Raw genomic sequence first — 56,106 nt, 5'->3', positions numbered from 1 at the left:
CGTGAAGCCGGTGGAAAAGCCGGCCCCGAAGCCGCTCAGTGACCGGATCTTGGAATACCATATGAACGTCGTGCTCGATGCGACCGGCAAGCTCATTCAAGGCACCTCGTCCGTCAGCTGGCGCAACCCTGGAAGCGTGCCGGTAAAGGAGCTGTACTTCCATCTGTATCCCAACGCCTTCGAGTCCAAGAAAACGACGTTCATGAAAGAATCCGGGGGCAAGCTGCGGAACGACGCCAGCAAAGACGGCAATCACGGCAGCATGACCATCAGCTCCATCCGTACGATGGATGGCGAAGAGATGGAGCTCCTGGATCGCATGGAATATGTGCAGCCGGATGACGGAAACAAGGACGATAAAACGCTAGTCAGGGTGCCGCTGCCCAGGGCGGTTCTCCCCGGAGAGCAAGTGACGGTCAATACGACCTTCTCGGTGCAATTGCCTCAAATATTCGCGCGAATGGGCTATGCCGGAGATTTCGTGATGGCCGGCCAATGGTTCCCGAAGCTGGCCGCCTATGAGACCAAAGGCACCCGCGGACGAACCGACGACGGCTGGAATCTGCACCAATACCATGGGAATTCCGAGTTTTATGCGGACTTCGGGATTTTTGACGTCAAGCTGAAGGTTCCTTCCGCCTACACCGTGGCCGCCACCGGCTTTCCAACCAAACCGGTTGCCGACGATGGAAAAACTCGCACCTACACGTTTTACGCCGATGATGTGCACGATTTTGCCTGGGCCGCCTCCCCTCACTTCATCTACTACGAGGAGCCCTATGCCACCAAAAATTTGCCCGGCGTCCGCATCAAGCTGTATCTCGATCCGAAGCATGAGGCGCTTAAGGCCCGCTACATGACCGCCGCCAAAAAAGCGCTCGCCCGCTATTCCGAATGGTATGGCAGCTACCCGTACTCTACCCTGTCGATCGTCGTGCCGCCGGAAGATGGCAACGGGGCGGGCGGCATGGAATACCCGACGCTGGTTACGGCCTGGGGAGCCGGAGAGAAAAATCCGGATCTGGAGCTGGAACGGGTCGTCGTGCACGAGATCGGCCATCAGTTCTTTTACGGCATGGTCGCGAGCAACGAATTCGAGGAGGCTTGGCTGGACGAAGGCTTCACCTCGTATGCGGAAGATAAGCTGATGGAGAATGAATACGGCGTGAAGCCGAATCTGCTGGTCGAGTCCAGCTACATCACTTCCCCTGCCGCGCTGAAGCAAAATGCGTGGAGCTACACGGGACACGATCAATACGCCGAGAACGTGTACACCCGTGCCAAGCTGGTGCTCAAGGCGATGGAACGGCAGGTCGGTCCGGACACGATGGGCAAAATCATGCGCACCTACTTCCAGCGCTGGAAGTTCAGGCATCCGACGACAGCCGATTTTCAAAAAACAGTGGAGGATGTTACGAAGACGAGCTGGAAGGACTTTTTCGATCAATACGTCTACAACGGTCAAATGGTCGATTACGAGGTATCCGGTATCCAGGTGCGCAAAATTACCGACGACAACGGGCAAACCGTGTACGAAAACAAGGTACAAATCCGCAAGCTCGGCGGGACGTATGCGAGCGTGCCGATCCGGTTCCATTTTGCCGACGGGACGCAGATCGATAAAACGTGGGACGGCACGGACAGCGAGGTCATCATGAACGTCAACTACACAGCGCCGCTGGATTGGGTGGCTATCGATCCGCAGCACTCCATTGTACTCGAGAACAAGCGAATTAACGGCTTTATGAAAACCAATGTCGACCCGCAGCTGTCGGCGCGCTGGAATATGAGTGTGGTTAAAATTCTGGAGACCTTGTTCGGCTGGGTCGCATGGTGAGGTGTGAACATGTGGAATTGGATGAAAAAAGGCTGGAGCATCGCTTGGCAGCAGCCGTTCGCCGTCTTCGTACTCTTTTTTTACAACTTCGCCTGGGGGGTCGTGCTCTATAAGCTGATCCAGTCGATCGTCGTCCCCCTGCTGCACCGCTATCCGGGCAAGGAGCTGACGCGGGAAGCCGTGCAGCTGTTCTGGGTGGAAGGTCAATTTCAACTAATCAAAACCGATCTCATCATGCCCTATCTCTGGTGGGGGCTGGGGCTGCTCGGGCTGCGGATGCTGCTGAACCCGATGCTGAACGCCGGAGTGTACTATTCGCTGCACCACCAGGAGCTGAATGCCGGCTACCGGTTCGTCGAAGGCATCCGCAAGCTGACGCTCCCCTTCTTAGGCCTTTATATACTGCAGATGCTTTGCTCCTTGGCACCGCTATACTGGCTCATTCCGCATACGCTGCGCGAGTACGCCACGCAATCTTCCTATATGTCGCTGGGCAAAGCGCTTCTCCCCTTCCTAGGCGGGTACATGATCTATCTATTTGTGGTGCAGCTCTTCTTCCTCTTCCTGCAAATCGGGAAAGTCGATCGCCGCTCCTCCCTCTTCACGGTGCTGTTCGTCCTGCGGCATCTGCTCATCATCATGCTAACCGCCCTCGGAGTGCTGCTGATTACATTCGCGGCCTCCGCCGTGGTCATGATCTCCGCATACATCTGGGCCGGCTTCGCCGCTCTGATCGGCTTCCAATTGTATCGCTTTATGGATATGTTCCTAAAACTGTGGGCGATCGGCACCCAATATGCGCTCTGGTCGGAAAAGGCGTAGCATGAAGCCAGGCCGGTAGCTCCCCAAAAATGAACCCTCCAATTCGCAGGCACGCTGCGGGTTGAAGGGTTTTTTTCGCTTTGTTCCGACAAGGGGATATGACAAATTCTGGATGATGCTTTCCGCCACAAATCGGCCTGACTTTTATGCAAACGCTAACAACCCTTTCCCCGCGCGATCCACTGTATTCCGTGCTCTCTACTTTGGTTTATTACAATTGTGTTACAAAAGAAGGAAAACGTCGCTATTACTCGAATATATGTAACCAGCAACAAAATAAGAAAATTTTGCCGAATTTCCGTTCGCGGAAAACGGGGGACCACAATTTGGGTGAATTGATCTCGCTTCACAGTGATCATAGGGAACCTTCAACCGAACCCTCCAGCTAACCTCGTAGGCACCGGAAGGGGAACGTTTGTTTTGAAAAAGCTTGTTGTTGGTTTTGCACTCTCTTTGACCATGTTTTGCAGCATTTCGGTCGGCAGCGCTTTTGCCGAAACCCCACTAAGCGCAGCGGTTAACGATGGTTTGGGCTCGCCGTACAAGTACGCCGGCACCACGACCAGAGGCTTCGATTGCTCCGGCTTCACTTCCTGGGTATTTGCCAAATTCGGCATCGATCTGCCGCACACGTCCAAAGGCCAATCAAAGCTTGGCGATTGGGTGGACAAAGATCAACTTCGTCCCGGCGACCTGGTGTTCTTCAATACCGATGGTTCAGGGGTATCACACGTTGGCGTATTCGTAGGCGATGGTAAGTTTTATCACTCGGCTACAAACCAGGGCGTCACAGTATCCAACCTGAGCGACTCCTACTACGTCAAGCGTTACGTTACAGCCCGCCGTGTCCTCTCGGAAGATCAATATACGCAGCTGATGACCGACGCCAAGTAATACCGGCCAACTGACGGAGTATGTTCCTGAAAGATTGAAAGCCCTCAGCGTTTGCTCAGCGCAGCGTTCGTTCTAACGAACGCTTCCGCGCCGGACAAGCCTGAGGGCTTTCTGTTATACAATTAGCCCGTCTGCTGCCGAGAATTATCCGGTTCCACGGACTTTGGGTGATAGGGTATGATTTGCAGTTGCTTGAAGCAATGACTCATCTGCTTGAGGACCGCCTCCGCTTTGAGTAAATCCATCGGTTGCCCTAAGGTCTTTCCTTTATAGCTAAGAATGTACAGCACATTCCATCCCTCCGCTTCAATCAGCAGTTTATCGATGATCCGCATCATATGACGGATTTAACCTATAATACACTATTCGTGAATGGAACATTTTTTCGGTGTACTCTGCTTGCAAGAAAAGGTAAAATAGAGAATGCAGGGAAACGACTGGGAAATTTCTTACCTATCGTGTAAGCGTTTGCCACAATCCCGCTCCGGTTATTCGCTGTCAAGGAGGAGATCCGATTGATTTTACGCAAAATGGTTATCAACCGACGTAGCATCGTATTGACATGGCTCTTTTCCTACATGGCCATCCTTCTTCTTCCTGTGTGCATCAGCATTATCGTATACATGGTCTCCAGCAAGACGCTCGAAAGCGAAATCCATCAAGCGAACAATTCGCTCTTGAAGCAGGTTCGAGAAATTATGGATAACTACTTCCAGTCTATGGAGCGCCTTAATATCGAGATGACGTGGAATGTGCGGATGCAAGAGCTGCTCACGTCCAATAAATACGTTTCCTTTCCCAACGACTACAAGTATGACCTTTACCGCGTCACGCAGGATATGAAGCTGTATAAATCTGCTTATTCCATGGTAGATCTGTTCTATACGTATAAGGCAGACAGTGACATAGTCATTCTTCCCGGCACGACCCGCGACGCCAAGTTCGCTTATGACACGCTGCATGCCAGCCCGGCGTTCTCTTATGCCACTTGGAGCGAGATTTTGAACCGTAAGCGGTTTAGAGGCTTTCTGCCGATGGTTCGGATCGACGAGACTGGCGCGCTTGTGAAAACAGCCGCTTACATCAGCACCTTTGAGACTGATAAAGAAACGCCCATGGCTACCAACGTCATTATGATCGATCAAGCCCGCATCTTGGGGGCGATTCAGAATGTGGAGCTGTTTAATCAGGGGCATGTGATGATCTTAAACCGGGACAATCAAGTGCTGATCTCCAATTCGAACGACCCTTTCCCCTCGGACATTCCTTATGATCAGATAGGGAGCGGCTCGAACTCCTTCTACTACACCAAGGACGGGGAAAAGTACGAGGTGCAGTTGATTCGTTCGGAACGCTCAGAATTTAAATATGTTTCCATAATCCCCAGCAGCCTATACTGGCAAAAAGCGGAGCACGTGCGCAATCTGACATTCCTGAGTATCCTGACCAGCCTGCTTGGGGGCAGCCTTCTGACCTACTTCTTTCTGCGTAAAAATTACAATCCGGTCCGCCGTCTGGTGGAAGCCTTCGCCAGCAAGGCCAACATGAGCTATGGAGAGGGACATAACGAATTTTCGTTTATCGAGCAGGCGATCGGCAGCACCTTGAATGAGATGGATAAAATGATGGGCCAAATGAAAAGCCAACAGCATGTGCTCCGATCCAACTTTATCGCCCGTCTGATGAAGGGCCGCATTGATACCAAAATCCCGATCGACGAGTCGCTGGCGGCCTTCAATATGAAGCTGGCTTCGGACGCGTTTGCCGTCATCCTGCTGCATGTGGAAAATAGCGCCCCGTTCTATGAACGGTTAGGTGATATGGAGACCGACGACAAGCTGAAGCTGCTGCAGTTTATCGTGAGCAATGTAGCGGAGGAGCTGGCTGCCCAGCTTCACCGCGGCTACGTGACGGAAGTGGATCAATCGTTGGCGTGCCTGATTAATTTTAGCCCAACGGATGACTCAGAGGCCCATATGCAGGATTTATTGCGCATCGCCAAGGAAGCTCAGATGTTCCTCAATACACACTATCATATTCATCTGACGGTATCGATCAGCTCGATTCAAACCGGTATTCATGGCATCTCCAAGGCGTATGCGGAAGCAGTTGATGCGATGGAATACAAGCTCGTAATGGGCACGAAGGAAATTCTCGCCTACGAGGAGCTGTACCAAGCCGGCACGGATGAAACGGAAACCGCCTACTACTACCCGCTTCAGGTCGAGCAGCAGCTGATCAACTATGTGAAGGTCGGGGATTTTGAGCGTTCGAAGGAGACGCTGGACGATATTATTCAACGGAACTTGAACCGTCCGGCCGTTTCTGTAGCGATCGCCCGCTGTCTAATGCTGGATTTGGTCAGTACGATGATGAAGACGGTCAGCGAAATCGGCGATGGGCAAGACAGCTTCTTGTTCCAGAACCCGAAGCGCATCGAGCGGCTGACCTCCTGCGAAACGATACAAGATATGCAGGCCCAAATGACCGACCTGCTTCAGAAGGTATGCGAGTATACCACGACCAAACGACAGCAATCGATGCAGCAGTCCCGCATGACGGCTCTGAGCGACTTGGCGGAACGAGTGACCGGGTTCATCCATGAACAGTATAATGATCCGAATCTGAATATTTCGATGATCGGAAATTATTTTGACATGAAGCCGACGTATTTATCCAAGCTGTTTAAGGATCAAACCGGAGAAGGGCTGCTCGATTCCATTAACAAAATTCGGATCGAACGAGCCAAGCATTTGATCGCCGACAGCAAGAAGAACATTACGGATGTGGCCGGCTGCGTGGGCTTCAATGATGTGAATGCGTTTATCCGCACGTTTAAAAAATACGAGGGCATTACCCCCGGCAAGTTCAAGGAACTGAAGGACGCCATGGTTCAGGTGTAATCCCCGCTTGCAAAGGAAAAAGCTGCAGAAATGCGGCTTTTTCTTTGGTTTCATCCCCCTTTTTTGGACGTTTTGCCGATGGCATTGGATGTTTTGAATACGTTTATTATCTTTTTAAATAGGCGTTTGTATAAATTACCTATAGCTCTTTTTGTAAGCGCTTTATAAAATAAGAATATGAGATTCGCATCTCACAGAGATCCGGATGATCCGGAAACAGAGGAGGTCTTCTTAAATGAAGAAACAAAGAAAGCAGTTGGTCACCGCTTTGGTGGTAACAACAATGATGAGCACTTTCGCAGTTGCTTGTTCTTCCGGCACGCCGTCATCCGCTCCATCCTCCGACAACAAGAGCTCGCAGCCTTCAACATCGCCAGCAGCCGGCGCAGCTACAACTTATCCGATGAAGTCGGACAAAACCGTGACGTATTGGGCAGAGCTGACGGGCAACGTCGTCGGAGTCAAATCCGATTATAAGGATGTTCCGTTCTATCAAGAATGGTCCAAGAAAACCGGCGTTCCGATCAAGTACATCACCGTGCCGAACGGCCAGCTCAAGGAGCAGCTCAACGTAATGCTTGCTTCCGGAGACTTGCCGGACATGATGGAATACAACTGGACTAATGCATTCCCGGGCGGGCCGGAGAAAGCGATTAAGGACGGCTACATTCTGAAGCTAAATGACGTGATCGACAAATACGCGCCGAACCTGAAAAAATATTTGAAGGACCACCCGGATGTGGACAAGATGGTCAAGACCGACAACGGCAGCTATTATGTATTCCCATTCGTGCGCGGCGACGACAGCTTGAAGGTCTTCCACGGTCCGATTATCCGCAAGGACTGGCTGGATGAGCTCGGTCTTCCAGTTCCGACGACCATCGATGAATGGCATACCACGCTGAAGGCCTTCAAGGAGAAGAAGGGCGCAGCGGCTCCGATCTCCTTTGTTTCCACACCGCGTCCGCTTAATGATATGTCCACCGGCGATTTTGTCGGCGCATTCGGCGTAACCAAGGACTTCTATCTCGATAACGGCCAAGTGAAGTTCGGACCGATGGAGAAAGGCTACAAAGACTTCCTTGCGACCATGCGCCAGTGGTACACAGAAGGGCTTCTCGACAAAAATATCGCGACCACAGATGGCAAAGCGCTGGATGCCAACTTGAGCAGCGGCGCTACGGGAGCTACTGTGGGCAACGCAGGCGGCGGTATCGGAAAATGGCAGCCGCTCCTTTCGGCGAAAGACCCGAAAGCGCAGCTGATCGGTGCTCCGTATCCGGTGCTGAAAAAAGGAGATACGCCGCAATTTGGCCAAAAGGACTTCGCATACGGAATTAACGGCAACACGAACGGTGCCGTCGCGATCTCGGCGAAATCGAAAAATATAGAGCTTGCCGTGAAGCTGCTTGATTACGGCTATAGCGAAGAAGGCGGCATGTTCTTCAACTTCGGTACGGAAGGCGTTAGCTACAAAATGGATAACGGCTATCCGAGATATACCGATCTCATGATGAAAAACCCGGATAAGCTGGCTCCTGCACAAGCGTTGTCTCAATACGTTCGCGCAACATACAGCGGACCGTTCGTCCAAGACAAGCGCTATATCGAGCAGTATCTCGCCCTCCCGTCCCAGCGTGATGCCGTATCGACCTGGCAGAAGACGGACATTGCCAAGCACCAGATGCCGCCGGTTACGCCGACTCCGGATGAAAGCTCCGAAATGGCAAAAATCATGACCGATGTGAACACACTTGTCGATGAAATGACGCTCAAAATTATTCTTGGCAGCGAGCCGATTGATAACTTCGACCAAAACGTTGCCAAAATGAAGTCGCTCAAAATCGACCGTGCGCTTGAAATCGAAAAAGCGGCGCTTGACCGTTACAATAAACGCTAATAGCTTATGGGGAAGCCGGTCTTCCGGTTTCCCCTTCTATTAATCTATCTCAGCGAAGGGAGGCGTCCATGATGGCTAAAACGATGACCATGGAACCGATCGCAAAGACTCGAGTTAACAATAACACGTTCTCGCGCAGATTCATCCGGGACTTCGCCTTAAACAAATATTTGTACCTAATGATGGTTCCTGTACTTGCTTATTACGCGATCTTCCATTATGCACCCATGTACGGAGCGATCATTGCGTTCAAAGACTACTCGCCTATGAAAGGAGTCTTCGGCAGCGAGTGGGTCGGCTTCACCAATTTCGTTGACTTTTTCAGCAGCTACTACTTCTGGCGCATCCTGAAGAATACAATAGTGATCAGCCTGTATTCCCTGTGCTTTGAATTCCCGGCCCCGATTATTCTGGCCATCTTGATTAACGAAGTTCGCAGCAAGGTATTCAAGCGCTGGGTGCAATCCATCACCTACATGCCTTACTTTATCTCGCTCGTTGTCATCTGCGGTATGATTAAGGATTTTACAAACAACGGCGGGATCATCAACACGCTCCTCACCTATTTAGGCGGAGACGGCACCGCGCTGCTCCAAAGGCCTGAGCTCTTCCGTCCAATCTACATCCTCTCCGAAATATGGCAGAAGGTCGGCTGGGAATCGATCATTTACATTGCGGCTCTGATGAGCATTGATCAAGAGCAGTACGAAGCGGCGCGTATGGACGGCGCAGGCCGGTTTAAGCAAATTCTTTATATTACGCTGCCTGGGATCCTACCGACGATCACGATTATGTTCATCCTGCGAATGGGGAACCTGCTCAATGTCGGCTGGGAGAAAATCATTCTGCTCTACAATTCGTCCATCTATGACACGGCGGACGTCATCTCTTCCTTCGTCTATCGTAAAGGTTTGCTCGAATTCGGCTGGAGCTACAGCTCGGCAGTTGGCTTGTTTAACTCCGTGTTTAACTTGATTCTGCTTATTACAGCGAACTATATCAGCCGCAAGGTGAACGAGAACAGCTTATGGTAAAGGAGGAATGGCGAAGATGAAGAGAGATTTCGGCGCCGCGGATGTCACGTTCGATACCGTTGTCCATGTCATATTATTTTCACTAATGATCATCACCTTATATCCGCTCCTGTATGTTGCCTTTGCCTCCTTCAGTGATGCAGGCCAGCTGATCAGCTATAAGGGCTTGCTTTACAAGCCGCTTGGCTTTAGCATCGAAGCGTACAAGAGCGTATTCGACAACCCCGGCATTCTCGTCGGATACAAGAACACGCTGTTCATCGTCGTATGCGGCGTTTGCGTCAACCTGCTGATGACCTCGCTCGGAGCCTATGTGCTTTCACGAAAAAACGTCATGTGGAATAAAGTGTTCATATTCATCGTTGTCGTGACCATGTTCTTCAGCGGCGGTCTCATTCCGATCTACCTGGTGGTCAAAGGCGTCGGGCTGCTCGACTCGCTCTGGGCGACGATCCTTCCGTTCTCCGTCAATACGTTCAACCTGATCATTATGCGCACCGCTTTCATGTCAGTGCCCGACAGCCTCGAGGAATCGGCCAAGATGGACGGAGCCAATCACTTCGTGATTTTGTTCCGCATCATCATTCCTCTGTCCATGCCGGTCATCGCGGTAATGGTTCTGTATTATGCAGTTGAGAAGTGGAACGGCTGGTTCTACGCCTCGATTTTCATCAAGGACCGGAGTCTGTATCCACTCCAGCTGACACTGCGTGAAATATTGATCGCGAACCAAACGGACAACATGTCCGCAGGCGCGAATAGTGGAGACCGCTTCCAGATCGGCGAAACGATCAAATACGCGACCATCATGGTGGCTACGGTACCGATTCTCGTTGTGTATCCCTTCGTACAAAAGTACTTCGTTAAAGGTGTCATGGTCGGCGCATTGAAGGGCTAAGAGCATGGCCGCTAATATCAAGAGTAAGAGCTCCCCCGTAAGGACTACGGAGGAGCTCTTTTCATTCGGTTTAACGCATAAGCCCGACTCGAAACGGATGGAACTCGGTATGCACGATACCTGACTTCACCAGCGGGTCGTTGGAGTAGAGCTCGTAGGCCTCTGCTTCCGTCGCTGCCTCGTATACAATGATTCCCATGGCACCATCCAAGCAAGCGCCGGCAAATACAATTTTTCCTTCGGCAAAGGTTTGGTTGGCATACGCAAAGTGCTGGCCCATGACGGCTTTTTCCTCATCGGTCATGTTCTGCAGCCAATGGTCGGTTTTCGGTCTTGCGGTGGCTAAAAAACGCAGCTGTTCCAACTGATTCGCTCCTTTACCAGCCGAGGTCCAAGGTCTTCCCAGTCTCCACGTAGGACTTCACATTGCTTAGAATCATCGGCCAGCTTTCCTTAGTATTGGCATAGGAGGGGTGGTTATCCGGCCACTGATCGTTCACCAGCGTGAGCTTGGTACTACCACCGACGGTCTCCAGCGTCATCGTCACTCTCGTTTCCAGCTCCGCGTGGTTCTCACGGTAGGACGGTCCGGGATGCTCCGTGTAGCTCATGAGACGGTTAGGCTCGAAAGCCAGCACCTTCCCATACACATGGACGGTCTCCTCCCCTTCACTGCCAGGTCCGATATAGGCGTACGGTGCGCCAACTTCGAAGGTCGATTGCAGAATACAACCGAAAAAGATCGCTTTGGTTCCTTCCGGTGTCACGAAGACGTTCCAAACATCCTCCGGCTGCGCCCCGATATAAATGACGTATTTTAGCTCTTCCATTGCCATTGATTCTTCCTCCATTCGCTCTCTGAATTGATTGCGTGTGCAGCCTTGGACTGCTATGCTCAAGTATAGAATAACCGAACCGGGAATTATTGTAAAAACGCGACAACAGAGAACACGATGGGAGGCACCGTTATGAAATCAATAGAGCGTGGGACGGACAAAGGCATCCTGCATGCGAAGGCTGGCAAGCAAAAATTTTCATTGCACAAGTATGAGCCCGCGGCTGAGCTGGCTCCTTTGATCGAGCACTACTGGGTAGTACAGTGGGACTTGAAGGGACAGGCGCCCTACCGACAAACCATTCTCTCCTACCCCAATGTGAACATGGCCTTTGAGAAGGATTATAACGGCTGCTTCGCAGGCATTTATGGCGTTCCGAAAACGACCTATACCCGTCATCTGCAGGACGATGGCATGGCTTTAGGCATTAAATTCCGGCCGGGCGGATTCTACCCGTTCTGGAGACAGCCTGTATCCTTGCTGACCGGACGAACAATCCCCGTTAGCGACGTGTTCGGTATGAGCTCCAAGCCGGTGGAGGAGCGCATTCTTACCCAATCGGATGGGGAATCCATGGTGCAGCTCGCCGAACACTTCCTGCTGCAGCAGCTTCCGGAGCCGGACGAGCAGGTCGCACTGATCGGCGGAATGATGCATGAGGCGGCCCAAAACCGGGACATCCTCCAGGTCGAAGACATGGTGCACCTCTTCGGCATTAGCAAGCGTACGCTGCAGCGTCTTTTCAGCCGCTACGTTGGCGTCAGCCCCAAGTGGGTTATTCAGCGGTACCGGCTTCAAGAAGCGGCCGAGTTGATTGAAAGAAGCGACAACGTTGATTGGACGGTGCTATCGCAAGAGCTGGGGTATTATGATCAGGCTCATTTTATAAAGGATTTCAAGGCTGTGATCGGTCGGTCGCCCGAGGCGTATGCTCGGGGGTTGGGGGGGTAACCAATAAAAAAGGACTGCAACAGCTACTAAAGCCGTCACAGCCCTCACAATTCTACTCCCGCCCCGTAGCGATCGGGCTATCCGGATAGGAGCACCAGTCGCTCCAGCTGCCGGAATACAGCTTCACGTTCTTCAGCCCCGCTTCGCTCAGCGCGATCACGTTCGGGCAGGCGCTGACGCCGGAGCCGCAGTAGACGATGATCTCCTCGGCGTCTTTCAGCTCCGCAAACCGCTGCTGCTGCGCCTCAGGCGACTTCCAGCTGCCGTCGTCCGTGATGCTGTCCTTCCAGAAGCGCTGCTTTGCCCCCGGGATATGGCCCGCCACCGGATCGATCGGCTCTTCGAGCCCCAAGTAGCGGCGCTCCTCGCGCGAATCGATCAGCACGGTACCAGGACGCCCGATGCGCTCCTTTACCTCTTCGACGTTCACGACCATCTCGCTCCGTACATGCGGAGTGAAGGTAGCCGGATGCGCCATCGGAGGCTCTTCCGTGACCGGGTACCCCGCTTGCTTCCACTTAGAGTAGCCGCCGTCGAGCACGTACACCTTCTCATGGCCAAGGAACGTCAGCAGCCACCAGAACCGCGACGCGTACATGCCTCCTTGATCATCATAAGCTACGATGACCGACTGATTATGGATACCCGCTTGCCCCAGCTTGGCGGCGAGTTCGTCTATATTCGGCAGCGGATGGCGGCCCCCATGCCGCTGCTTTGCTCCAGAAAGATCCTGATCCAGATCGAAAAAGTGTGCGCCCGGGATATGGTCAGCTTCATAGCTCTCCCGTCCTGCCGCCGGGTTCGTCAGCAAAAAGCGGCAGTCCACTATGACGACATCATCATCGGTACCGTGTTCAAATAGCCATTCTTGACTTAGAATATGCAACAACACCAATCACTTCCTTCGATGGGATGAATTGCGGTATAGTTTTAAGTATACAATGATCCCTGACGAAGCGAAAGGCGAAGGACCGGACTTGTCCAAAATTTGATCACATTAGGAGGTCATCCGCTGCCATGCGTTCTTCCCCTGCTTCAACCTACCGCTTGATCCCCATGACTGAGGCGCACGGCTGTGAAATTTGTACCTGGGAGTACCCTGAACCGTACAGCATTTACAGCTGGCGTCCTTGGGAACACATGCTGGCGCAGCAGGAGGAATTTGCCGATCCGGACATCCGCAGCGCACAGTACCGTGCGGTGGTCGATGACGAAGGCAGGCTGTGCGGGTTTGCACAGCTGTTCCCCATCGTCGGCGTGACCCGACTGGGCTTTGGCCTGCGGCCGGAGCTGTGCGGCGCCGGTGGAGGCGCACAGTTCGTTAGAGCCATTGTCGACGAAGCGCTGAGGGTGAACCCGGACAACGAGATCGACCTCGAGGTGCTGACCTGGAACGAGCGGGCGATTCGTGCCTACCTTCGGGCCGGCTTCGAGATCACCGACACGTACGAGCGCATGACGCCCACCGGAAAGGGCGAATTTCACTGCATGGTTTGGAAGGGGGCTTAAAATAATGAGTCACAGTCACAGCCGCGTATTAAGCCTAATCGCCGAGCGGTTCCATCGGCACGGCATTCATCGGGGGGTGGGCAGCTCATCACAGAAGCCCACGCCGAACAAGCTCGGGATTTGCTGATAGACATCGGAATCGATATCGAGTACGCGCCGAAGGAGCCCTTTTGCACGAAGCATTTTTACCACATGGAAATTGAAGGCGTCGAGGTCGATCTGCTTGGACTGTTCGGTATCCGTCATGCGGACGGGATTTACCGGCTCGATTTCCGGCAGGAGGATATAGCCGGCACCACGTGGGCAGATGGCCAAGCCGTTCCACTCAGCACGCTCGAGGACTGGTTCGTCCTGTACCTGCTCATTCCCGGCAAACAAGAAAAAGCCGACCTCATCGAACGCTATTGGCTCACCCAAGGCGGGCCCGTTCGGAGAGATCGGCTGGCAGCAGCTCTTCAGGAGCAGCTCCCCTATGAGGTTCAGCAGCGTATTGACACCGCTTTCGTTCGGTTATTTAATTAAGCAGCTCGTCGTACCGGCCGGCGCTTTCCATATCCAGCCCGGTGATCCCGCCGGCACTCCACGAGGTTAACCGCAGCGTGACCAGTCGAAAATCGATGGCGATCATCGGATGATGGTTCAGCTCCTCAGCGATCGACGCCACCTTGTTCACAAACGCCATGCTGTCTGGGAAGGACGGAAACCGGTATTTTTTCACGATCCACTTGCCGTCCTCCCGTGACCAGCCCGTAAGCTGTCCCAGCTGACTTGTCAGCTCTTCCTCGGTTAGCAGCCGTATTTTCTCGCGATCCATCGCCCACGCTCCCCTTCCAGCCCAGGATCAAACCAGATGAATCACCTGCGTCAAGCCGTCACCATGATTGATCCGAATCAAATGCCGCTTCGCATCGTGCGTAATCGTACACTCCCCAATGGTCATGGGCGACTCGGTGCCGAGCCCGTAGAACAAATCATCCGCGAGCGTCTTGATGCACTCCTTCTGCTCCGCGTCGTCCAGACCGGACCAGTCTTCCTCCGACATCTCCAAAAAATCATGACATCCTTCCACACTCAGCAAAGCATCGGTAAAATCCGTAATAATATCGCTGTACTCCCTGCCGAACTTGATTCCCATCGCTTCCGTCCCCTCCCGCTGCAACACGGCCAAGCCGCCAATTGTTGGAATCTGGTAGACCCTTTTGCCTCATTGTACTCGGAATATGAACCACTCGCAACCATGGACAACCAACAAAAAAACATCCTTGTCCATCCTGCGAAATTACGCATTTACATGTAAAATCTGGTACACTATAAGGATAGACAAAAATTGCGGAGGGCAAAACATACCCATGCTGAAGCTGCAGATTCCGAAAAACCGAATGAACGAATTGATCGGCCATCTGCGCGACGATTTTAATTTGGCGCGGCTCGAGCGCGGCTGGGAGTACTATCACAAGGGCCGCGTGACCGATATGGAGCTGAAGCATGGCGTTGAGGTGCATGCGCTCGTTCGCGGCGGGACCAAGGCCTTCGAGGTCATTATCGATCTGGACGATTTCAGCAAAAGCGAATGCAGCTGCTCGGACGGGAAACGCTGCCAGCATATGGTGGCGGTAGTGTTTAAGCTGTATACGTCATTCGCGCGGCCGGAGCTGCTGCTGCAGCAACTGCGGCAGGCTATTATGGTGAAAAATCGCCAGCAGCAAGCCAAGCAATCGGGCACACGAACCGCCGCCGAGAAGCGGACGGAGCGGCTCGAGCCTCCTTCCCAGGGGGATACGCCGGGGGTGTGGCAGAAATTTTTTGACCAGCAGTTTTACGGCTTTTCGCTGTCGCAGCAGTCTTCCATTGAAATGTTCCACAGCGCGGTTAAGGAAAAGCTAACTCCCTACGGGGAGGGCTGGGCATCGCCACTGCGCGAGCTGTACTCGCTCCATCTGCTGCTGTTCATCATGCGAAAGATCGAGCAGTTTTATCAGGACACGAAATCGTCGTATTTGTCCTACTATATCGAGAGCGGCTGCAAAACCGTTGGGCGGCAGTGCTATGACGAGCTGATGAAGCTGGTCCCCCTGCTCGATGCCGATAAGCTTACACAGGAATATCCCGAGTATTGGAAAGAGACGCTGGCGATGATCGCGGACACCGCCCTGTCGGGCAAAGAGTCTCCGCTGTCTTGGCCGACGGTGTATCGCAGTGTCTGGTGGCAGATGAACGATCAGCCCGCGTGGCTGACGGAGGAGCGCAGCCGGGTGCTGCGCCTGCTCGAGACGCCGGACCTCATGCCAAGGCGCAAGGATGCGCTTGTGATGGCGGCAGCGCATTTCTCCGTCATCGCCGGCGACGACGAGGGCGCACGGCAGCAGATGGAGCGTCTGACAAAGCGGGAGGCCAAGGATTTCTTCCTGTACCTGCACCGCTGCTACGAGGAAAATGCTTGGGACCGCATGCTCGCTTGGCTTCGCTGGCTGCTGCCGGCGGTGCAGCGGGCTCAGCAGGAGGAGCTTCGGCAATTTTGCCAGTATTGGATGGAAGCAGTTCAGCGTCAGGAAGAGGACGCGGAATGGGCGAATGTGATGGTGGCGCTGCTGCCGCGGACGTACCCTTTTTACACGGCTTACTTGATGAAGGCGGGCCGCTACAAGGCGTGGATTGATCTGCAGCTGTCCAACCGCGTCTCGCCGCTGAATTTATATTCGCAGGATTTGCAAGCGGTGGAAAAGCATGACCCGACCCTGGTGCTGCCGTTATACCATCAGGCCGTTGAGCGGACCATCGCCGAGAAAAACCGCAACGCCTACAAATCAGCTACCCGATTCTTGAAAAAGCTGGAGTCACTCTACAAGCGGCTGAACCGGCAGCATGCCTGGGAGGATTACATTTACCGGCTGGCCATGAAATATGCGCGCCTGCGCGCGCTGCAGGAAGAGCTGAAGAAAGGGAAATGGATTCCATGACGACGACCGACACGAGTCTGACCACCGTGCACGTGCGCTGGGCCCCGCAAGGCGGCCTCTTCCTTTGGGGTACGCGCTATAACGGCGGCATCAGCGATGCGTACGATCTGCGGGACTGGCTCTTTGCGTGGCATGAGCCATCGTTCTACGGCACGTTCATCGAGACAGTGGAAGCGATGAACGTGGAGGGCCTGCTGCTCCCGGCTCTGGAGGCGCTGGATTACTTCGCCGCCCCGGCCGCCGTGCAGCATGCGCGGCTCGATTTCAGCCGCGAGCTAAAGGAGCTGACGTCGCTCGCGCCGCAGGTGAAGGAAGCGCTCACGCAGGGCCGCTTCATGCCGGACTTCGTCAAGTGGAAGGCCGGGGAGCTCGGCTGGAAGCTGCAGCTGCAAGGGCCGGCCGCCAGTTGGGCGGCCTCACCCGTGGCCGCGCAGTGGCTGGACGCGCTCATTCCGGCCTGGACCCACGCCGACGGCGTCATGCGGCAGAGCCTCGCGCAGCTCGAGCGCTCGTTTCCGCTGCTGCAGCGGGGCGGCGCCGCGGCTGCGGAGCTTTGGATGGACGAGGAGGACTGGCTCGTCTCCATCGGCTGGCAGTCGGACGGGACCCCGTTCCGCACGTGCCTGAAGCTGGAGGAGCCGCTGATCGCGGGCGGCTCCTGGCCTTTGCGCGTCGTCCTGCAGGACCGCGGCGACAAGGATTTGCTGCGCGAGCTGCAGCCATCGGCGGTGAGCGCCTGGAGCGAGGGCGGCGACGACGCCGGCGCGGACGAGCATGGCGCCGTGCAGGCAGGCGCCGAGGCGCTGCCCGAGCCGTGGCAGGCGCACCTCGGCCGCGCCGCCCGCGATGCCGCGAAGTGGCGGCGCATGCTGCCGTGGCTCGCCGAGGGCGAGCGTGAGCTGAAGGATGAGCTCACCGAGAGCGAGGCGTGGGAGCTGCTCACCAAGGGCAGCCTGCGCCTGATGGAGGCGGGCTACTCCGTCTTCCTGCCCGCCTGGTGGGAGCGCATCCGCAAGTGGCGGCCGCGCCTCAAGGCGAAGGTCAAATCATCCGTGGGCACAGGACCGCAGTCGATGTTCGGGCTCAGCGAGCTGATGCAGTTCGACTGGAAGATCGCCCTGGGCGATATCGAGCTGACCGAAGATGAATTCAAACAGCTGCTGGAGCAAAACCGGAAGCTCGTGCAGATCCGTGGCCAGTGGGTGCAGCTCGATCCGGTACACCTGGCGCAGCTGCAAACCGTGATGAGCCAGGTGCAAAAGAAACAAGGGCTGTCGTTCCGCGACGTCCTGGAGCTGCACCTGCTCGGCTCCTCCGAGGGTGAAGAGGAGAAAGATTTTTACCGGACGCTGCCGATGGAGGTAGAGCTGGACGATCAGCTGACCGAGCTCGTCGCGCAGCTGAATCACGCCCAGCGGCCGCCGCTCATCGAGCCGCCGGACAGCTTCCGGGGGACGCTGCGGCCGTATCAGGTGGAGGGCATCTCGTGGCTCATTTTCCTGCGGGAATGCGGCTTCGGCGGCTGTCTGGCGGATGACATGGGTCTCGGGAAAACGATCCAGTTCATCACCTACCTGCTCCTGATGCGCGAGAAGCGGCTACAGGAGCCATCCGGTGAGCACGAACAGGCAGCCCCTTCCCTGCTCATCTGCCCGACCTCGGTGCTCGGCAACTGGCAGAAGGAGCTGCAGCGCTTCGCGCCCGATCTGCGCATCTACCTGCACTATGGACCGGCGCGGGCCAAGGGCGAGCGCTTCGCCGCCAGCTGCAGCGGCCATGATCTCGTGCTGACCACGTACACACTGGCCCATCTGGACGAGACAGAGCTCGCCTCCGTGAATTGGGAATCGATCTGCCTCGATGAAGCGCAGAACATCAAGAACGCCTACACGAAGCAGGCGTCCTCCATTCGCAAGCTGGATGGGCGCCACCGGATTGCTTTGACGGGCACACCGATCGAGAATCGGCTGACCGAGCTGTGGTCGATCTTCGATTTTCTCAATCCGAGCTACCTCGGATCCCTGCGCGACTTCACGCAGCGGTTCGTGAACGCCATCGAGCGGACACATGACCAAGAGCTCGTCGCCAAGGTGCAGCGGCTCATTCGGCCGTTTTTGCTGCGCCGGGTGAAGAAGGATCCGTCGATCCAGCTGGATTTGCCGGAAAAATACGAATACAAAACGTACGTCTCCCTGAGCGCCGAGCAGGCGACGCTGTACGAAACCTATATCCGCGACATGTTCGAACGGCTCGATAAGCTATCGACGATGGAACGCCGTGGACTCATTCTGGCGGCGCTGACCAAGCTGAAGCAGCTGTGCAACCATCCGTCCCTTTTGAACAAGGAATCGATCCGTTCGCCTTGGCAGCAGCGCTCCAACAAAGTGGAACGGCTGCTCGAGATGGTGCAGGAGCTGCGGCAGGAAGGCGACCGGTGCTTGATTTTTACCCAGTTCGTCGAGACGGGTCATCTGCTTCAGCGGATTCTGGAGGAAGAGATGGGGGTCAAGGTGCCGTTCCTGCATGGGGGCGTGTCGAAGATGGAGCGCGACCGGATGATCGAGGAATTTCAAGACGAAGCCGCATCCGAGGCGGGACAGAGTCATCCGGGCATTTTTCTCCTCTCGCTCAAAGCGGGCGGCACCGGTCTGAACCTCACGGCGGCGAATCACGTGTTCCATTTCGACCGGTGGTGGAATCCCGCGGTGGAGAACCAGGCGACGGACCGCGCCTTCCGGATCGGCCAAACGCGCCATGTGCAGGTGCACAAGTTCGTAACACTTGGCACGCTGGAGGAGCGCATCGACGAGATGATCGACAAAAAGCTGGGCCTCAGCCAGCAAATTGTCGGCAGCGGGGAGCAGTGGATCACCGAGCTGTCGACGGACGATCTCAGGGACTTGTTTGCTCTGCGATCGGAATGGGTGGAGCGGTAACACACGCACTCGCGTCAAAAACGGCAAACAAAAAAATCGGCTTCTGCTCGCTAGTAGGCGACAGGGCCGATTTTTTTAGGGGATCGAGGGCTTCAGCCCTCGGCGCAAGAAATGCAGGTGCCATCGGAGAATGATCATACCAAGCAGGTAGAATGGGGCTGAGTACTCCATTTTCCACCCCTTGTACACCAGATAACCGGTTAACGTACAAATCCATTCGATGAACAGGGAGATCAAGACGACGACCAGCAGATAGCCGATGAAGTGGGATGTTTTTCGCGGCATATAATTGAGGAAAACCACAGCGATCGACGGAGCAAATAAAGCTTGCAGCGGAACGTCCTGAAAGTTCACTTCCGGTCCACCAAAATCGTACAGATCTAGCACAAGGCCGAAGCTCATATCCGTGTACACGGTGATCGCCGCCATTAGCCCCCAGGTGGTATAAATTTCTTGTCGGGTCAGTCGCTTGGGCATGAACCAGATATACACCGCTACGACTGCAAAAAAGCTGTAAGCAAACACGAAGCCCATGCTGCTCCACCTCCAACTTTGGCTATTATGGCACGAGGTGGTTAAATTTATGTGCCTAGGGAGTGACCCATGGAGAACAAGATTAAGAGCACGACGACCAAGAGGATCATGCACGGCACCTTGTGGGTTGTGCTTCTCGGCTATAGCGCGTGTTTACTGTTCTGGATGTTTTGGGGCTTCGGGCGGTCCACGCTCACCCATACGCAATTCCGGTATAGCCTCGTACCCTTGCGAACGATTCTCAGCTATATCCATCAGCTGAAGCCATCCTACTTCTTAATTCCGATCATCAATCTAGCTGGAAATGTCGGCGTCTTTGTGCCCTTCGGTGTGCTCCTGCCCCTATTGATTCGGAGCTGCAGAAGCTTTCGGCGGTTCTCCCTTGTCTTTCTATGCGCTATTGTCTCGCTGGAGCTGCTGCAGACTGTGCTGCGAGTAGGCACCAGTGATATCGACGATGTTCTGTTGAACTACCTGGGGGCCGCCGTCGGCTTCGGGCTAGTTCAGATCATCAAGTCCAGGAACAAATAATGCAGCTCCCCGACCGGGCAGGAGTAGGTTTGCATCGGACGCGAGCTGTCCAAATCCGTATAGACCCGGGATAAAATGCCCTGCCCGTGCGATTTCATCTGAAGCATATTGGGGATAAAATAAGGCCGCCAAATCCAGTTCGCCCCTTGGAATTGGTCATCCTTCCTCCATTCGCCGGTCTCGGCACGCAAAAAATTGGAAGAAACCTGACAGCCATCTTCCCGGCAAATGTACATGCGCACGACGTTGTCCGTTACGCCCAGCCGCAGCCCCTCCAGCAAGGCATCCGCATCCGCCGCCGACCGAATATCCGCCGTCCCGCTGACCAGCTCGCTTAAGTGACCTTTCACGGCGAACAAGCTGCGGTGCCGCGCCAGCTCCTGCTCCGTGTAATCGGCGATCACTTCTTGAAGCAGCCGCTCGAAAGCGTGCGATGATTGAAATTCCGCCCGCGCCTCGGAAAATAAAAAACCCTGCACGTACCGCGCCCCGACCTTCAGTGCCTGATACAGCTCCGCCTTCGTCTCCACCCCTTCCACGAGCAGCGAAGCGCCCATCTGAGACGCGAGAATGGAGAACGAGTTCAGCACGGCATTATACCCGTCATGGGTGGCACTTCGCTTCAGCAGCTTCAAATCCACCTTCAAAATATGCGGCTGAATGGAGGCGACGCGGTCAAAGTTGCTGTAGCCGCTGCCGATATCGTCGATAGCGATCATACAGCCCTCCCGGCGGTACACATCGAGAATACCCGACAGCTCGTCCAGCCGTCCGGCAAACGCCTCCTCCGTAACCTCGATGACGATTCGGGACGGGTCAATCCCGTAGTGCTCGATCAGCTGCAGGGTACGCAATTCTCCCGTCTCGCGGTAATTGTGATAAATCCACGACGGCTTCAGATTCAAGAACAGCTTCGCCTGCCCGTCGTCGGCCGCCAGCTTGGCCAGCGCCTTACTGCGCAGCGCTCGGTCAATGATGAGGTGATGCTCATCGCCGATCGACGTATCTTGAAAAAACGGGCCCAGACTGTACGCCTTCCCGCCGCTGACCCGCCTTCCCAGCGCTTCGTACGCGATGATTTGCTGTGTTTGCAGCGATAAGATCGGTTGAAAATACGGCGCCGTTTCTTCCCCGCAGGGTATTAAAGTAAGCTCGGTACTACACATGCCGTCTCCGCCCTTCCCCGATGCATCAGAACCCCATATGTATGTTATGTATTCTGACATGAACTATATTATTGCTATTGTAAGCTAGGGATCGAGGGAGTGCAATTTATATTTTTATCCCACTTCACGGGAGGTTACTGATATTTCAACACATACGAGCCCAGCCACTTGCCTTCGCGAAAATCCCGCCCCTTGATCACCACCTGACCGGCGCTCACTTCCACGACCAGCCCTTCGCTGCGGTCCGCTTCCTGCGGATAAGGCCCTCCTAGTCCTTGGTAAGGCTCGTAGACCGAAGAGCTGTTCACCATGACAAACTGCTCATGGACGACCGTATCCGGCAGCGATAGCTCCCAGTGGGTATGCCCGGTAAATAAGATCACCTTCGGATAGTTCGCCAGGATTGCCTGAAGCTGTGCCGCCTGTACGACGCCGCGGCCGCTGCTGCCCGGAATGCTGCCTGATACCGTATTCGGCAGCGGCTGGTGCAGAAAGATGAAGATCGGCTTCCCCTGCCCGGACTCCTCCTTCAGCCTGGACGACAGCCAATCCAGCTGCTGCTGGGAGAGGTACGCATCCTCGGAATAGGTCGGATTGGACTGCCGGTAGCGCTCTGAACCGAGGAATAGAAAGGTGTAGCCGCCGATGTGCTTCTCATAATAAACATTCGGCTCCCCGCTCTGCTGCAAAAATCGTGCGACGGAGGCTTGATCCGATTCGCCGTTCGGGAACGTTTCCATCGACCATCGGCGGGACGGGTCGTGCCATGCTTTATAAAACTCATGATTCCCTATCGTATAGTACACTCGGGTTGGGTGGGGATGCCTCGCCAAAACCTTGTTCACCGCCTGATAATCCTCCGGAAACCCGTTTCCCAAGTCGCCGTTAATAATGAGCGCCTGCGCAGGCCGCGCCGATTGCTGCAAATCATCGAGCGCCCGTCCGAATTTACGGATCGACCCTCCATTCCAGCTCTGCACATGGATGTCGCTGATTACCGCGAAGGTGAGCCCCTCCCCCTCCGCTCTAGCCGTGGCCCCGGCGGACGTGCCGGTCACCAGCATCATCCCAGCCAAAAGCATCTTCCAAACGCGCATGATTCTCCTCCTGATGTCCTGATGTCATGTTCTGATGTCGTCAGCGAATAGTTTTAATATGCCGGAATAACCGAATTTTCACGCAAAAAAACCAGCCCGCTCCTCCAAAAAGAGCGACACTGGTTTTCCTGTTTCTCATGCTATGGGTATGAAATTATCGAGCAAAAATATGATTGCCAATCGTTACCGTCTGCGGGCGAGACCAAATCCATGTGCTGGTCGCCGTTTTCGGGTTAAAATAATACAGCGCCTGATTCGTCGGATCCCAGCCGCGAACGGCGTCGTACGCCGCCAAATATGCGGTGCGGTCCGGAGTCAGATAGTACTGGCCGTCACTGACCGCCGTAAAAGCACCCGGCTCAAAGATCACACCTTGAACCGTATTCGGAAACGTTCCGGATTGAACTCGGTTCATCACAACGGCTCCTACAGCCACTTGGCCGGTATACGATTCGCCCCGTGCCTCACTGTAAATAATATGAGCCAGCATGTCCAATTCACTTTGATTAACAGAGTATTTTTTCAGCGCCGCCCAGGTTTGCGTTCCGGCAATGCCATCCACCGGCAGTCCATACGCCTTCTGGAAGCTTCGTACCGCTGCTGCGGTTTGGGTGCCGAATTTGCCGTCCAGCGGCTGCGAATAATAGCCCAATGCATTCAAACGGAACTGCAAATCCCAGACGTCCCCGTTCGCGCTGCCTTGGGCGAGCGTCGTCGCTGCCTTAGCTTGAGCCTGCGGCTGCGTACCGCTAAGCGAAAAGACCAGCATACACGAGAAAAAAAGTGCGATGGTCCATTTTTTCATAGAGAATCGACTCCTTTCGTCTCCCCTGATTGTACAGGGCGGCAAATGGCGTCTCAACCCGCAATAATTGGCAAACCCTGCACAGCACAAAAAAACGCAAGCCAGCTCGGCCTGCGTTTTGCTATGAAACTCACTTTATCTCCTCCGCGTATCGGTCAATTGGAACTGGTTCACCAGCTGCTGCAAAAACGCCGTAATTGCCTCCACATGGTTCGATGTGTGCCGAACGCCGACGATGTCGGTCAGCAGCTCCTGCACCTCGCCTTCCACCTCTTTGGAAATTTGACGGTTGTCCTTGCTGACCGCCGCGATGCTCTCCATCAGCACCACGACCTCGCCTACGACCTGCGTCTTCAGCGAGTCTTCACTGCTAGCCCCGCTCAGGATCTCGGACGCCGCCGCTACCAGCTGCGTGCCTTCCTTCACGACCTGCGTGCCTTCAGCCATAGAAGCAAAAGCATCCTGTGCATTTTGATGAATGAGGTGCACCGTCTCGTGAATCTCCTCCGTCGATTGGCGTGTGAGATCGGCCAGCTTGCGAATTTCGCCCGCGACCACCGCGAAGCCCCGTCCGTGCTCTCCGACCCGCGCCGCTTCAATCGAGGCGTTCAAAGCAAGCAGATTGGTCCGCGCGGAGATTTCCTCGATGACCTGCAGTACATTTTTGATCTGCTGCGTCGTTTCCATGAAGGTGCCGATCGTCCGGTTCGTGTCAGCCACCTTCGATGAGATTTGCGACATTTTATCGCCGATGCGCTCGACCTCGCTTTGCGCCACCGCGATTTGCTCGGCCGCCTTGTCCTCGAGCATGCGCAGCGTCCCCTGCATGTCGCCGACTACATCCTTGGCCACATCAATGTCCTTGAGCTGCCGGCGAATACTGCCGATCATCGCATGGATGCGCTCGCTCATTCGCTCAGTCGACCCGGCGGTCGTGCCTGCGGACTCGTTCATGACCTGCTGGCTCGCCAGCACCTCGGAGGCGGCCTGCTTCACCTGCAGCATGATGCCCTCCAGCGAATCGATCATGTTGTTGATCCACTTCGCCAGCTCCCGGGTTTCATCCGCGGCAAAGGCGTCCATTCTCAGGCGCTGTGTCAAGTCGCCCTTGCCTTCCGCGTTAATGCGGATAAATCGGTTAATCCGGTGCAGCTGAGCGACGACCGGCTCGGTGCCCTTCTTGTGCAGCACCCAGGCGATGACCAGCCCATAAAGCAGGTTAAAAGCGCCCACGCATAGCGCGGTCAGCAGGGCCGGCGTGCTGCTTACGACCAGCAAATAAGCCAGCCCCGCCGTCAGAACGCCCAAGCTGATGAACAGCGGCGTCTGCAGGCGAAACAGCTTCCAGTTGATGCTGCGAATGCGGTAGACCTCCTCGAGATCGCCCTCGCACATCATGCCCCACACGTCCGGGCAGTGCGGCAGCTGAAAAGTTACGCCTTTGCCGATGACCGGTATGTGGCGGTAATCCGAGTAGCCCGGGAACTCGACAAACAGGTTGCTGCCGTTCTTGATCGTATTCGCCACGCCGGGGTGCAGCTGTCCGGTCGCCGGGTCCGTGAACATCAGCTCCAGCTCCGTATGCTCCTTCACCGATACCACGCCCCAGTCCGTCGTCACGCCATCCTTCAGGTTCTCGCCATGCGTGAACGTCCGGTCCTCAAAGCGGCTGCGGGAGAGCGCTGTGCCAGGGGCGATATGCTTTTGCAGCTGGGGTCGGGCCATAAAGATGTAGTTATCCCCGGAGTCGGGGTACACATGGCCGGATTCGCGCTGAATCAGGTCGCCGATCACATCGTTAGGCACCCGGCCGCACAGCGTACCACGCCACACGCCGCCCTCCATGATGGGGGTCATGAACAGCAGCGTCATTTTATCGTGAAACGAGGAGGTGCTGGGGCCGATCTCCAGCGTCAGCGGGTCGGGATACGGTCCGAAGAGGCATTTGCGGCCTTCCCTAACCACCTTGGTATAATGAAGTCCCGGATAAATGTCGCTTCGTTCATCGTAATGCTTGCCTTGATGCGCACGATAGGTCGAGTAGACTACCGTTCCGTCTCCGCCGAGCACGAAGATTTCGGAAAAATCGGACGCCCGATGATGCGCCGTGGCAAACAACCGCTCCCAGGCGGAGGTGTCCGGCCGTTCCATCCCCCCCTGCTCGCCGCTTAGCGACTGCAGCCGGCCCAGCAAGCGATCCAAGTGCCCCCAATACTCCTGGGTCCAGTCCTTGAGCAGCTCCACCCGGGTCCCGGCGATGCCTTCGAAAATATTTTCCACATCTTCCTTCATACTGCGATTGAGCCGGTACGACCACCACAGCGGCAGCCCCTTCTTAAAGCCAAGCCAATCGAACATTGCGCTCACCCCTGTCAAAAGACCTACATTTATATGTTAACTATAATAACATAAATTGGACGGGTATAAAGGTGGTTTTTCCGAATGAAAACGATTTATGTCGAAAACGATTCTAAAGATTGCTTTATAATTTAAACCCGTCGATCAGAAATGTCCATTTACCTGACATCGTTTGCTTTGTGTAAAAAATCGTTTCGCTTTAGGTATTGGACTTTGGTTTGGGATATAATGGAATGGTACGTTTATTTTATGGATGAGGGGCAGGTTATTCGGGATGAAAGTAGAGTTCCATGGTCATTCATGCATCCAACTGACAAGCGGTGATCAGTCGATCGTGATCGATCCGTTTCTGACGGGCAATCCGACCGCCGCAGTGAAGCCTGAGAGCATTCAGGCCGGGCACGTGCTGCTGACGCATGCCCATACGGACCACATTCAAGACGCTGCGGCCATCGCGAAAAGCAATGATGCGACACTGATCGCGATTCACGAGCTTGCGACGTATATGAGCTGGCAGGGCGTGCGCGTCAAGGATATGAACATCGGCGGCAAAATGTCGCTGGGCTTCGCTGAGATCCATATGATCCCTGCGTTCCACAGCTCCGGCATCGTGCTTCACGACCAGCAGTCGATTATTTATGCGGGGATGCCGGCAGGCTATGTGATTAAGTGGGACGGGCTGACCATTCTGCACGCGGGCGATACGAGCCTCTACTCGGACATGAAATTAATCGGCCGCAAGCATGCCATTGACCTGGCGATTTTGCCGATCGGCGACTTGTTTACAATGGGACCGGAGGATGCGGCGGAGGCAGCGGAATGGCTGGGGGCGAAGCAGGTGCTTCCGGTGCATTACAATACGTTCGGGCTGATCCAGCAGGACGGGGAGCGCTTTGCTCAGCTACTGGCCGATCGCGGGATTCAAGGCCGCGTGCTGCAGCCGGGCGAATCGTTGACCTTGTAGGGCGAGCGAAAGTAAAAGGAGTGCCATGTCACCGTCAGAACGGTGATGATGGCACTCCTTTTTATATGGATAATTTATTGAAAGCCCAGCTGACGCACGAACGCCTGGAAGCCGTCGCGCCCGCGCTCGGTGCACTTGTACACCCCGGCATCGCGAAGCACGTCCGCAAATTTGCGGCCGACCTCTTCCTTCAGCGTCTGCTCGGCTGCTTCCGCCGACAGCGCTGTGCCGTAGCAAGCGATCAGCTGCTGCAGCCATGCGCTATGCTTGTGGAGCGGATGCTCCGGCTGCTGCGTAATGCGCTCGTTGAGCGGCACGGCCCCCGTGAGCAGCTCCGCCGCTTGCTCCAGCTCGGCCTTGAGCCGTCCGGGCAGCACAGCCAGACCCATCACCTCGATCAAGCCGATGTTTTCCTTCTTGATGTGATGAAGCTCCTGATGCGGGTGGAAGATCCCATCCGGATGCTCCGCACTGGTGCGGTTGTTGCGCAGCACGAGGTCGAACTCGTACTCGCCATTAGCGTTATTGCGGGCAATCGGCGTGATCGTGTTGTGAGGCACCTTCACACCCCCCTGCTCCGTAAACGCCAAAATGTCGTGTGACGGATCGCTGTACTGCTTCCACGAATCCAGGATGGCGCCCGCCAGCTTGAGCAGCTGAATCCGGTTATGGCTGGAGATGCGCAGCACGGACATCGGCCACTTCACGATGCCAAGCTTGACGCCGGCGTACTCCGGATGACTGAAGCTGGCTTCCAGCGGTGCTTTTTGCATCGCGAACTTGTGATTGCCGCCTTGGAAGTGATCATGATTCAGGATCGAGCCGCCCACGATTGGCAGATCGGCGTTCGCCCCGATAAAGTAATGCGGGAACTGCTCGATAAAGTCCAGCAGCCGCTCGAACGTGTACTGCGAGGTTTTCATCGGGCGGTGCTTGCGGTCAAAAATGATGCTGTGCTCATTATAGTAAACGTACGGCGAGTATTGGAAATACCACGGCTCGCCGGTCAGCATGAGCGGGATCACGCGCAGGTTTTGCCTCGCCGGGTGATTCAACCGTCCGGCATACCCGATGTTGTCGATGCACAAGAGACACTTCGGATAATGGCTTTGCGGTGCCGTCTTCAGCTTCGCGATTTCCTTCGGATCCTTCTCCGGCTTGGATAGATTGACCGTCACCTCGAAATCGCCGTACTCCGTCGGCGCGAGCCAGTACAAATTCTTGCGAATCCGATCCATCTGAATATAATTCGAATCGATGCACAGCTTGTAGAACTCCTCCGTCGCGCGCTCAATCCGGTCCGTCCGCGCGGTCGACCAGAACCGCTGCACGATCTCGGATTGGCGCGGCATTAGAAGCCCCATGATCTTGGCATCCAGCAGGTCGCGCAGCGTCGTGGTGTTCTCTTCGAGCAGGCCGATCTCCGCGGCGTAATCGAGCAGCGGCTCCAGCAGCTCCGTAGGACTGGCGGGAATCGCCGCATCGAGCTCGCCCTCGAACGGCTCGCTGAGCTGCAGCAGCTCCAGCAGCCCATTGCGGGCGGCATACGCATCGAGCGGCTCTAAAAGCTTATTGTGCAGCCCGAACTGCAGCAGCCGCTCGACGCCGTAGGCGGCTTGGCGTGCATTCGGTGTTGTCATAGTTTTTTCACTCATCGCTCATCACTCCCTGACTAGCCTTGTTGACCATAGCCGCTCGGATGGCTCTGATGCCAGTTCCATGCAGAGGCAATGATTTGCTCCAGGCTGTCGCGCTTCGGATTCCAGCCCAGCTCGGCGCGGATGCGCTCCGAGGAGGCAACCAGCGTCGCCGGATCGCCAGCACGGCGGGCTTCCACAACTGCCGGGATCGGGTGACCCGTCACCTGACGGGCGATCTCGATCACTTCTTTGACCGAAAAGCCTTTGCCGTTGCCCAGGTTGTAAATGCTGCTCGCGCCGCCGGCGCGCAGCTTCTCTACGGCCAGGATGTGCGCATCAGCCAGATCGCTGACATGAATGTAGTCGCGGATGCACGTGCCATCCGGGGTAGCGTAATCATCGCCGAAAATGGAGATGTGCGGGCGCTGACCCAGCGCCACTTGCAAGATAATCGGCACGAGATGCGTTTCCGGTGCGTGGTCCTCGCCGATCGCTCCGCCTTCATGTGCGCCCGCCGCGTTGAAATAACGTAGCGAAACGTATTTGATGCCATGGGCGGTATCGAACCAATGCATCATTTTTTCCATTGCCAGCTTGGTTTCGCCGTACGTATTCGTCGGCAGGGTCCGGTCCGTCTCCAGGATCGGCACCTGCTCCGGCTCGCCGTAGGTGGCCGCGGTGGAGGAGAAGACGATGTTTTTCACGCCATGCTCGTTCATTTTTTCCAGCAGGCACAGGGTTCCGTAAACGTTGTTGTGGTAATACTTGCCGGGGTTTTGCATACTCTCGCCGACCAAGGAGTTCGCCGCAAAATGAATGACGGCATCCACCTGATTCTCTCGAAACACACCGTCCAAAAAGTCCATGTCACGCAAATCCCCAACGTACAGCTTACCGCCGAGCAGTGCCTCGCGGTGCCCCTGCTGCAGGTTGTCGACCACGATTACGTCTTCGCCCCTCGCCAGCAGCTCCGCCACCGTATGGGAGCCGATGTAGCCCGCTCCCCCTGTTACTAAAATCGCCATCCGAATCCTCTCCTTTGTTTCACTATCCGTTATCGGCCCACAGGCCGTTTTACAGCTCTACAACACCGTCGCCAATCGTACACACGTAGAAGTCCGATTTCAGTCCGGTTTTCTCCGTATACACGCGTCCTACCTCGTCCTTAAACCGCTCGACGCTGTCCTGATGTACCAGCGATACCGTACACCCGCCAAAGCCCGCGCCCGTCATGCGGGAGCCAAGCACGCCCGGCACCTGCAGCGCCGCTTCCACCATCGTATCCAGCTCCAGGCCGGTCACTTCATACAAATCGCGCAGCGAGTTGTGGGAGGCGATCATCAGCTGCCCGAACGCCGCCAAATCGCCTTGCTCCAGCACCTTCATCGATTGCAGCACGCGATCGATTTCCTCTACCACGTGCTGAGCGCGCTTGCGCACCGTCTCATCTGCGATCAGATGCTGCGACTCGTTGAACTGCTCCAGCGACAGCTGCCCCAGCAGCGTCAGCTCCGGATACTTCGCCTGCAGATCGCGCACCGCCTGCTCGCACTGCGCCCGGCGTTCGTTGTAGGCCGAGTCGACCAGCCCGCGCTTTTTGTTCGTATTGCCGATGACAAGCTTATACTCACCGCTGTCGAACGGCACATGCTGGTATTCGAGCGTGTCACACATCAGCAGGATCGCGTGATCCTTCTTGCCCATCGCTACCGCGAATTGGTCCATGATACCGCAGTTTACGCCGATAAATTCGTTCTCCGTCTTCTGAGACAGCAGTGCGATGTCCACCTTATCCGCCGGATGGCCTTCCATGGTCAGCAGACCGAACGCCGTTACGACTTCGACCGAAGCCGAGGAAGACAGTCCGGAGCCGTTCGGGATGGCGCCGCTGTAGAGCATGTCGTAGCCGCCGACGGACAGCCCGCGCTGCAGCAGCTCGTGCGCGATCCCCTTCGGATAGTTGATCCACTCATCCTCGGAGCGGTAGGTCAGCTCTTGAATGGAAATATGTTTGCGCAGCGGGAAATTTGTCGATGCAAAGCCCAGCTGATCGTCATCGCGCTTCCGCATCAAGAGCGCCGTCCCAAAGGTCAGCGCAGCCGGAAACACATAGCCGCCGTTGTAGTCGGTGTGCTCACCAATCAAGTTGACGCGCCCCGGCGCATGAAATACGCGAATCGGATGCGCGCTGTCCGCCCCATACAAGTCAATAAACCTCATCTTCAGTGCCTGAATATCCGCCATAATAGAATCACCTCATAATGGAATTAATTTATTTGCCTTAAGTATAGCCCGAGCACTTCCGTCAGCGCTATGGAACGATGTCAGAGCCACATGGAAAAATGTTAGATTTTAAGTTACAATGGGTTCAAAAAAAGGAGCTGCCGCCCATGACCTCGTCCATTGAGCCGAAACGCCCCGACAGCTACTATGTCGTGTCCAACCCGCATCCGCCTGCCGACGAGGAAGACAGCCGGCTGACGGTGCTTTTTTCCGGCAACAGCCAAACGAAGCCCGGACACCGGCCAGGTCCCAAGGTGGTCGACTATTACCTGCTTCACCATATTGTGTCCGGAAAAGGCGTTTATACCTGCCTCGGCCAAACCTACCAGCTGGGCGCCGGCGACAGCTTCCTGATCGAGCCGGGCAAGCTGATCAATTATATGGCCGACCTCGAGGACCCTTGGCATTACCACTGGATCGCCTTTGAAGGGTCTGAGGCCGCCGCCATGCTCCAAGAGATCGGACTGAGCTCGAAGCAGCCGATCGTGCATACGGGCCGGCGCCGCCACATCCCCTTGCTCTTCCACCAGGTGCAGCGCGCCTTCCAGACCCGGACCGCCGGCGCAGGCCTCAAGGCCGGCGGCAGCCTGCAGCTCTTGCTCGCCGAGTTCGCCGAAGCGCTGCAGCCGCAGCAAAAAAGCGCTCCGCAGCAAGCATCCGGCGGAGACCAGATCGTGCAGCAGGCGCTTCAATATCTTTCCACCCAATATGCGGAGCCCATCACCATCGAGCTCATGGCCGAGACGCTCGGCTATAATCGCGCGTATTTATCCACGCTCTTCAAGCAGCACACCGGGCTGACCCCGGTAACCTTCCTTCTGCAGCTGCGGCTGGATAAGGCGCGGCATCTGCTGCGGGAGCGGCCTGAGCTGACCGTGGAGCAGATCGCGTCGTCCGTCGGCTTCCAGGATCCGCTCTACTTCTCCAAACAGTTCAAACGCCGTTACGCCACCTCGCCGACAGAATACCGCAGCTCGCTGCGGCCGTAGGGCCGGGCTAAGCGGATGAGCCCGGTCTTAGCCGGTCCGCGGTCGGCAGCTCCAGCGGCAGCATAAACGCCAGGCATGCCCCTTGTCCCATACGGCTCTGCGCCCAAATGCGTCCGCCATGATAGTCGATGATCTCCTTGGCGATCGCCAGCCCCAGCCCGCTGCCACCGCCCGACGTGTTGCGGGATTTGTCTTTTTTGTAGAAGCGGTCGAAGATGTACGGCAAATCCTCCGGGTCAATCCCCGAGCCGCTGTCCTGCACCTGTACCACCAGCGAATGCCGGTCGACGATAATTTGCAGCTGAATGAGCCCGCCTTCCGGCGTATGCTTGACGGCATTGTAGATAATGTTCGTCAGCACCTGATCGATCCGGTTCACATCCATATGAACGATCCCCTGAAGATTTTCCTTCGATTGCAGCACATGCGTCTCCGTCGCGAAGCGCAGTCCGGCCCCTGTGACCTCCAGCTCATACCGCTCATTGAAGTGGCGGGCGAACTCCTCCACGGACATCGGATGAATATCGAACTGCAGCTGGCGCGCTTCCAGCTTGGACAGCTGAAACAAATCGGCGATCAGCCGGTTCAGTCCGGTGATGCGCGTATGGATGAGCTTCAAATATTTATGCTGCTGCTCGGACTGCGAAACGACGCCGTCGATCAGCGCCTCCACATAGCCTTGAATGAGCGTCATCGGCGTGCCCAAATCGTGCGAAATGTTGCTGAGCAAGTGCCGCCGGGACGTTTCCATTCGGGCCAGGTCCTCATTCATTTTCTCCAGACTGCTGTTGATCCGCTCGAGCTCTGCCGTCCGCTCCCGGATTTTTGCCTCCAGCCCGATATTCAGCTCCCGCAGCTGGCGCGACAGCGTTTCGACGGCCATGGACGCCTTCGTCTGCTTCGAGCTCAAGATAAAGCCGGTCATAAACACGCAGCCCAGCAGGCCGTAGAACGACAAATCCCCCACCGGGGCCAATTGATTATAGTACAACACATCCAAGCTGACCGTCGTCACATAAGCGCCGAAGCCGGCCACCGCATAGAGTGCCCCTTCCCTCCCGCGCAGCAGCGCCCGGCCTAAGCCGACTACGAGATAAACGCAGCCCGCCAGCGTGAGCACATCGAAGCCCAGGGGTCCATACGTAAACCAAGGCGCTGGAACGACCAGCGTGGACAGCGTGAATAAGGCAGCAATCAGCTGCACCCAGCGAATAAACTTCCGATTGACCTCCAGCGGGAACAGCGTATACACAAACAGCAGCACGGTCGGTACCGCCAAATATAAGCAGGTATATTCAATGCGTGTGGCCGTCAGCCAGTTAAATTTGGGAAAAAAGCAATAGATCGCACCCTCCCCCGTAAAGGCTGCATGCACACCGATGAAGAAACAAAACATTCCGAAATAGAGCGAGCCCTTCTCCTTCCGACGCAGCACGAACAATCCGACATGATGCAGCCAGATCGCTAACAAACTGCCGATCACGAGCAGCTCGAGCCCGACCTTATTGCGGTTCATCGTATTAATTTGATCCGACGTGCCGAGAATAATCGGATTCCAGATGCCGCCGAGACGGTGATCGAAGTTGGAAACCTGAATGACGAGGTCCAGCCATGGCCCCGTCGGATTCACTTCAATCCTATGCAGCGTATATTGGCTTTGGGCGGTGTCCGGGCTATCACCAACCTTCCCGCTGAACGCCACCTCCTTCCCGTCCACCCAGAGCCGATAGGCCGTGCGGATGTATGGAAGCTTGATCCCAAGCTGAGGCGCCTGATCCTGAAGATGCACCCGCAGGTGATAGGTACCGAAGCCGGTCCCGCTCGCCGGGCCCTCTCCCGTCTCCAGGCCGTTCCAAGAGCCCGGCAGCGAAATGAGTGTTTCAGGGCTTGCCGGCTCGCTTCCATTCAGCTGATCAGGCGTCAGCAGCTGCTTCCAATAGAAGCTCCATTCTCCGTTCAGCTCCAGCGGACCGTCCTGCTCCAATTGATAATCGCCCAGCTCGAGCTGGCCTTGAACCGCCTGCGGCTTGGACGATGGGTCCTGAATCCCGCAGCCGGCCAGTATCGACATAAAGAAAACTATAGCAAAAACTAACCCGATCGATTTATAATAGATTGAGATTCTGGAAATCGGTATCACATTCCTTCTGCATTTTCCAAACGTATATTCCATCTTTATCCTAACGCAAACCGTCGACATTTGGAAACGGAAAAAACATACAGCCGTAGAGCAGCTTTTGGAGGGTAAAATCGATGTCTGGTGAAACCATATTACTCGTTGATGATGAAGCGGAAATCATCGAATTGATCAGCTTGTATCTGAAAAAGGAAGGGTACGAGGTGCTGTGCTCCAGCAATGGCGCGGAGGCGCTCGAGATGGTGGCGGAGCATCGGCCGGATCTGGTCATTCTCGACATTTCGCTGCCCGGCATGGACGGGATTGAGGTGTGCCGCCAGCTGCGCAAGTCATACAGCACGCCGATTTTGTTCTTGAGCTGTAAAAGCGAGGATATGGACATCATTCTGGGCTTCAGCATCGGCGGGGACGACTACATTACCAAGCCGTTCAGCCCAGGCCAGCTGGTCGCCCGCGTTAAAGCACATTTGCGCCGCATCCAGCTGCTGGAGCAGCATAAGGAAGAGTCGCAGCATTTGCATTTTCCGGGGCTGGAGGTTGATCTGATCAGCCGCTCCGTGAAGGTGGACGGGCAGCTCGCGCCCCTCTCCTCCAAGGAATTCGATCTGCTGCTGCACCTGGCGAAGGCGCCCGGCAAGGTGCTCTCCCTGGAGCAGCTATACAAAATGACCTGGGGCGTAGACAGCAACGGCGATACGCGCACGCTTCTCGTCCACATCAGCAACCTGCGCAAGAAAATTGAAACGAACCCGGCCGAGCCGAGGTATGTTCACACCGTTCGTGGAATCGGATATAAATTCAACGCGAATTAACCGGGGTAATGCCCGGTCCGCTGCATCAGTTCGTCGAGCTCCTGCGGGGTTAAATCCCGCCACTTGCCTGTCGGAAGCCCCGCCAGCTTGATGTTCATGATGCGCACCCGCTTGAGCCGTCGCACCTCGTAGCCGAAGGCGGCGCACATCCGGCGAATTTGCCGGTTCAGCCCTTGGGTCAGGATGATGCGGAACACCCGCTCGTCCATCCGGTACACCCGGCAAGGATTGGTCATCGTACCGAGAATTTTGACTCCCCCCGCCATCCCCTGAAGAAACAGCTGCGTAATCGGCTTATCAACGGTTACGATGTACTCCTTTTCGTGATCGTTCTCCGCTCGTAAAATTTTATTGACAATATCCCCGTCGTTCGTTAGCAGGATCAGCCCCTCGGAATCTTTATCCAGCCGCCCAATCGGAAAAATCCGCTCCCGATGCCCGACAAAATCAACGATATTGCCCCGCACATGCTGCTCCGTCGTACTGGTAATGCCCACCGGTTTATTGAGCGCAATATAGACATGCGATTTGTGCTCGCCCACGAGCTTTCCATCCACTCGCACCTCGTCGCCTTCCTCCACCTGGCTGCCCAGCTCCGCCCGCTTGCCGTTAATGGTAATGCGGCCGCTCTCAATCCATTTATCGACCTCGCGCCGGGAGCACATGCCCGTTTCGCTAATATATTTGTTGATCCGCATAAGTTTCTTCACTCCGCACGCCTCATGATAGGTATTCGCCCACATTATAGCACGAGCCTTAGGGATTGCCAAAAGTTGGCTAGCAATTTAAGTCCCATTTTACGGTCATTTTGACTTGTCAACCTGCACAAACGCATTGGCAGTCTCGAATAAGTTAACTGATGATCTTTTTTTGAGCAAGCACAGGGCATGTATAGATAAAAGGAGGCGGTTAGCCTATGAGGATCAGGATCGTCCGGGAGCCCTCCGGAGAGCCGCGCCGCGCACAGCGGACGGCAGAGTCGCCCCGCGGGTTCGATGCGCCTGGAAGACATAGCGCTGGAAGCGGGCCGAGGTCGCCGAAGCAGGCAGCGGAAAGCCGCACCGCGTGGGTCCTCGCGGCCAGCGGGCGGTCTGAGCCCGCCGCTGCGGGTACCGGCGTGCCGGAGGCGGCGGCACCGCCGTCACGCAGGCGCACGTGGCGCCGCCCGCTGGTGTGGGCGCTGGCGCTGCTCACGGTCGGCTGCGCCGCCGGGCTCGGGCTGTCCGCGCAATGGGTACGCGGGCTGGACATCAGCAAGCTGGAGCATCCGCTGCCGGAGCCGTCGTTCGTGATGGACGCCACTGGCCAGCCGGTCTCGCAGCTGTCCTCGTCCACGATCGTCCCGGTCAGCCTGAACCAGATCCCCGTCGATCTGCGCAACGCAGTCATCGCGACGGAGGATCGGCGGTTTTATGACCATGCCGGCTTCGACCTGTGGTCGATCGGCCGCGCCGTGCTGCGGGATGTGAAGGCCGGAACGATGAAGGAAGGCGGCAGCACCATTACCCAGCAGCTCGCGAAAAATTTGTTTTTGGACTCCGACAAGTCGTTTGACCGGAAGTTCAAGGAGCTCGGCTACGCGATCAAAATTAATTTTACGTATTCCAAGGATGAAATTTTGGAGCTGTATTTCAACAGCATCTACTTCGGCGAAGGCCGTTGGGGCGTGGAGGGTGCAGCGCAGCAGTACTTCGGCAAGCCGGTGGAGCAGCTGACGCTGCCCGAAGCGGCGATGCTGGCCGGGCTGCCGAAGGCGCCCAGCACGTATTCTCCGGCGAAGCACCCGGATAAAGCACTGGAGCGCCGCAATCTCGTCTTGTCGCTGATGAAGGAGCAGAATTTCATCAGCGACTCCGCTTACGCGCAGGCCGTAGCCACGCCCATCACGCTGAAGCCGAGCCAGGGCGAGTCGCTTAAGGGCACCCACCCGGCCTATGTCGATTATGTCATGGACGAGGCGGAGCGGCTGTACGGCTTCACGGAGCAGCAGATTCTGACCCAGGGCCTGCGCATCTACACCACCATGGACACGAACGTGCAGAAAGCAGCGGAGGACGTGTACCATAACGACGCGCTGTTCCCCGCGAGCCCCGCGGATCAGCTGGTGCAAAGCGGCGCGATCGTGCTCGACCAGCACACGGGCGGCGTGAAGGCACTCGTGGGCGGGCGCGGCGAAACCGTGTACCGCGGCTTCAACCGCGCGACCGAGCTGAAGCGCCAGCCGGGCTCGGCGTTCAAGCCGCTGGCCGTCTACGGCCCGGCGCTCGAGCGCGGGTATACGCCCGACTCGACGCTCTATGACGGCGAGCTCAACATCAGCGGCTACCAGCCCAAGGATTGGGACGGTCGGACTCGGGGCAGCGTTTCGATGCGGGAGGCGCTCGAGAGCTCCTGGAACATCCCCGCCGTCTGGCTGCTGAACGAGATCGGCATCGATGCAGGGATGGACTTCGTGCGCCGGGCGGGCATCAGCCTGCCGAAGGCCGACCGCAGCCTCAGCATCGCCCTCGGAGGGCTGTCCGAGGGCGTCTCGCCCTTGCAGATGGCGCAGGCCTACGGCGCCATCGCCAACCTTGGCGTGATGCAGCCGGCGCATGCCATCACGAAGATTACGACCAAGGACGGCGTCCCCTTGGTCGAGGCAGGGCCTCAGCCGGCGCAGCTGACGTCGTCGGCCACGGCCTATACGCTGACGACGCTGCTGCAGGACGTCGTCGCGTCGGGCTCGGGGGGGACCGCGGCGATCCCAGGCCGCCCCGTCGCCGGCAAATCCGGCACGACGCAGCTGCCGGCCACCGCGGAATACGCCGGGATCAGCGGCAACGTCGCGAAGGACGCCTGGTTCGTCGGCTTCACACCGGAGCTGACCGCCGCGATCTGGCTCGGCTATGACCAGACCGACAAGAAGCACTACCTTACCACCTCAGGCGGGGCGGTGCCGGCACTGCTTTTCCGGGAAATCATGACCCGGTCGCTCAAGGATGCGCCCGTCGCCGGCTTCCCGGTGCCGGAGGAAATCCGGCAAGCCCAGGCCCAGGTTCAGGCGCAGGCCCAAGCTCAGGCGGCCTCTGCCCAAGCGAGACAGCAGCTTCAACAATTTCAGCAGGCCCCCGGCCGCGGGGTGGACTCGCCGAAGGATAAAGATCCGCATGGCGGCCCAGGCAAGAAGAAGCATTGAGATTATTTAGGCAAAAAACGGGGTGATAGAGGAACACAGCGTTCCTTTATCACCCCGTTTTGTGCATTTTGTACGCTACGCCCCTGCCTCCGACTTCACTCTCGCCCCCTGCATATAGAGGATGGCGGTGGATGCGAGCGCGACCAGACTTACGATGAAGCCGTACAAAAACAAATGACGGATGCCCGTCATAAATTCCGGTGCCTGGGTCAGCATCGCGCCCATGATCGTGACGCCGACCGCCGAGCCGATATTGCGGGCAAACACCTGCAGCGAGGTGGAGATGCCCTTTTGATCGGCGGCGACCAGCATCTGAGCGGCGATGACCGACACAGTCACGAGCAGCCCGAACGCCGAGCCCTGCAGCACCAAGATAAAGCATACCATCCAGAAGCCCCCGGTCTCAGGCAAAAACTGCAGCAGCAGCCCCGACAGCGCCAGCAGCCCGTTCCCGATCAAGAGCAGTCTGCGGTAGCCGTAACGGAGAATCCACTTGCCGGCCGGCACCCCAACCACGATCCACCCCACGGACATACCGATCAGCGCGAACCCGCTCCAGAACAGCGAGTACCCGTGCTTTTGCAAATAATAGGGCACATAGCTGGACGTCCCGAACAAAGCGGCGCAGGTCAAAAACGCGTTCATGATCATCCAAGCGATCGATCCGTTCTGAAGCAGCCCCAGCGGCACGATCGGCGAAGGATGGCGGCGCTCATTGCGCACGAACAACAGCAAGACCAGCAGCCCTGCTGCCGTGTAGTACACATACCCGCTAGTGACGACGGTAGTAGCCAGCAGCAAGCCGATGCCGAGCCCGAACAGGAGCGATCCAGGGTAGTTGATGCGGCTTTTTTTCGCCTGGTACACCTCGCGGTACGGCAGAAGCAGCAGCAGCGAGGCGAGGCAGATCGGGATGTTAATGTAAAAAATCCACCGCCAAGACAGCTGCTCCAGAAAAAAGCTGCCCAGGAGCGGCGCCAGCACCGCGGCGATGCCCCACATCGCTGTGAAAAACGCCTGAATTTTCCCCCGCGCCTCCACGGCAAATAAGTCCCCTGCAATTATCGATGGGAATGCGATCATGGACCCTGCGCCAATGCCTTGCACCCCGCGATAAATGACCAGCTGCAGCATGGACGTTGCCGTACCGCACAGCATCGAGCCAAGCAGAAAGACGAGAATGCCTGTGGCGAGCACCTTTTTCCGGCCGAACAGATCGGACACCCGCCCGCTGAGCGGTGTCACAATCGTGCACAAAATCATGTACGAAGCAAAGCTCCAAGCATACAGCTTCGTATTCCCGAGCTCCGCCGAAATGCGCGGCATGGTCGTGTTCATAATGGTCGTATCCATGGACGAAATCAGCACCGCCAGCACGATGCTCGCCATGACAGCCAATCGGTTCATTGGGTGTCCCCTCCCTCTCAAGTAGAATCAATATAACATAAAGGCGTTCATTATTACCATTTGTTTGGAAAATTTGAATGACAGCGGGGAGCCTTGGGTCAAACTAAGGAGAAGTATGCCATGAAAGGAGGGGTGGTGCGGATGAACATCGAGACGGATCGCTATCAAATTGCCAGCTTAAGCGAGCAGTCGCAGGCCTTACACATTATCCAGGAAGCCGAAGCGAAGATCGCCGAAATGACAGGCCGGGATGTCACGTTAATCGCTTATTCAAAGACTGGAGCAACCGAGCAGCAGCACTAGGATAGGAAAGGCGGCGATCACGCCCATGGCAGAAGAACGAAACCACGCTAACGAGCACGAACCTACCGTCGCTCCCGGCATGAATACGCATGATATGCTGGAGGCCAAAGCGACCGAAGAGGATATGGAGAGCGGCGACTCCACGATGGTCACCCGGCTGTTCGTAGACCGGACACCGGAGGATTGACGAGCCGAGCCGCAGCCCATGAAAAAAAACGTCCGAGAAAAGGAGCTCCTTCTTCCCGGACGTTCTTTTTAGCATGCCATGCCGAGGGCTTAATCGTCTTCGCCCTGGTCATCATCATCATTCCCACGACCTGGATGGCCTTTGGCTTTCCCTTTGCTCTCTTTCTGTTTATCCTTCTCTTTTCCCTTTTCCATCTCTTTGAAGCGCTCAATCTGCTGCTCTTGCAGCTTGGCCCTTGGCTCCGGCTGTGGCTTGCTCACGGCATCGGCCGGTGTGATCTTGACCGAAGACGCGGCAGCGTCCTTCCAGTCGACCTCGACCTTCCACTCCGGCGATGCATCCTTCAGCATGAACTGGACGGCCAGCCGCTGCTTGAGCGCCTGCTCCCACGCCCCACGTTCTGCCGGGAGTCCTTGCAGCAGCAGTTGCAGCACCTTCTCCGCTTCCGTCCCTTTCAAGTGGACGACGGCGTGATCCTTCGTCTGCACATAGATATCCGATGCGGCCTGCTCTTGCTTCACTTTGAGCGTCAGCTCACGGCTCTTCAGCTCCAGCGACAGCCGCTTCCACGGCCAGCCGCCGTCCGTCACCGGCGCGGTCTGCACTGAAGGTGCAGTTGCCTGTGGGGCCGTGGCTCCCGTAGCTGGCGTCTGCGAAGCCATCGGGGCCGCCTGAGGCTGAGCCTGCGCAGCGGGCGGCGGGGTCACTGCAGCCGCTGGCGCTTGCTCCGGCTGCTGCACCGGCGCAGCCTTTGCTGCCGTCGCCTTAATATACGCCAACTGCGACTTGCTGTTTAGGATCAGCTCCAGGGTGTCTCCTTTTTGCAGATCGGTCAGCCCCGCTTTGGTATTGTTTCGATATACCCAGACGTTATCCGCCACCGGGTAGGTTTGCTCTGTTCCGTTATCCGTAACGGCCACCAGCGTCTTTCCGCCTCCGTCCACCCGGACGAACTGGCCTTTCGCTTCCTGCGAGGTTTGCGCGAGCACCGGTGAATCCCCTATCCAAATCACACCGTAAATCAAAGTAAATACGAGCACGGTGCTCGTAAGCAGCCATGCCACCTTTTTCATCGTCCTCATCGTTTCCTCCTCATCGGCGTTCTTTTTCTTTCGTGTATCGCCGATTGTTGTAGTTTGAAGAGTCGATATAAAGGTTCGCAGCGCCGGGAGATTTTCATGGGGCATAGAGGACACGTTTACAACCGGTTGCAACTAACAGCTTGAAATCATGCTGTCAGCTGTCAATAACGCTCCCACCGGCTTGCATTTTCCTGCAGCTTCGGATGCACCTTCGCGCCCGCTTGCGAATCTGTAATCACCATCCGCACTCGCTTGATCCACGTCTCGAAGGGCTCATAGCCGGCCAAGAGATTAGCCATCTCCTCCGTCACATACACAAAATGCGGGGATTTATATTTTTCGTCCAGGTAGCGGAAGGCGGTGTCCATCGGGGTGTACTTTTTCCGCTTGCCCTCGAACCGGTCGATGACGTAATCGAGGTCCGTCCCCGAGGCCTCGAGGAGCGCCTCCAGCTCATCCACCCGGCGGTGATACGGGGCGAATGTGCCCTTCACCATGCGCCGAAGCGTCTCCTCATGAAGCGGGTACAGCACCACCTTTGCCATGCGGTGCTCCTCCGCCCACGCCAGAAGACGGGCCAGCTCCTGCTCGGTATACCCTTCGAAGCTGTCGTATACCCACAGACTCCCCCGCTCCCCTGCAGGATTGCGTTCCGGCTCGTAGCCGAACGGTACTTTGATGTTGTCGCGTGCCATGCGCGATTCCCCCTTGGCTCAAGTGCTGTTTATTGTCAGCTTTAGTATACCATTGCCGCCTCTCGCCATTCCGTTCTTGTGAGCGCCTGGGAGAATAATTTGCCAGCCGGGTGCGCACGTTAACGAGGTAGGCAGACGAAAGCGGAAGGGAGGAGATCGCATGTCGGAGAACACCAAGCACAAGGGCAATTATGAGGGTACCGCGCACATGAAGGCGGAAAACCAGAACATGGAATTCGTTAACGACACGGTGGAAGGGGCCAAATCCACTACCAACCTGATCGGAGCTACGAGTAAGAAAAAGCAATCGTAAACAAAACAAGGGGGCTCTCCTACATTGGAGGAGCCCCCTTGCTGTTGCTTTATCGTCCTTGCGCGCCCAGCGCCAGCCACGCCTCCCGCACCGGCTGCCAGGCCTGCAGCTTGACGGTAAGCGACAGCGCCCGTGCCGGGCTGGACGACGGCAGCGCCGTGTATGTCCGGCTGTCGCCTGCGCCCAGCTGCGGCGCCACTTGTCGACGGTACAGCCGCTCGGCTTCGCTGCCGTTGAAGAAGACGTGCGTTAGTCGCGGGTACTGCGCGAAAAACGCGCTGAAATCATTCGCCTCGGGCTTCCGAATCGCCGAGTCGAGGCTGCCTGCCCGCTCGCAGGCCTGCAGCACGTCCCACAGGGCGACGCCCCGCGACAGCGCGAAGCCGATCCGCGCCTCGTACGCCGCCTCGGGCGTCCCGCCATCCAGCAGGCCGTACAGCAGCGGCCACGCATGGTTGCGCGGGTGCCCGTAGTACTGCTGCGCGAGGAGCGAGGCTTCTCCCGGCATCGTGCCGAGCAGCAGCAGTGTGCAGTGCTCAGCCGCGACCGGCGCCAGCCCGTGCAGCCGCTTCCCCTGCTCGTCCATCAGCCTCAGGCCTCCCTGCTGCGGGCCAGCCCAGGTCGAACGTTTGGCTGCTCCTGGCGAGCCCGAGCCCGAGTCCGGACCGGCAAATTCAGCAGCACCAGACCGCCCACGAGAATCGCCGAGCCGAGCAGGATGAACACGGTGATCGGATCCCGGAAGAATAGGTACGACCACAAAATCGTAAACAACACCGCGCAGTTGCTCACGATCACCGCAATCGGAAACGACACCAGCTTGAGCGCCTGGGAGAACCAGTAGAAGCTCAGGCCCGTAATCGCCCCCAGCGCTATCATCGCCAGCACGGGACCCCAGCTGAGCGCCCCCGCCAGGTGCGACTGCCAAGGCAGCGGAAGCACCATCAGCGCCGAGCACCAGAAAAAGACGGAGAAGTTCATATTCCCGGCATCCATCTCACGAATAAGCATTTTTGAGCTGAGCACATGGAAGGCGGAGCCGAAGGCCGATAACGCGAAGAGCAGCGGTGTCAGCGCCCCGCCGGAGAGCAGCACCGACAGCGGAAGCCCGTTCCAGCTGATCAGGAGCACACCGGCAATGCACAGCACCGCCGCTGCCCAGCCTCTCGGCGATACCCGCTCCTTGAACCAAAACGCGGAAAACAACAACAGCAGCACCGTTTGAATCGGTCCCACCAAAATATTGCCGTAGGAGTAGCCGATCGATAACGCCACATTTTCAAAAAAATAATTGCAGCATTTGCCCAGCGCACCGATCCATATCCATTTCATACCAAACCTCAGTTGAATCCGGCGATACTTGATGAGCAAAAATCCGCCCAAAAACACGATTCCTACCGCGAACCTAGCGAACGTAATCGTCGCGCTGTCAAACGACATCGCCGCGGTTTTGACCAACGTGCCGACGAAGCTCCAGCAGAGCGTCGCCAAAATCAATAGTACATATCCCATGCTGTCAGCACCTCTATTCTGCAAAACAACCCCATTGTAGCACAATCCGATTCGCCTGAGGCACGTTGCTAAACAAAAATTAAGGTGTGCTGCCGGCTACCGGCCGACTCCCATCCTCGCCAGCTCCGGTGTGAGCGCCCGCTCCAAATACGGCTCCGCCTGCAAAAAATCGCGGAATGCCCCATAGCTCTCCACCAATCGGGCTCGCTCGCCCTCCGGCAGCGGCTTCGGGCTTTTGACGGCGCGGATGAGCAGGTTTTTCGGCGTGTGCTCCAGGTCGATGAACTCGAGCAGCTGCGTCTTGTACCCGACGATGTCGAGCAGCTTCGCGCGAATCGCGTCCGTGGCGAGCGCGGAGAAGCGCTCCTTCAAAATGCCGTGCTGCAGCAACGGGCCGAGCACGTCGCTCTTCACCTGACGGAACAGCTCATGCTGGCAGCAGGGTACGGATAAAATGACGGACGCGCCCCAGCGGACCGCCTTCTCCAGCGCGGCATCGGTGGCCGTATCGCAGGCATGCAGCGTCACGACCATGTCCACCTGCTGCAGGTCATCGTACTTCGCAATGTCCCCAACGAGAAACCGCAGCTCATCGTAGCCGAACTTCTCGACTAGTCCGCTGCAGTGCCGGATAACGTCCTCCTTCAGATCGAGCCCTACTACCCGCAGATCGAGGCCCTGCACTTCCTTGAGGTAATGATACAGCGCGAACGTCAAATACGATTTGCCGCAGCCAAAATCCACAATGTTAAGCGGCCGGCCCTGCGGCAAATGCGGTACCACGTCGGCGATCATCTCCACGAACCGGTTGATCTGGCGGAACTTGTCGTACTTTTTGGCCAGCACCTTGCCTTCCGCGTTCATGATCCCGAGCTCGACGAGAAACGGTACGGGTACCCCTTCTTCGAGGACGTAGTTTTTTTTACGGTTATGCTCCTTGGGTGCCGACGCTTGCTTCGTAGCCGGCTTCGTCAGAATGCCGACCTTCCCTTTCTTGCTGATCAGCACCTGGTAATCCGCCGTTCCGGTCTGCAGCAGCCCTTGGCGGAACTGCTCGGTCAGCAGCCCCGTCAAGCGCTCTCCCGCTTCCTCCGGAAAGACATTCTCGTGCAATACCTTCGGCCCGCAAAAGGAGCTGAACTGATAATACAGATCGCCCTTCAGCTCCACCGGCTTGACCGTGATCTTCGTGCAGCCGTTTGGCTCGCTGCGCCGCACCTGGCTGAGCGTCGCTTGAATGAGCGACCGCTCCTCCTTGACGATCCGCTGTACTATAGCAGCAAGCTCCTGTGCCTGCCCCTTCTCTTGTTCCTGCATCCCTGATTTCCCCAATTCAACGATTTAAAATTTCGGCTTCAGCCGAATGATCCGGTCATCCTCCGGCGCCGGCGTGCCCCGTCCGTCCCGGTTGTTCGTCAGCAAGTAGAGCGACCCGTCCGGCGCCTCTACGACATCCCGGATGCGGCCCAGCTCATTTTTGAACAACGACTCGACCGTCTTCACGGCATTCCCGTCCTCCGTCAGCTCCATGTGCAGCACTTGAACGCCCCGCAGCGTAGCCACGAGCAGGCTGCCTGCCCACGGCCCTTTTGTAACGAACGTCATGCCGGAGGGCGCCCACGTCTCGTCCTTGCTATGGATGATCGGCCGCACGAGCGGTCCCGGTCCCAGCTTGGCGCGGTCGGCGGGCTTCACCTCGGTCTCATCGCCCTGCAGCAGCGGCCAGCCGTAGTTGGCGCCGGGCTGAATGCGATTGATCTCGTCGTGCGCCGTCTGTCCGTGCTCCGAGCTGTACAGCTGCTTGGTCACCGGATGCCAGGCCAGCCCCTGCGGATTGCGGTGCCCCAAGCTGTAAACCGGTGACCCCGGGAACGGATTATCCTGCGGCACGGTGCCGTCCGGGCGGATGCGGAGGATTTTGCCCGCCAGCTTGTCCACGTTCTGCGCCGATATCGGATCGCTGGCATCGCCGTTCGTAATGTACAGCATGCCGTCCGGTCCGAACTTGACCCGCCCGCCATCATGAATGGGACTGGCCGGCAGCCCGTCCAGCAGCACCTTGTCCAGCCGTGCCTTGCCGCCGCTCTCGATGAGCCGCACCACCCGATTTTTGGGCTGATTGCCGTCCATATAGCTATGATACACGTAAATGGAATGCGATTGCGAGAAATTCGGGTCGAGTGCAAACCCGAGCAGCCCGGCTTCACCCTCCTTGTAAATCGCGCCCGCAAAGCTAAATACCGGCTCAGCCGTCGGCTGGCCGTGATCCATGACCCGCAGCGTCCCGCCCCGTTCCGTGAAAAAGATGCGCCCATCCGGAGCAAAATCGATCTCCCAAGGCACCTGCAGCCCCGTCGCAATCACCTCGACTTCATACGGAATGGCCGGGTCCGCCGATTCGCTCGAACTCTTGGTTGCTGCCGGAACCGAGGTCACCGCCTTCCCCGGCTTCAGTTTGGACACGGATAAGCCCTCACAGCCCCCCAGCCACAGCACCGCGCTGAGCCCTATCATCATGAGTCCCCATTTTCGAACAACCATTGACACTCCACTCCCCCGTTTTATCCAACGTTATCCCATTATGCCCATTTCCTTGGGGAACCAAGCGGGGGAGGCCTCTGCCGGCGTTGTTTACGACAAAAAAGCACGCTGATCGCCATTCGCGTCAACGTGCTCTTTCCAAGCCCTTCGCTTACTTGCCCAAAAACGACTCCAGCATCCACACATGCTTCTCCAGCGCACTGTGAATGGCCAGCAGCATGTCGCCGGTCGTTTCATCTCCCGCTTCCACCGCAATGCCCATGCCTTCCTTCAGCTCACCGATCAGCGTTGTGAAATCGTCTGCAATCGCGCGCACCATCTGCTCCGCCGTCTCGCTGCCGTTCGCTTCCTTGATCGTCGCTTTCTCCAGCACCCCGCGCATGGTCGCCACCGGCTGCCCTTTCAGCGCCAAGAGACGCTCCGCCAAATTATCGACGTGCAGCGCGCCCTCCGTATACAGCTCCTCGAACTTCACATGCAGCGTGAAAAATTGCGGTCCTTTCACATACCAGTGGTAATTGTGCAGCTTGATGAATAGCAGGCTCCAGTTGGCGATCTGCGTGTTCAGCACTTCCGTTAAGGCTTTGGACATGGTTAGTCTCCTCCTCTATAGGTACAGTGAGTACAAAAATACGTATGAACTGAAGCTAGGATGCGCCTAAAAAGGCCAATTTATGTAGGTCCACCCCGATGTTCCAGCTCTTCCGATTGGTTCTTCGGCGTGCAGGTTATACTACCTCTAGCGAAAAAAGGAAGCGATTGGAGGATATATCATCATGCGAACATGGAGCTTGAGTGTGAGTCTCGCCGTGGCCTTATCCGCCACCTGTCTGCTGGGAATGGATAGATCAGCCTCCTCTGCGAGCACCGCATTAAGATCAGCTGACTCTGCCTTCTGGGGCACCTCCTCCGTTTACGGAAACGAGATTATCCGAGGCGTGCAGACAGACGAAAAGCTGATGGCGTTTACGTTTGACGATGGCCCGACACCGGACGAGACGCCGCCGATTCTGGATTTACTGAAGCAGTATGATGCCAAGGCGACGTTTTTCCTGCTGGGCCAGCGGGTCGAGCGGTTCCCTGACGTTGTGCGGAGAGAGGTGGCGGAAGGGCACGAGCTCGCCAACCATACGTTCAGCCACATTCTGTGCACTCCGGGAACGTCCGCCGAGAAGCTTCGCTCCGACATCTCCAAAGCGCAGGAGACGATCGCAGGGGTCACGGGGCAGAAGCCCCGGCTATTCCGACCAGCCGAAGGCTTCTTCAATGAGCAGCTGCTGCAGTTTCTCCATGCGCAGGAGATGCGGATGATTCTATGGTCCAAGGATCAGGACCCGTGGGACTGGAACCGGCCGGGTGTGGAGCGGATCGTCCGAACGATCCTGAACAACGCCTCCGGCGGCGATATTGTGCTGCTGCACGACCATGTGCACGGCAAGAGCGACACGATCCGGGCGCTGGCCATCGTGCTGCCGGAGCTGAAGCAGCGGGGCTACCGGCTGGTGACGGTATCGGAGCTGCTCCGGCATCAGAAGCAGGGCGACGCGGCATCGGCGCGGTAAGGTGCCGCTCGCTTACCCTCCGTAAAACGCCGTCGGCTTCCCTTTTACACCCAGCTTCACGCGGAACAGTCCTCCAGCGTGCGGCTGCGAAGCCAGCTGTTCCTCGCTCAGACCGACACGAGCGGTAGTGATGTACAGCTCGTCATAGTTCTCCCCGCCGAAGGCGCAGGAGCTCGAGCGGGCGGCCGGTACATGGATGGTATCGAGCTTATCGCCCGTGGCCGGGTTATAGCGCGACACCTGCCAGCCGTCCCATTGCGCTACCCATAGCATGCCTTCGCTGTCGATCGTCATCCCGTCCGGCATGCCCTCGCCTTCTGCAATAACCACCGCTGTACGGGGATTGCTAAGCTCTCCGGTTTCCAGCGCGAAGTCGTAGGCGACGACCTTTTTGGTGGGGGAATCGATATAGTACATCGTCCTGTTGTCGTGGCTCCAGGCGATGCCGTTGGAAACGGTCACGCCTTCCACGGTTTTGCGCACGGTTCCATCCTTTTCCAGACAATACAGGGAGCCTGCAGGCTTGCCTTCCTTCATGTCCATTGTGCCGGCCCAAAACCGCCCCGCGTCATCGCATTTGCCGTCATTGAACCGGTTGCCGGGCTGATCGCTTTCCGGGTCTGCCAGCGGCGTCAGCGTCTCCGTCTCCAGATCGAGCGTATGGAAGCCGTGCTGCAGCGCCAGCACCAAGCCGCCCTCCGCTCGCGGCACCGCCGCTCCGATCATCTGGTTCAGCTCGATCGTCCGATTGATGCCGTCCGCCGGATTGAACAGGTGCACGCGACGCCCTTGAATATCGACCCATACCAGCTGCCCGCTGCGGTGATCCCAAGCCGGCCCTTCACCCAGCACCGCTTTTCCATCCCATACCAGCTCCAACTTGCGCTCCTGCTCCATCTCTTGTCAGCCTCCTTAAGAGTCGCCGCGTCTCGCAGCATCCATATATATCCATTGTAGCAAAAAAGATGTCCCGCATGTACAAAAAAAGAGACCGGCAGCACGCTATTGCATGCCGCCGATCTCTTGTCAGCCGTTCCTACAGCTCCTCGGAAGGCGTAAGGCTTTGCAAATTCGCCTTGTCCTCCGCCAGGTCTTCCTTGGCCCGATCAATCGGTTCTTGATTGTCGCAAAATTCCGTTTGCTCAATGGCCCGCTCCGCCCGCTCGACGGCCGTCTCCGCCTGCTCGATCATCTGCGACGTCGGATGCGACCGCGCTTGCGTAACCGCATTGTGGGCGGTGACTACGGAGTTCTGGGCTTGCGAGATCGGATTTTGCGATTGCAGACTGGAATCGTACTGATACTTGGCATTTTTCATCGTACGTCCTCCTTTCCACTTGTAATGTGGGAAAAAACGGACGTTTTTATGCGGAAGCCGCGCGATGAATTAGCCTTGGATCTCCCGCTTGGCGGAAATGATCCGCTTCGTCCAGTTGGCATCCAGCTCCGTGACGGTCACGCCGATGCCGACCCGGTACGTGTGCAGTACCTTGTTATCGCCCAAGTAGACTCCGACATGGCCGATACGCTGCAGCCCGACGGCATTTTTTCGCTGCGGGGTGGTGAAGAAAATCAGATCGCCTTTGCGCAGCTGACTGATGTCTACGTCTTGTCCGACCTGACTCTGCTGTCGCGAATCCCGGGGCAGCGTAATACCGCTCAGGCCAAAAATATGCTTCGTGAACGAGGAGCAATCGAACGTGTTCGTTTGCTTCGTTGAAGCGCCGAATTCGTAGGGTGCCCCCATGAATTTCATCCCGGCCGCGATGATGGTATCGGCTTTGCGCTCCCACGCGGGGCGATCCGCCTTGTAGCGGTAATCTGCGCTCGATGAGGCCACATAGCCTTGGCGTCCGTTCACCGTCACCGCGAGATACTCTCGGCTCGCTTCCGCCGTCACCGACACCTGCGTGCCGGACGCAAGCGTCTCGAGCACGGTTCCCGACGCATTCGCTTTGTCCAGCAGCACCGTGGACGACGTCAGCACAGCGGAATTGGCTGCGTACTCCGTCTTGGCCGGCGCATCCGGCACATCTGACACCGGGTCGTCGCTCTTCGACGGATCGAGAATGGACGCCGTTTTGCTAGCATCGTCCCAATCCACCTCGTAGCCCAACGTTTCAGCTACCAGCCGGATCGGAATATAAGTGGTGCCTTTATAATTCATGCTGCCCGGCAGTGCCTGCGTTCCATCGTTATATCCATCGACCGCCGAAAACTGCTTATCCCCTGCCTTCCAGAAAAACGGCACCAAATCCGCCGTCACCTGCGGCAATTTCCCCGACGCCCAGCCGACGCCGGAGCCGAGCCCGCTCGCAAATACCACTACGCCTAGTGCCGTATACAGCCATGCCTTCTTCATACTTACGCCTCCCCAAGATGCGAATGGATTTCTACAGTATTCGGGGGAGGCGATCCGATTAGGCACGTGCAGCTCGGCCTTCCAGAATAATCCTAATCGGATGCTTTGGCGTCGGCGTCGATAAACAGCTGCACCTTGTGAATGCCATCCGCCGTAATTTCCACCAGCCCCTTGTCAGAAATGCGCAGCTCGGGGATGACCACGAGCGCCAGCAGGGACAAGGTCATGAAGGCGTAGTTCAGCGTGCAGCCTGCGCTCTGCAGCGCGGCGCTTAACCGGCGCGACTGCTCCGCGACCTCTTCGAAGGGCGCATCGGACAGCAGCCCGGCGATACGCAGCGGGAGCAGCGCGTCGCCACCGGCTCCGGCAAAGGCGGCACCGCCTTGCGCTTCCGCGACACGGGCGGCTGCCCGGGCCATGAGCTCGTCGTTGTTGCCAATGACGAGCAGGTTGTGGCTATCGTGCGCCACGGTCATCGCAAGCGCCGCCGGCTCGTGAAAGCCGATGCCGTCCACGAGCGCGACCGACCGTCCGCCGCTGCCCTGATGCCGCTCGAAGACGGCGATTTTGCACGGCCCGACGCCCGGCTCGAGCTGGACCCGCCCGCCTCGTACGGTGACCAAGGCTTCTTCCGCCTTCGTCTCGACGTGATTCTCCTGCACGCGAATGACGCGCGCTCGCAGCTTGCCTTCCTCGATCGGCGCTTCAATGACGAAGTCCTCCGGTACCGGCACGCTCGCCAGGTTCATCGACCGGGTCGCCTCGGCGGGGTAATGCATCCCGGCCAGCTCCAATGCCATTTGGCCGTTTTCCGCCACCACTTCCCCGGCGCAGATCGTCATGGCCACGTTCACATCGGCCAAATGCCCGTCCAGCAGCACCATATCCGCATACGAGCCCGGCGTAATCGTCCCTACATCGCGGGCCACGCCAAAGCGCTCCGCCGTATTGATCGTCGCCATCTGAATCGCGGTCACGGGCTTCACGCCCTGGCGGATCGCATTGCGGATGACAAAGTTCATGTGCCCTTCATCGACGAGCGACTCCACGCTGCGATCGTCCGTGACGAGCATCATCCGACGTGGATCGAGCCCCAGCTCGGTGTGCGCCTTGATCGTCTCCTCCACATCGTGCCAAGCGGACCCGCGGCGCATTTTGGCGTACATGCCGAGCCGCACCCGCTCGACCACATCCTCCTTGGTGACGCATTCGTGGTCACCGGTGACGCCGCTGGCCGCGTAAGCGATCAGCCGCTCATCGCTCGCCGGCCAGGTGAAATGGCCGTCCGCCACGCGTCCCGCCCGCAGCGTCGCCTGAATTTCGCCGAGCATCTTCGGGTCTCCGTACACAACCCCCGGGAAGTTCATTACCTCGCCCAGCGCGATCACGTCCGGTCCCCAGCTGAACGCCTCTTCTACTTCGGCCGGGCCGATCGAGGCCCCGGAGGTTTCCAGGCTCGCGTCGGTGGACGGCACGCAAGAGGCTACCTGCAAGTAAGCGGCCAGCGGCGTCTGCCGTGCCTCGTCCAGCATTAGCTTGAGCCCGCTGAGCCCCAGCACGTTGACCATCTCATGCGCGTCGAAAAATCCGCCCGTCGTCCCCTGCGGCAGCACCGCGCGGGCAAACTGCGTCACCGTCAGCTGCGTGCTCTCGATGTGGCAGTGCCCGTCCAAAAAGCCCGGCGCCAAGTATTTCCCCTGCGCGTCGATCACCTTAGTCTCTTCGCCGATCAGCGGCTCCGGCTTGCGTCCGACGTAGGCGATCCGTGAGCCCTGCACGCCCACCGACATCCCTTCCAAAATCTCCCCCGAGCAGACGTTCACCAGCTTGGCGTTTCTCACCACAAGTGTGGCCGGCTTGGCCCCCCGGGCCGTCGCCACCAGATCAGGCACGCAGTCCGCGAGCGGCCTTCTGATTCCTCCGAATAATTGCATCATCTATTCCTCCTCACCTTGCAACTGTTACATTAACTTAGCGATGTCAGTTGTCAACAATATTGCATTTTGCATTTCATTATAAGGGATAAAGAGAATTTTACCTATTGAGCACGCTCTTTACTTTTACGTAACGTTAAGGTTTAATGGACGCAAACGAGGAAGGACGGAGGCTGCGGGCATGAAAATCAAAGAGGTAGCAGACAAGCTGAATGTATCGCAGCGGGCGATCCGTTTTTATGAGGAAAAAGGGCTCCTTTCCCCCATCAAGCTGCCAACGAACCAGTATCGAACGTTCACGGAGCAGGATATTTGGCGGCTGCAGACGATCCTCTCCCTTCGCGAGGCTGGCATGACGATCGAGGACATCCGAAGTGCACTGGCTCAGCTGGATGCGGGGGAGCAGGAGGAGCTTCAATATTATTTGGAGCTGCAGCGCTCGGTGATGTTTTCCCAATGGGTCGAAATGAAGCACCTTATCGAAACAACGGACCGCATGATCCATCTGCTGCAGATGCAACAATCGCTGCCCTTGGAGGCTTTTTATCAGCTGGCTGAAGGGTCGAAGCGGCTGCGGGAGCAGCGCCGGACCTGGGTAGACCGCTGGAGCTTCGATCGCTTGGCCGCCTCCCATGACCAGAGTGTAAAAAGCGACTCGACGCTCTATCCCAGCTATGAGGAAGCGCTGGAGCTCACCGTCCGTTGGGTCTCTCCCATGGCGGGCGAAGCCGGGCTGGATTTAGGCACAGGCACGGGCAATCTGGCTGGAAGGCTGCTGCAGGCCGGCGTCCGGATGGTTGGAGTCGACCAGTCCAAGGAGATGCTGAAAGCCTGCCGGCGAAAATTCCCGGAGCTCGAGACGAAGCTCGGCAACTTTTTGGCGATCCCTTGCCTGGATGGGCAGTTTGATTTTGTCGTCACCAGCTTCGCCTTTCATCATCTGACGGGAGATCAGCAGGCGCTGGCTTTGGATGAAATGCGACGAGTGCTGAAGCCCCGCGGGCGCATTTGCATAACCGACCTGATGCATACGGACGTGCGTGAGGAGGGTCAGTCAGCCGCCGCCGATTTACCTCAGCTGCTGGCTTGGTTCGATGCCCGGGGCTATATGACGAAGCATCATCAGATCAGCGAGCGGCTGCATATTGTTTGTGCGATTCCGATTCGATGATGCAGGTGGGTATTTTCCCCTTGACCTTCACGTAACGTTAACTTTTATGCTGAGGTGGCAAGTGACGAAACCAAGGGAGGAACTACACCTATGCCTGACCATACCCGAATCTACGAACACGAAGCCCACACCTATCAGCAGCTGATCTCCAAGCAGCCGAGCCTGGCACCGATTATTGAGGAGCTATGCCCCTATCAAGGGCTGGACATTATCGACCTGGGGGCCGGGACGGGACGGTTGACCACCGTTCTAGCGCCGGAAGTCAGATCTATCATCGCCCTGGATGCATCCGTTGCGATGCTCGAAGTGACAGCCCAGCGGCTGCAAAAGGCCGGATTAAGCGGGTGGAGCACCATAGCGGCTGATCACCGCAAGCTGCCTCTCGCGGATGGAAGCGCCGACCTCATCGTCTCCGGCTGGTCGATCTGCTATTTGGCGAGCAGCGACTTGCAGGATTGGCGACAAAACTTGACGGACGTGATGAGTGAAATCGAGCGTGTGATTCGACCGAACGGCACCGTGATCATTTTGGAAACGATGGGCACAGGGGTGGAGACGCCAGAGCCGCCGTCGTTTTTGAAGGCGTATTATGCGGCCTTAGAGGAAGACTACGGATTCTCGCACCGCTGGATTCGGATGGATTATCGCTTTGACGATGCGGCTCAGACGGAGGCGTTGACGCGGTTTTTCTTCGGGGATGCGCTGGCCGACCGTGTGGCAGAGCAGCAGCTCGTTCAGGTGCCGGAGTGCGCCGGCATTTGGTGGAAGCAATTCTGAAAGGTAAGTAAAAAAAGAGGGATTACCCTAGCCTACGTACTACAGCGCGGGTCTCCCTCTTACTCAAATAAATCCAGCTGCTTGGGCGCGAATTCCTTCGTCTCCATGCCGAGCAGCTGCAGCATCTCCGTCGCATTCTGTGCCGCGTCTCCGCCGGAGTTATTGTTGAAAATGATGCAAATCTCCCGCGTGCTCCGCTGCAGCAGCTCAAGATGTACCTGCCACTCCTGCAGCTCCTCCTGGCTGTAGCGGTACAAGTACCGCACCTCCCGCCAGTTCGGCCCGCCCCCCTGCTGGTTCCAGCCGGACACGTTGCGTCCGTGCATCCGCACGATCGTGACGCCGCTGTCGGTCGGCTCCAGCACCGTCGGCACCGACCCGCTACCAGCCTGCGGCTCATCGCAGATGCTGTGCATCCAGCCTTCCTGCCGCATGAAGGTTAGCGTCTTCTCCCGCATCTCTCCGGCGAACCAGCTCTGGTGCCGGAACTCCAGGGCAACCGGGAGCCCGCTCATCCGCTCCTTCGCCTCTCGTACCAGCGCTACATTGGCCCGCGTGCAATCAAACCAGGGCGGGTACTGGAACAGCACCGCCGTCAGCTTCCCGGCCCGCTGCACCGGCCCGATTGACTCCCGGAACGCTTGGAACATCGCATCCGTGTCGGCAAACGGGCTTTTGCCCCGCAGATGCCCGGTCATGCCCTGGTACGCCTTGATCACGAAGCGAAAATCATCCGGCGTATCCTGCGCCCACTTCTCGTACTGCGCCTCGGCCTGCACCGCGTAAAACGAGCTGTCCACCTCGACGACGGAGAAGTATCGGCTGTACACTTTTAATCGGTCGCGTGCGGGGAGGCCCTTCTCATACAGGTCGTCATGGTCTCCCCAGCCGGCTAGTCCAATTCGGATCATCGCTCAAGGCCTCCTTTTTACCGCTAAGCATCATTTCGGAGCTTATCTCGTCCTGGGAAGGGCTAATCTAGAGCCGGAATTCCGCCCTGCAATTGACTGTGGGTCGCAAGGTGCTGGTCCAAAGCGGAATTTCCACTTTGCTGTTGTACATGAGCCTCATGGGGCCTATCCAAAGCGGAATATCTGCTCTGGAGCCACCCTCGGACCGTATAGTGCCGATCCAACGCGGAATTTCCGCTCTGCAGCCACCCTCACACCACATAGCGCCGGTCCAAAGCGAATTTTCCGCTCTACAGCTGCCCGCCCCTACCTGCTACTCTGCTTCCTCTTCGCTCACCCGCTGCATCACCTTCAGGAACGTCTCCGGCGGCTGCGCGCCCGTCAAGGCATACTTCCCTCCAATGATGAAAAACGGCACGCCGCTGATGCCCACCTGCCCGGCGTATTCCAAATCCGCGCCGACCGACGCCACGCCCTCACCGCGCTCTACCGCTTGGCGAATTGCTGCCGCATCCAGCCCGACGCCGGACACCACTTCCAGCAGGACGTCCAAGCTGCCGATATCTTTTCCATTCTCGAAATACGCCTGATGGATGGCTTCCACAAGCGCCGTCCTCCGCTCCTCCGGTGCCAGTGCGATCACTTGATGCGACAGCCGCGTATCCGGCATAAACTCTACCCGGTCAAAATGAAAGTCCAATCCCACCGCACGCCCTGCTTGCGTGACCTGTCCAAAGGCCTGCTCCGCCCGATCCGCTGAGCCAAACTTGGCCGCCAGCGTCTCTTTGAACGGCAATCCGCCCTCCGGTACGCCCGGATCGAGCAAGAACGCGCGCCATTGTACCTCGACCGGCTCGCCTTTCCACTCTTCTAACGCTTTCATTAAATTCCGTTCGCCGATTCGGCACCACGGGCATACCGTATCTTGAAATACTTCGATTAACATGGGCGTCACGCCTCCTTATTTTCCCTGCAGCCAACGTGGGCTTTTACCCGTACTATACCTGATTCCCGACCAAAAAAGTAGTGCGAGCCATTGTTGCTCATACCCCCATGGCAAAAAGGCCACCGAGCATCCATCTCGGCAGCCTTGACTCGGCCCTCTATTATATCCCGCTCTGAAAGCACAGATTGTAAAATACAAATCGGCTCGCCGCATATTTGAACCCTAGCCGGAATCCGGATTCCTGGATCTGAATCGTGCGCAGCGCAAGAGTCTTCACCTTGCTGCGGACCAGCACATGGAGCAGCCGGAGTTTACCGGTCACAATCGCCCGGACCACCAGCTTAGCAAACACAGGTTGGAAAGCAATTGCGCGATACAATGGCAGCACGGCACGAGCAATGGCGCGATGCACCGTCGTGTTGAAATAAGACT

Annotated in this window: 55 protein-coding genes and 1 riboswitch (2 of these 56 only partly in view); of the genes, 24 read left to right on the top strand and 31 right to left on the bottom strand. The window is 57.1% G+C overall.

The genetic code is table 11. The annotated features are described in order from the left end of the window. The 3 genes from FPZ49_RS06930 to FPZ49_RS06920 all read left to right on the top strand — a co-directional run. Positions 1-1,837: the 3' portion of a M1 family metallopeptidase gene (locus tag FPZ49_RS06930; RefSeq protein WP_144844890.1), read on the top strand. 404 nt of this gene lie to the left of the window's left edge; the window shows 1,837 of its 2,241 coding nt (coding positions 405-2,241); its start codon lies off the left edge, out of view; its stop codon occupies positions 1,835-1,837. A 9-nt stretch (positions 1,838-1,846) separates the two neighbouring features. After that, a complete protein-coding gene (locus tag FPZ49_RS06925) occupies positions 1,847-2,659 on the top strand; it encodes a hypothetical protein (RefSeq protein ID WP_186445657.1) in 813 nt (270 codons plus the stop codon). A 278-nt stretch (positions 2,660-2,937) separates the two neighbouring features. Next, a riboswitch (cyclic di-AMP (ydaO/yuaA leader) is annotated at positions 2,938-3,074 on the top strand. Between the two features lie 44 nt (positions 3,075-3,118). Next, the gene (locus tag FPZ49_RS06920; RefSeq protein WP_391563809.1) at positions 3,119-3,553 is read left to right on the top strand and encodes a C40 family peptidase; all 435 of its coding nucleotides are present in this window, start codon (positions 3,119-3,121) and stop codon (positions 3,551-3,553) included. Between the two features lie 122 nt (positions 3,554-3,675). Here the strand turns inward: FPZ49_RS06920 and FPZ49_RS06915 are convergent, their stop codons facing one another. After that, the gene (locus FPZ49_RS06915) at positions 3,676-3,891 is read right to left on the bottom strand and encodes a hypothetical protein (RefSeq protein ID WP_144844886.1); all 216 of its coding nucleotides are present in this window, start codon (positions 3,889-3,891) and stop codon (positions 3,676-3,678) included. 177 nt (positions 3,892-4,068) lie between these two features. Between FPZ49_RS06915 and FPZ49_RS06910 the strand changes: the two genes are divergently transcribed. The 4 genes from FPZ49_RS06910 to FPZ49_RS06895 all read left to right on the top strand — a co-directional run bounded on the left by FPZ49_RS06910 (position 4,069) and on the right by FPZ49_RS06895 (position 10,288). Next, a complete protein-coding gene (locus tag FPZ49_RS06910; RefSeq protein WP_144844884.1) occupies positions 4,069-6,456 on the top strand; it encodes a helix-turn-helix domain-containing protein in 2,388 nt (795 codons plus the stop codon). A gap of 235 nt (positions 6,457-6,691) precedes the next feature. Then, a complete protein-coding gene (locus FPZ49_RS06905) occupies positions 6,692-8,356 on the top strand; it encodes an extracellular solute-binding protein (protein ID WP_144844882.1) in 1,665 nt (554 codons plus the stop codon). 89 nt (positions 8,357-8,445) lie between these two features. Further along, positions 8,446-9,390, top strand: coding sequence for an ABC transporter permease (locus FPZ49_RS06900; RefSeq protein WP_144844961.1), 945 nt, complete (start codon positions 8,446-8,448; stop codon positions 9,388-9,390). A gap of 16 nt (positions 9,391-9,406) precedes the next feature. Continuing rightward, the gene (locus FPZ49_RS06895; RefSeq protein WP_144844880.1) at positions 9,407-10,288 is read left to right on the top strand and encodes a carbohydrate ABC transporter permease; all 882 of its coding nucleotides are present in this window, start codon (positions 9,407-9,409) and stop codon (positions 10,286-10,288) included. A 70-nt stretch (positions 10,289-10,358) separates the two neighbouring features. On the opposite strand, the gene FPZ49_RS06890 is transcribed toward FPZ49_RS06895, so the two are convergent. Next, the gene (locus tag FPZ49_RS06890) at positions 10,359-10,652 is read right to left on the bottom strand and encodes a YciI family protein (RefSeq protein ID WP_144844878.1); all 294 of its coding nucleotides are present in this window, start codon (positions 10,650-10,652) and stop codon (positions 10,359-10,361) included. A 13-nt stretch (positions 10,653-10,665) separates the two neighbouring features. After that, positions 10,666-11,124, bottom strand: coding sequence for an SRPBCC family protein (locus FPZ49_RS06885; protein WP_144844876.1), 459 nt, complete (start codon positions 11,122-11,124; stop codon positions 10,666-10,668). Between the two features lie 132 nt (positions 11,125-11,256). Here FPZ49_RS06885 and FPZ49_RS06880 point away from each other — a divergent pair, with 132 nt between their 5' ends. Further along, positions 11,257-12,075, top strand: a complete 819-nt coding sequence (locus FPZ49_RS06880; protein ID WP_144844874.1) for a helix-turn-helix domain-containing protein — start codon at positions 11,257-11,259, stop codon at positions 12,073-12,075. Between the two features lie 52 nt (positions 12,076-12,127). Here FPZ49_RS06880 and FPZ49_RS06875 read toward each other — a convergent pair whose 3' ends face one another. Continuing rightward, entirely contained in the window at positions 12,128-12,964 is an 837-nt protein-coding gene (locus tag FPZ49_RS06875; protein WP_144844872.1) for a sulfurtransferase, read from the bottom strand. A 128-nt stretch (positions 12,965-13,092) separates the two neighbouring features. On the opposite strand from FPZ49_RS06875, the gene FPZ49_RS06870 reads away from it, so the two are divergent. From FPZ49_RS06870 to FPZ49_RS06865, 3 genes are read left to right on the top strand one after another with little or no spacing between them, the layout of a single operon-like run. Further along, a complete protein-coding gene (locus tag FPZ49_RS06870; RefSeq protein ID WP_144844870.1) occupies positions 13,093-13,584 on the top strand; it encodes a GNAT family N-acetyltransferase in 492 nt (163 codons plus the stop codon). 4 nt (positions 13,585-13,588) lie between these two features. After that, positions 13,589-13,711, top strand: coding sequence for a hypothetical protein (locus tag FPZ49_RS36675; RefSeq protein WP_261381296.1), 123 nt, complete (start codon positions 13,589-13,591; stop codon positions 13,709-13,711). Then, entirely contained in the window at positions 13,705-14,106 is a 402-nt protein-coding gene (locus tag FPZ49_RS06865) for a hypothetical protein (RefSeq protein WP_144844868.1), read from the top strand. Before FPZ49_RS36675 ends, FPZ49_RS06865 begins: the two co-directional genes overlap by 7 nt. Here FPZ49_RS06865 and FPZ49_RS06860 read toward each other — a convergent pair. Both FPZ49_RS06860 and FPZ49_RS06855 read right to left on the bottom strand, forming a co-directional pair. Then, positions 14,099-14,398, bottom strand: a complete 300-nt coding sequence (locus FPZ49_RS06860; RefSeq protein WP_144844865.1) for a 4a-hydroxytetrahydrobiopterin dehydratase — start codon at positions 14,396-14,398, stop codon at positions 14,099-14,101. The genes FPZ49_RS06865 and FPZ49_RS06860 overlap by 8 nt on opposite strands. A gap of 27 nt (positions 14,399-14,425) precedes the next feature. Further along, entirely contained in the window at positions 14,426-14,719 is a 294-nt protein-coding gene (locus FPZ49_RS06855; RefSeq protein ID WP_144844863.1) for a hypothetical protein, read from the bottom strand. A gap of 214 nt (positions 14,720-14,933) precedes the next feature. On the opposite strand from FPZ49_RS06855, the gene FPZ49_RS06850 reads away from it, so the two are divergent. Together FPZ49_RS06850 and FPZ49_RS06845 are read left to right on the top strand one after the other, a co-directional pair. Then, the gene (locus FPZ49_RS06850) at positions 14,934-16,541 is read left to right on the top strand and encodes an SWIM zinc finger family protein (RefSeq protein WP_144844861.1); all 1,608 of its coding nucleotides are present in this window, start codon (positions 14,934-14,936) and stop codon (positions 16,539-16,541) included. Further along, a complete protein-coding gene (locus FPZ49_RS06845; protein ID WP_144844859.1) occupies positions 16,529-19,477 on the top strand; it encodes a DEAD/DEAH box helicase in 2,949 nt (982 codons plus the stop codon). The genes FPZ49_RS06850 and FPZ49_RS06845 overlap by 13 nt, the downstream gene beginning before the upstream one ends. Positions 19,478-19,552: 75 nt before the next feature. Here FPZ49_RS06845 and FPZ49_RS06840 read toward each other — a convergent pair whose 3' ends face one another. Continuing rightward, positions 19,553-20,011, bottom strand: a complete 459-nt coding sequence (locus tag FPZ49_RS06840) for a hypothetical protein (protein WP_144844857.1) — start codon at positions 20,009-20,011, stop codon at positions 19,553-19,555. A 69-nt stretch (positions 20,012-20,080) separates the two neighbouring features. On the opposite strand from FPZ49_RS06840, the gene FPZ49_RS06835 reads away from it, so the two are divergent. Beyond that, on the top strand, positions 20,081-20,542 hold the full coding sequence (locus FPZ49_RS06835) for a VanZ family protein (protein ID WP_144844855.1): 462 nt from the start codon (positions 20,081-20,083) through the stop codon (positions 20,540-20,542). On the opposite strand, the gene FPZ49_RS06830 is transcribed toward FPZ49_RS06835, so the two are convergent. From FPZ49_RS06830 to FPZ49_RS06815, 4 genes are all read right to left on the bottom strand, one after another. Next, complete coding sequence (locus FPZ49_RS06830; RefSeq protein WP_186445656.1) at positions 20,515-21,708, bottom strand: EAL domain-containing protein; 1,194 nt, start codon at positions 21,706-21,708, stop codon at positions 20,515-20,517. The two genes, FPZ49_RS06835 and FPZ49_RS06830, sit on opposite strands and share 28 nt — an antisense overlap. A gap of 134 nt (positions 21,709-21,842) precedes the next feature. Beyond that, complete coding sequence (locus tag FPZ49_RS06825; RefSeq protein ID WP_144844851.1) at positions 21,843-22,805, bottom strand: metallophosphoesterase family protein; 963 nt, start codon at positions 22,803-22,805, stop codon at positions 21,843-21,845. Between the two features lie 154 nt (positions 22,806-22,959). Then, a complete protein-coding gene (gene sleB, locus FPZ49_RS06820) occupies positions 22,960-23,574 on the bottom strand; it encodes a spore cortex-lytic enzyme (protein ID WP_261381300.1) in 615 nt (204 codons plus the stop codon). Between the two features lie 171 nt (positions 23,575-23,745). Then, on the bottom strand, positions 23,746-25,968 hold the full coding sequence (locus tag FPZ49_RS06815) for a methyl-accepting chemotaxis protein (RefSeq protein ID WP_144844847.1): 2,223 nt from the start codon (positions 25,966-25,968) through the stop codon (positions 23,746-23,748). Between the two features lie 274 nt (positions 25,969-26,242). Between FPZ49_RS06815 and FPZ49_RS06810 the strand changes: the two genes are divergently transcribed. Further along, positions 26,243-26,932 (top strand): metal-dependent hydrolase, encoded by a 690-nt coding sequence (locus tag FPZ49_RS06810; RefSeq protein ID WP_144844845.1) that lies wholly within the window; start codon positions 26,243-26,245, stop codon positions 26,930-26,932. A 74-nt stretch (positions 26,933-27,006) separates the two neighbouring features. Here FPZ49_RS06810 and FPZ49_RS06805 read toward each other — a convergent pair whose 3' ends face one another. The 3 genes from FPZ49_RS06805 to FPZ49_RS06795 are packed head-to-tail and all read right to left on the bottom strand — an operon-like array spanning position 27,007 to position 30,816. After that, positions 27,007-28,587: a UDP-glucose--hexose-1-phosphate uridylyltransferase gene (locus FPZ49_RS06805; protein ID WP_144844843.1), complete on the bottom strand. Its 1,581-nt coding sequence runs from the start codon at positions 28,585-28,587 to the stop codon at positions 27,007-27,009. A 17-nt stretch (positions 28,588-28,604) separates the two neighbouring features. Further along, entirely contained in the window at positions 28,605-29,597 is a 993-nt protein-coding gene (gene galE, locus FPZ49_RS06800) for a UDP-glucose 4-epimerase GalE (RefSeq protein WP_144844841.1), read from the bottom strand. 49 nt (positions 29,598-29,646) lie between these two features. Beyond that, the gene (locus tag FPZ49_RS06795; protein ID WP_144844839.1) at positions 29,647-30,816 is read right to left on the bottom strand and encodes a galactokinase; all 1,170 of its coding nucleotides are present in this window, start codon (positions 30,814-30,816) and stop codon (positions 29,647-29,649) included. A gap of 146 nt (positions 30,817-30,962) precedes the next feature. Here FPZ49_RS06795 and FPZ49_RS06790 point away from each other — a divergent pair, with 146 nt between their 5' ends. Next, on the top strand, positions 30,963-31,844 hold the full coding sequence (locus FPZ49_RS06790) for an AraC family transcriptional regulator (RefSeq protein WP_144844959.1): 882 nt from the start codon (positions 30,963-30,965) through the stop codon (positions 31,842-31,844). A gap of 7 nt (positions 31,845-31,851) precedes the next feature. Here FPZ49_RS06790 and FPZ49_RS06785 read toward each other — a convergent pair whose 3' ends face one another. Continuing rightward, complete coding sequence (locus FPZ49_RS06785; RefSeq protein ID WP_261381294.1) at positions 31,852-33,915, bottom strand: sensor histidine kinase; 2,064 nt, start codon at positions 33,913-33,915, stop codon at positions 31,852-31,854. A 182-nt stretch (positions 33,916-34,097) separates the two neighbouring features. On the opposite strand from FPZ49_RS06785, the gene FPZ49_RS06780 reads away from it, so the two are divergent. Continuing rightward, entirely contained in the window at positions 34,098-34,793 is a 696-nt protein-coding gene (locus FPZ49_RS06780) for a response regulator transcription factor (protein ID WP_144844835.1), read from the top strand. Here the strand turns inward: FPZ49_RS06780 and rluF are convergent. Then, positions 34,790-35,491 (bottom strand): 23S rRNA pseudouridine(2604) synthase RluF, encoded by a 702-nt coding sequence (rluF, locus tag FPZ49_RS06775; RefSeq protein ID WP_144844957.1) that lies wholly within the window; start codon positions 35,489-35,491, stop codon positions 34,790-34,792. The genes FPZ49_RS06780 and rluF overlap by 4 nt on opposite strands. Positions 35,492-35,709: 218 nt before the next feature. On the opposite strand from rluF, the gene FPZ49_RS06770 reads away from it, so the two are divergent. Further along, positions 35,710-37,971, top strand: a complete 2,262-nt coding sequence (locus FPZ49_RS06770; protein WP_261381293.1) for a transglycosylase domain-containing protein — start codon at positions 35,710-35,712, stop codon at positions 37,969-37,971. 75 nt (positions 37,972-38,046) lie between these two features. On the opposite strand, the gene FPZ49_RS06765 is transcribed toward FPZ49_RS06770, so the two are convergent. Continuing rightward, a complete protein-coding gene (locus FPZ49_RS06765; RefSeq protein ID WP_144844833.1) occupies positions 38,047-39,378 on the bottom strand; it encodes an MFS transporter in 1,332 nt (443 codons plus the stop codon). 120 nt (positions 39,379-39,498) lie between these two features. Here FPZ49_RS06765 and FPZ49_RS06760 point away from each other — a divergent pair, with 120 nt between their 5' ends. Both FPZ49_RS06760 and FPZ49_RS35400 read left to right on the top strand, forming a co-directional pair. Then, entirely contained in the window at positions 39,499-39,681 is a 183-nt protein-coding gene (locus FPZ49_RS06760; RefSeq protein ID WP_144844831.1) for a hypothetical protein, read from the top strand. Between the two features lie 25 nt (positions 39,682-39,706). Next, positions 39,707-39,868 carry a hypothetical protein gene (locus tag FPZ49_RS35400; protein WP_186445655.1) on the top strand — a complete coding sequence of 54 codons (162 nt, stop codon included), beginning with the start codon at positions 39,707-39,709 and terminating at the stop codon, positions 39,866-39,868. Between the two features lie 89 nt (positions 39,869-39,957). On the opposite strand, the gene FPZ49_RS06755 is transcribed toward FPZ49_RS35400, so the two are convergent. Then, positions 39,958-40,950 carry a hypothetical protein gene (locus tag FPZ49_RS06755; RefSeq protein ID WP_144844828.1) on the bottom strand — a complete coding sequence of 331 codons (993 nt, stop codon included), beginning with the start codon at positions 40,948-40,950 and terminating at the stop codon, positions 39,958-39,960. A gap of 161 nt (positions 40,951-41,111) precedes the next feature. Next, on the bottom strand, positions 41,112-41,645 hold the full coding sequence (locus FPZ49_RS06750; RefSeq protein ID WP_144844826.1) for a hypothetical protein: 534 nt from the start codon (positions 41,643-41,645) through the stop codon (positions 41,112-41,114). Between the two features lie 160 nt (positions 41,646-41,805). Between FPZ49_RS06750 and FPZ49_RS35395 the strand changes: the two genes are divergently transcribed. Next, a complete protein-coding gene (locus FPZ49_RS35395; protein ID WP_186445654.1) occupies positions 41,806-41,958 on the top strand; it encodes a hypothetical protein in 153 nt (50 codons plus the stop codon). A gap of 49 nt (positions 41,959-42,007) precedes the next feature. Here the strand turns inward: FPZ49_RS35395 and FPZ49_RS06745 are convergent, their stop codons facing one another. From FPZ49_RS06745 to FPZ49_RS06725, 5 genes are all read right to left on the bottom strand, one after another. Further along, positions 42,008-42,544: a DNA-deoxyinosine glycosylase gene (locus FPZ49_RS06745; RefSeq protein WP_144844824.1), complete on the bottom strand. Its 537-nt coding sequence runs from the start codon at positions 42,542-42,544 to the stop codon at positions 42,008-42,010. 5 nt (positions 42,545-42,549) lie between these two features. Beyond that, positions 42,550-43,470, bottom strand: coding sequence for a DMT family transporter (locus FPZ49_RS06740; RefSeq protein ID WP_144844822.1), 921 nt, complete (start codon positions 43,468-43,470; stop codon positions 42,550-42,552). Between the two features lie 96 nt (positions 43,471-43,566). After that, positions 43,567-44,787 (bottom strand): class I SAM-dependent methyltransferase, encoded by a 1,221-nt coding sequence (locus FPZ49_RS06735; RefSeq protein ID WP_144844820.1) that lies wholly within the window; start codon positions 44,785-44,787, stop codon positions 43,567-43,569. A 24-nt stretch (positions 44,788-44,811) separates the two neighbouring features. Next, positions 44,812-46,011, bottom strand: coding sequence for a PQQ-dependent sugar dehydrogenase (locus FPZ49_RS06730; protein WP_144844818.1), 1,200 nt, complete (start codon positions 46,009-46,011; stop codon positions 44,812-44,814). Between the two features lie 151 nt (positions 46,012-46,162). Beyond that, positions 46,163-46,603, bottom strand: coding sequence for a Dps family protein (locus tag FPZ49_RS06725; RefSeq protein WP_144844816.1), 441 nt, complete (start codon positions 46,601-46,603; stop codon positions 46,163-46,165). A 184-nt stretch (positions 46,604-46,787) separates the two neighbouring features. Between FPZ49_RS06725 and FPZ49_RS06720 the strand changes: the two genes are divergently transcribed. Next, a complete protein-coding gene (locus FPZ49_RS06720) occupies positions 46,788-47,573 on the top strand; it encodes a polysaccharide deacetylase family protein (RefSeq protein WP_144844814.1) in 786 nt (261 codons plus the stop codon). A gap of 12 nt (positions 47,574-47,585) precedes the next feature. On the opposite strand, the gene FPZ49_RS06715 is transcribed toward FPZ49_RS06720, so the two are convergent. The 4 genes from FPZ49_RS06715 to FPZ49_RS06700 all read right to left on the bottom strand — a co-directional run bounded on the left by FPZ49_RS06715 (position 47,586) and on the right by FPZ49_RS06700 (position 51,872). Beyond that, the gene (locus FPZ49_RS06715) at positions 47,586-48,470 is read right to left on the bottom strand and encodes an SMP-30/gluconolactonase/LRE family protein (RefSeq protein ID WP_144844812.1); all 885 of its coding nucleotides are present in this window, start codon (positions 48,468-48,470) and stop codon (positions 47,586-47,588) included. Positions 48,471-48,609: 139 nt separating this feature from the next. After that, complete coding sequence (locus FPZ49_RS06710; RefSeq protein ID WP_144844809.1) at positions 48,610-48,891, bottom strand: hypothetical protein; 282 nt, start codon at positions 48,889-48,891, stop codon at positions 48,610-48,612. A gap of 69 nt (positions 48,892-48,960) precedes the next feature. After that, on the bottom strand, positions 48,961-49,935 hold the full coding sequence (locus tag FPZ49_RS06705; RefSeq protein ID WP_144844807.1) for a C40 family peptidase: 975 nt from the start codon (positions 49,933-49,935) through the stop codon (positions 48,961-48,963). Between the two features lie 92 nt (positions 49,936-50,027). Further along, positions 50,028-51,872: an adenine deaminase gene (locus FPZ49_RS06700; RefSeq protein WP_144844805.1), complete on the bottom strand. Its 1,845-nt coding sequence runs from the start codon at positions 51,870-51,872 to the stop codon at positions 50,028-50,030. A gap of 178 nt (positions 51,873-52,050) precedes the next feature. Here FPZ49_RS06700 and FPZ49_RS06695 point away from each other — a divergent pair, with 178 nt between their 5' ends. Together FPZ49_RS06695 and FPZ49_RS06690 are read left to right on the top strand one after the other, a co-directional pair. Continuing rightward, positions 52,051-53,040: a MerR family transcriptional regulator gene (locus tag FPZ49_RS06695; RefSeq protein ID WP_144844803.1), complete on the top strand. Its 990-nt coding sequence runs from the start codon at positions 52,051-52,053 to the stop codon at positions 53,038-53,040. Between the two features lie 90 nt (positions 53,041-53,130). Next, positions 53,131-53,817, top strand: a complete 687-nt coding sequence (locus tag FPZ49_RS06690) for a class I SAM-dependent methyltransferase (RefSeq protein WP_144844801.1) — start codon at positions 53,131-53,133, stop codon at positions 53,815-53,817. A 59-nt stretch (positions 53,818-53,876) separates the two neighbouring features. Here FPZ49_RS06690 and FPZ49_RS06685 read toward each other — a convergent pair whose 3' ends face one another. From FPZ49_RS06685 to FPZ49_RS06675, 3 genes are all read right to left on the bottom strand, one after another. Further along, positions 53,877-54,728 carry a DUF72 domain-containing protein gene (locus FPZ49_RS06685; protein ID WP_144844799.1) on the bottom strand — a complete coding sequence of 284 codons (852 nt, stop codon included), beginning with the start codon at positions 54,726-54,728 and terminating at the stop codon, positions 53,877-53,879. A gap of 313 nt (positions 54,729-55,041) precedes the next feature. Further along, positions 55,042-55,674, bottom strand: coding sequence for a DsbA family oxidoreductase (locus tag FPZ49_RS06680; RefSeq protein WP_144844797.1), 633 nt, complete (start codon positions 55,672-55,674; stop codon positions 55,042-55,044). A 160-nt stretch (positions 55,675-55,834) separates the two neighbouring features. Continuing rightward, a protein-coding gene (locus FPZ49_RS06675) for a hypothetical protein (RefSeq protein WP_144844795.1) crosses the window boundary here: on the bottom strand, positions 55,835-56,106 show its 3' portion. 313 nt of this gene lie beyond the right edge of the window; the window shows 272 of its 585 coding nt (coding positions 314-585); its start codon lies off the right edge, out of view; the stop codon is at positions 55,835-55,837.

It is taken from the genome of Paenibacillus cremeus (assembly GCF_007786445.1).
GTDB lineage: Bacteria > Bacillota > Bacilli > Paenibacillales > NBRC-103111 > Paenibacillus_G > Paenibacillus_G cremeus.
This window is presented reverse-complemented; position numbering and strand designations above follow the sequence as displayed.

Excerpts from the sequence above, each read along its gene's own strand:
- FPZ49_RS06830 (WP_186445656.1), bottom strand. The coding sequence starts at position 21,708 with ATGTGTAGTACCGAGCTTACTTTAATACCCTGCGGGGAAGAAACGGCG.
- FPZ49_RS06900 (WP_144844961.1), top strand. The coding sequence starts at position 8,446 with ATGGAACCGATCGCAAAGACTCGAGTTAACAATAACACGTTCTCGCGC.
- FPZ49_RS36675 (WP_261381296.1), top strand. The coding sequence starts at position 13,589 with ATGAGTCACAGTCACAGCCGCGTATTAAGCCTAATCGCCGAGCGGTTC.
- FPZ49_RS06770 (WP_261381293.1), top strand. The coding sequence starts at position 35,710 with ATGAGGATCAGGATCGTCCGGGAGCCCTCCGGAGAGCCGCGCCGCGCA.
- FPZ49_RS06915 (WP_144844886.1), bottom strand. The coding sequence starts at position 3,891 with ATGATGCGGATCATCGATAAACTGCTGATTGAAGCGGAGGGATGGAAT.
- FPZ49_RS35400 (WP_186445655.1), top strand. The coding sequence starts at position 39,707 with ATGGCAGAAGAACGAAACCACGCTAACGAGCACGAACCTACCGTCGCT.
- FPZ49_RS06750 (WP_144844826.1), bottom strand. The coding sequence starts at position 41,645 with ATGGCACGCGACAACATCAAAGTACCGTTCGGCTACGAGCCGGAACGC.
- FPZ49_RS06680 (WP_144844797.1), bottom strand. The coding sequence starts at position 55,674 with ATGTTAATCGAAGTATTTCAAGATACGGTATGCCCGTGGTGCCGAATC.
- FPZ49_RS06760 (WP_144844831.1), top strand. The coding sequence starts at position 39,499 with ATGAAAGGAGGGGTGGTGCGGATGAACATCGAGACGGATCGCTATCAA.
- FPZ49_RS06880 (WP_144844874.1), top strand. The coding sequence starts at position 11,257 with ATGAAATCAATAGAGCGTGGGACGGACAAAGGCATCCTGCATGCGAAG.
- FPZ49_RS06840 (WP_144844857.1), bottom strand. The coding sequence starts at position 20,011 with ATGGGCTTCGTGTTTGCTTACAGCTTTTTTGCAGTCGTAGCGGTGTAT.
- FPZ49_RS06685 (WP_144844799.1), bottom strand. The coding sequence starts at position 54,728 with ATGATCCGAATTGGACTAGCCGGCTGGGGAGACCATGACGACCTGTAT.
- FPZ49_RS06905 (WP_144844882.1), top strand. The coding sequence starts at position 6,692 with ATGAAGAAACAAAGAAAGCAGTTGGTCACCGCTTTGGTGGTAACAACA.
- FPZ49_RS06695 (WP_144844803.1), top strand. The coding sequence starts at position 52,051 with ATGAAAATCAAAGAGGTAGCAGACAAGCTGAATGTATCGCAGCGGGCG.
- FPZ49_RS06710 (WP_144844809.1), bottom strand. The coding sequence starts at position 48,891 with ATGAAAAATGCCAAGTATCAGTACGATTCCAGTCTGCAATCGCAAAAT.
- FPZ49_RS06810 (WP_144844845.1), top strand. The coding sequence starts at position 26,243 with ATGAAAGTAGAGTTCCATGGTCATTCATGCATCCAACTGACAAGCGGT.
- FPZ49_RS06790 (WP_144844959.1), top strand. The coding sequence starts at position 30,963 with ATGACCTCGTCCATTGAGCCGAAACGCCCCGACAGCTACTATGTCGTG.
- FPZ49_RS06855 (WP_144844863.1), bottom strand. The coding sequence starts at position 14,719 with ATGGGAATCAAGTTCGGCAGGGAGTACAGCGATATTATTACGGATTTT.
- FPZ49_RS06845 (WP_144844859.1), top strand. The coding sequence starts at position 16,529 with ATGGATTCCATGACGACGACCGACACGAGTCTGACCACCGTGCACGTG.
- FPZ49_RS06720 (WP_144844814.1), top strand. The coding sequence starts at position 46,788 with ATGCGAACATGGAGCTTGAGTGTGAGTCTCGCCGTGGCCTTATCCGCC.
- FPZ49_RS06705 (WP_144844807.1), bottom strand. The coding sequence starts at position 49,935 with ATGAAGAAGGCATGGCTGTATACGGCACTAGGCGTAGTGGTATTTGCG.
- FPZ49_RS06835 (WP_144844855.1), top strand. The coding sequence starts at position 20,081 with ATGGAGAACAAGATTAAGAGCACGACGACCAAGAGGATCATGCACGGC.
- FPZ49_RS06755 (WP_144844828.1), bottom strand. The coding sequence starts at position 40,950 with ATGAGGACGATGAAAAAGGTGGCATGGCTGCTTACGAGCACCGTGCTC.
- FPZ49_RS06765 (WP_144844833.1), bottom strand. The coding sequence starts at position 39,378 with ATGAACCGATTGGCTGTCATGGCGAGCATCGTGCTGGCGGTGCTGATT.
- FPZ49_RS06690 (WP_144844801.1), top strand. The coding sequence starts at position 53,131 with ATGCCTGACCATACCCGAATCTACGAACACGAAGCCCACACCTATCAG.
- FPZ49_RS06925 (WP_186445657.1), top strand. The coding sequence starts at position 1,847 with ATGTGGAATTGGATGAAAAAAGGCTGGAGCATCGCTTGGCAGCAGCCG.
- galE (WP_144844841.1), bottom strand. The coding sequence starts at position 29,597 with ATGGCGATTTTAGTAACAGGGGGAGCGGGCTACATCGGCTCCCATACG.
- FPZ49_RS06780 (WP_144844835.1), top strand. The coding sequence starts at position 34,098 with ATGTCTGGTGAAACCATATTACTCGTTGATGATGAAGCGGAAATCATC.
- FPZ49_RS06870 (WP_144844870.1), top strand. The coding sequence starts at position 13,093 with ATGCGTTCTTCCCCTGCTTCAACCTACCGCTTGATCCCCATGACTGAG.
- FPZ49_RS06730 (WP_144844818.1), bottom strand. The coding sequence starts at position 46,011 with ATGGTTGTTCGAAAATGGGGACTCATGATGATAGGGCTCAGCGCGGTG.
- FPZ49_RS06920 (WP_391563809.1), top strand. The coding sequence starts at position 3,119 with ATGTTTTGCAGCATTTCGGTCGGCAGCGCTTTTGCCGAAACCCCACTA.
- FPZ49_RS06795 (WP_144844839.1), bottom strand. The coding sequence starts at position 30,816 with ATGGCGGATATTCAGGCACTGAAGATGAGGTTTATTGACTTGTATGGG.
- FPZ49_RS06700 (WP_144844805.1), bottom strand. The coding sequence starts at position 51,872 with ATGATGCAATTATTCGGAGGAATCAGAAGGCCGCTCGCGGACTGCGTG.
- FPZ49_RS06850 (WP_144844861.1), top strand. The coding sequence starts at position 14,934 with ATGCTGAAGCTGCAGATTCCGAAAAACCGAATGAACGAATTGATCGGC.
- FPZ49_RS06815 (WP_144844847.1), bottom strand. The coding sequence starts at position 25,968 with ATGTTCGATTGGCTTGGCTTTAAGAAGGGGCTGCCGCTGTGGTGGTCG.
- rluF (WP_144844957.1), bottom strand. The coding sequence starts at position 35,491 with ATGCGGATCAACAAATATATTAGCGAAACGGGCATGTGCTCCCGGCGC.
- FPZ49_RS06715 (WP_144844812.1), bottom strand. The coding sequence starts at position 48,470 with ATGGAGCAGGAGCGCAAGTTGGAGCTGGTATGGGATGGAAAAGCGGTG.
- FPZ49_RS06735 (WP_144844820.1), bottom strand. The coding sequence starts at position 44,787 with ATGCAGGAACAAGAGAAGGGGCAGGCACAGGAGCTTGCTGCTATAGTA.
- FPZ49_RS06825 (WP_144844851.1), bottom strand. The coding sequence starts at position 22,805 with ATGCGCGTTTGGAAGATGCTTTTGGCTGGGATGATGCTGGTGACCGGC.
- FPZ49_RS06805 (WP_144844843.1), bottom strand. The coding sequence starts at position 28,587 with ATGAGTGAAAAAACTATGACAACACCGAATGCACGCCAAGCCGCCTAC.
- FPZ49_RS06885 (WP_144844876.1), bottom strand. The coding sequence starts at position 11,124 with ATGGCAATGGAAGAGCTAAAATACGTCATTTATATCGGGGCGCAGCCG.
- FPZ49_RS06860 (WP_144844865.1), bottom strand. The coding sequence starts at position 14,398 with ATGGATCGCGAGAAAATACGGCTGCTAACCGAGGAAGAGCTGACAAGT.
- FPZ49_RS35395 (WP_186445654.1), top strand. The coding sequence starts at position 41,806 with ATGTCGGAGAACACCAAGCACAAGGGCAATTATGAGGGTACCGCGCAC.
- FPZ49_RS06725 (WP_144844816.1), bottom strand. The coding sequence starts at position 46,603 with ATGTCCAAAGCCTTAACGGAAGTGCTGAACACGCAGATCGCCAACTGG.
- FPZ49_RS06895 (WP_144844880.1), top strand. The coding sequence starts at position 9,407 with ATGAAGAGAGATTTCGGCGCCGCGGATGTCACGTTCGATACCGTTGTC.
- FPZ49_RS06740 (WP_144844822.1), bottom strand. The coding sequence starts at position 43,470 with ATGGGATATGTACTATTGATTTTGGCGACGCTCTGCTGGAGCTTCGTC.
- FPZ49_RS06745 (WP_144844824.1), bottom strand. The coding sequence starts at position 42,544 with ATGGACGAGCAGGGGAAGCGGCTGCACGGGCTGGCGCCGGTCGCGGCT.
- sleB (WP_261381300.1), bottom strand. The coding sequence starts at position 23,574 with ATGCTGGTCTTTTCGCTTAGCGGTACGCAGCCGCAGGCTCAAGCTAAG.
- FPZ49_RS06785 (WP_261381294.1), bottom strand. The coding sequence starts at position 33,915 with ATGTCGATACTGGCCGGCTGCGGGATTCAGGACCCATCGTCCAAGCCG.